Here is a 55,583-nt window from a genome sequence, read left to right on the forward strand (position 1 = left end):
CAGTGTGCCTGTTTTCCGCCAAAATGGCGGGAAACGGGCAAAAAAACACATAAATAGCGGGAGAATAGCGTCTGAATTTTCGATTTTTTGCAGGCTAAAACCAGCATCGGCAAAAATCAGCGGTTATTCAGACCTTCCCTAAAAATCAATCGATGATAATCACCATCAAATCTCTGTCCTTCTGCCCTCGAATTCGCAAACTTCGCTTTGAGGTAAAACCGGAAAAACCGATCTGCCTCATCCTCATCAAAGGCATTAATCGCCCGAATGTTCTCTTCCCAAAGACGGTTATAATTCTTTGAGGCCATCACTGTTTTATCGATCTGTCCCAGGAGCTTGCCCTTCAGAATTTCGTATGGTTTCAGCCGGACCCCGCGATCATTGATCACCTCAAAAACCATCGGAACATCGGTCTGTTCTACCGTAAGATTAATCAGTACAAGCCGTCGCAGATAATAGAAGATGAAGGTTTCTAATTTATGCTTGGTCGTCAGGTCCTTTTCCAACCATCGGCTTATCGTATGGAAGTTCTTCACCATGTTGACCGAAGTGATACCCTTGGATGTGTCGACATTCTCAAGTTCGTTGTCGTAAATCGCCTGCTGAGTCTCACGATGTGCCTCATGATTCATCCAGAAGCGGCTTTCAAAGCCCGACTGCCCCGAAATTTTATTGTCCAGCCATTTAACGGCCTTAGAGTCATGCTCCTTGGCCAGATGCAAGAGCTTAATTAGGATTAGAGACAAAGTGGTAAGGCGCTGCTGCCCATCTACCACAAAAACTTTCCCATCAACTTTATTGGTTACATAGGTGTTTAGGTAATACCAAGAATATTTAGCATCAATCACTTCCGCGCTCGGAGGCAAAGAGCTATTTTCTGCATAGTGCTCATTAAATTTATAGAAAATATCATCCAGTAATCGAAGCACTGGCTCGTCATTCCATCGATAATCCCGCTGATAAAAATCGATGTGATAAAGTGTGTTCGAAAACACCGCATCTATATTCTGTTTGTCCGGCGAAATGTCCATAACAACCTTATAAGACCTAAAACGTGAAGATCGTGATCTCTTGCTTGAGAGAATCACCTCTTTTGCGTGTTATTCCCGTGCGGTACCGGTTTTGGTTCGAAATCCCCAAGGCTATTTCTTTCAAGCTGTCTCATAGCGCTATCCAGATGCTCCATGGCGAGACTCTGGTGGTTCTGCATCAAAGCAATGGCCGCACCTAACTCCTCAACGACATCAGGACTTACCCCACGAATTCCGTCAAATGCGGATTTCAACTGACGAGTCAGATATTCTCGAGTGCCTGGATGTAAAGCTGCAAAAGCCCCACCAATCAACAACGCCATTTTCACCCATTCAGGAGCACGAGCTAGGCTCTCAATTAGTGCCCGGCAACCAGCGAAAAGGCTGCGAATAGCAGCGGCGCCAAGAAGCGTCAAAACCAATCCATTTACTTTGAGAGTCAGTTCAATGGCCGTTGCCCTCGAATAATCGCGGAGCGAAGTGATAGTTTCGATAGAAATCTGGTTACCACCCATCATGGCGATATGTTTGTCCTTGCTAAAAATACCCGCAGCAGACATGGTCTGCTCCAACGCCACAAAATCAGCATCGTCAGGATCTACACCCTCCGCATGGGCACGAATGGTATCCTGGCCGGGATCCATCACCACAAGACTAGTCCGGTAGTTTTCCCATTCAGCAAAGAGCTTCTCTGCGTCTAAACCTTTGTCCGCGGCAATCAGAGGAATCTGCTCCCGAACCTCCTGCAATAACCTTGGCGGCACGTAAACCACTGCTGTTCCTGCAGCGATTATCTCCATCAGCTCTGTTCTCGCTTCTGGATTACGGCGTTTAACCACCAGCCAGAGCAGATCTCCAATCACCACGTTGGTATCTACCACAATAGAGAATGTAGCTGCGCCCTGAATCATTCCATTAAAACCACGCCAGGAATCGATGAGACTTCTTAGATCTGAGAGAACATCTGATCTAACGTCGAACAACTGTGCCAAAGTTTGGCGACTCGATTGTGGTGCTGCGGTTTCCACTCCGACTCCTTCGGGACCTGCCATACGTTAGTAAAGATTCTTCTGAAACCCTATAAACATCTCCCGAATATCGCTCACAGGCCCAAGCTCACGGACCGCATCCTTCACACTGTGATATTTAAGCTCAATCAACTGTGGCAACTTTTCGGGGTCCAGCTCGGTTACGCCGCGAGCAACATAGTGATCCAATACAAACTCAAGGAATTCGTGCTGCCGATAATCGTGCTGACTGTAGATCTGCCCGCGGTGAGCAGCCACACGCTCTGACCGGGAAATCGGTGGCATATTGAAAGCAATGAAGGCGAGAACGTCGTAGATGTCGCTTTTCTCCGCCTCGATCATCTTCCCAATTTCTTTTAGCTGCTCCAGTCCGTATCCCTTTTCTTCCAAGCCCTCCAGCAACCTTTTCCGAGTGTCCGGCTTACTCCAGATATCCCGCAGCTTTTCCTCATCTGCGAACCATTCCGGAAGATCGCCGTATAGACGCTGAATGAACTCTGCAGCCGACATCGGCTTGCCATCCGGGCTCCAGAAACTGGTGGCGGTCATGTGCTGGATGGTTCTCTCTTTGCCATCCGCTAGTTTGATCTTCACCTTCTTTTTCTTCTGACAAACGCAGGGGCGCTGGCCACATTCCGGGCAGGGTTCCGGGGCTTCCTTTTCACAAATACAGGGCCGTTCTTCGCATACCGGGCAAGGCTTGGGTGGCTCGACGGCGCATTTGCACGGGGTTTCACCGCATTGCTCGCAAGGCTCTGGCGGGATCGGGTCGCCGTCCCATTCTGGATCGTTGAAATGCTCGTGCGCCCGAACGAAGTCGTAGATGGTGAAGTAATCCTTGCCGTCGAACAGCCTCGTGCCCCGGCCGATAATCTGTTTGAATTCAATCATCGAGTTCACCGGGCGCATCAAGACAATGTTGCGCACGTTACGCGCGTCCACACCCGTGGACAGCTTCTGGGAGGTGGTCAGAATGGTAGGAATGGTCTTCTCGTTATCCTGGAACTGTTTCAGGAAACGCTCACCCTCTGCTCCGTCATCAGCCGTGACCCGCTCGCAGTAATGAGGGTCTTTGCTGGTTTTCATCTGGTTGACCAGGTCCCGCACTGCTAGTGCGTGCTCTTGAGTAGCGCAGAACACAATGGTCTTTTCGCGTTGATCAATCTGATCCATGAAAACACGGACCCTGTACTTCTCCCGTGCCTCAATCTCGATCACCCGATTGAAGTCGGTTTCCGTATACCGTTTACCTTCATCAATCTCGCCCTCCACCACATCGTCGTCACTGGTGTAGACATAATCGTCAAGCGTGGTGGCAATCTGCCTGACCTTGAAGGGTGTCAGGTAGCCGTCGTTGATGCCCTCCTTCAGGGAATAGACATACACTGGTTCGCCGAAGTACGCATAGGTATCTGCGTTGTGGTCGCGCTTCGGAGTTGCGGTGAGCCCCAACTGAACGGCGGGGCTGAAATACTCCAGAATGCCGCGCCAGTTGCTCTCATCGTTGGCGCCACCACGGTGGCACTCATCAATAATGATGAAATCGAAAAAGTCCGACGGGTAATCGCCGAAATTCGGTGCGGCATCGCCATTTTCGTCCCGACCGGTCATAAAAGTCTGGAAAATGGTGAAAAAGATGCTGCCATTCTTCGGCACCCGGCCCCTCTTGCGAATGGTCTCCGGATCAATGCGTACCAGCGCATCCTGCGAGAAAGCCGAGAAGTCATTAAAAGCCTGATTGGCGAGGATATTCCGGTCTGCCAGAAAAAGAATGCGTGGTCGACGGCCGGGCTCTCCGGACGCCTGAGCTGACCGGCTCCAGCGGGCATGGAACAACTTCCAGGTAATCTGGAACGCAATAGCGGTTTTGCCCGTTCCGGTAGCCAACGTCAGCAGCACACGATCACGCCCATCTGCGACAGCTTCCAGGGCCTGAGTGATGGCGTTGTGCTGGTAGTACCGCGGTTCCCAGAAACCACCTTTGTCTTCAAAAGGCACGGCACCGAATCGCTCACGCCAGACATTCTGTTCGGCGAAGGTCTCCGTCCAGAGCTCCTCAGGCGTAGGGTAGCTTTCTACCGGGCCTTCCTCACCCGTCGCCAGATCCACCCGATAGATGCCATCACCGTTGGTGCTGTAGGCAAATCGCGCCTGTAAACGCTCAGCATAGCGTTTGGCTTGAGCGAGCCCTTCGGTTACTGACAGAGAACGCTTCTTGGCTTCGATCACTGCCAGTTTCTGACCTTTGTAGATCAGTACATAGTCGGCAATGTCCGATTGCCCGCGCCGTCCACCACCCTGCAGACGTCCCGGTGCGATGACCTCGCGGCGTATGCGGCTAGCACCAATCACACCCCACCCTGCGACTTTCAGGGCGGGATCGATCAGTTCGGCGCGGGTTTCGGCTTCGTTCATGAAACGGCCTCTTCCATTTTCTTCTCGGCCGAGCTCCCTGTTAGCTCTCCCGTGAAGGCCATCCGAAGAAGCGACTGCTTTAACTCCGCTAAGGAAGATAGCTTTCTCTCGTAGCCCTTTTTAAGCCTCTCGACTTCATTTCCTACATCGACGAGAGAGGCAACGACTTCACTTTGTTCATCTTCCGTAGGAACGGGTATCGATAGCTTAAGGACATCGTCCCTTGAGATTCCGGGGATAGCCGCCCCGTTGGATAAATCCTGAAAGTACCTTTTTTTCAGGCTTAAGAATGCATAAAGGAATTCAGAGTTAATGTGCTTTGCTCGTATTGCCATCAGTTGGCGGCTAATGGCCAACTCAGATTCAATCATCATGTTAAGCTTCCCTACACCTGAGCCTTTGACGGTTATCAGGATATCGCCTTTATTTGCCATTCTTTTGGGTAGTTCGGTCCACTTTGACACTGCGGGGTACCGTTTCCCAAAGTCGGCTGGCCCAGTCAAATAGCCAATACCTCGATGCTCAAGGTTGTAGTCTCGCTTGTCGATGTGTTGCCCCGAGATCAGCTCAACAATATTTCCTAGCTGTTTTTTGGGACGGGAGCCCGAGAGTTTTTCAAATGCGGCAATAAGGAAACTATCAAACAACTCCCGAGCATTGGCGAGGTTCTTTTCGGTGTTGGCGATCGCCTCGTCAATGCCCGCGAAGGCTTCATCGAGGTTGGCAACGATTCGTTTTTGCTCGGATAATGGGAATCGTGGAATTTTCAAACCGGCAAGCTTTGACGCATTAAAACCTCCTTGTGCGCTTCCGCTTGTGCCTGCTTTAATGGTTTTCCAGTAGGACTCGGTTTGGAAAAAATAAGACACGTACTCCGGCAGTAGGCAGCTATCCTGCAAACGTAGCCTTATAAGATAGGAAGCAGGAACGGCTTTGGGTGGCTTTGAGATCAGGTAGCTTTTCCCGGTAGTTGCACCAGTCCGCGCAAAAACAATATCGCCTGAAATCAACCGATGCTTCTCAAAATCCTTATCTTCCAACTGTACAGATGGAACACCATCCCAATGAACTTCCCCATCCTGAATATCAGTGATACGAAGAAACTTTGGCCCCACCCCATCCCAAGAGGCCTTTGCTGTGAATCCATATCGAATATCGGCGACTTCTTGTAACTCAACTAATTGCCGCTCCCAGCTCATAACATTCTCCGAATACCTTCTAGAATCTCCTCGCTTTCTTTATCCAAGGTCTCGATCTCGTTAATGATCACCTCTGGATCACGAAGCGGTTCTTCCTCACCTTTATTCGGGTTCTTTACCGACAGGTCGAAGGTGTCCGTATCCACCTCGTTGATGCTGACGGTCCAGGAATTCTCGGAGTCTTCAAAACGTTTCTGCCGCACGACAAAGTCTTTCAGGTCGTGGTCATTCAGCGGGTTAGTCTTGCCCAGGCTGCGGCCTGGGTCGAGCTGGTAGTACCAAATATCCTGTGTCGGCGAGCCTTTCTCGAAGAAAAGCACAACAGTTTTCACCCCTGCGCCAAGGAATGTACCACCGGGACAGTCAAGAATGGTGTGCAGGTTGCAATGCTTTAACAGCTCCATGCGTAAGGCACGAGCATCCGAGTTCGACAAAAAGGTATTTTTGATAACCACTGCCGCGCGGCCGCCCGCTTTTAGGTACTTCATAAAATGCTGCAGAAAGAGGAAAGCTGTTTCCCCCGTCTTGATTGGGAAGTTCTGCTGGATTTCCTTACGTTCCTTACCCCCAAAAGGTGGGTTGGCAAGAATCACGTCGAAGCGGTCTTTCTCCTGAATGTCGCTCAGGTTTTCGGTTAAGCTGTTGGTGTGCACAATGTTGGGTGTTTCGATGCCGTGCAGGATCATGTTCATGATCCCGATCACATAGGGCAGACTCTTCTTTTCCTTCGCGTAGAGGGTGCGGGTCTGGAGTGTTTCCAGATCCTCCGTTGAAAGCCGACGATCATCACCCTCCCCATCCGGGCCATAGCGCAGGTAATCGTGGGCCTCGCACAGGAAGCCCGCGGAGCCGGCAGCCGCATCGTAGATACGCTCACCGATTCGGGGGTTGATCACTTTGATCATGGCGCGGATCAACGGACGCGGGGTGTAATACTCTCCGCCATTACGCCCGGCATTGCCCATGTTGCGGATTTTTACCTCATATAGATGAGAAAGCTCGTGCTTTTCCGCCTGAGAGCCAAAACTGAGGGTATCGATCAATTCTAACGCATCCCGCAGGCTATAACCGCTGGCGAACTTATTGCGGATCTCGCCGAAAATCTCACCAATCTTGTATTCGATGGTATCAGTGCCAGAGGCACGTTCCTTAAAGCCATGCAGGTACGGAAACAACTCGAAGTTAACGTACTGGATCAGGTCGTCACCTGTCAGCGCGTTGTCGTGATCGAAGCTACCATCGGCTTTCTTGGGCGCGGCCCATTTCGACCAGCGATGGTCTTCATCAATGATGAACTGATAGGACTGGCCACGCAGTTCAGCCTCCTGAGAACGCTCGAACTCTAGGTCGTCGAGATACTTGAGGAACAGCATCCAGGAGGTTTGCTCGGTGTAATCAAGCTCCGTAGCACAGCCCGCCTCTTTCCAGAGGACGTCATCAATATTTCTGAAGGTTTGTTCGAACATTATCTTTCCGGTAATGAGTGATTGTCTTCGTAAATAGCAATGTCCGTTGGCCAGCCACCGGTATTAACGATGCGGCCGTCCGTTTCGAGTTCCAGCATTCTATGCACCTGACCTTCAAAACCCAGCTCAAAATCGAACCATTTGAGATCGCGACGGAAGGACTTCATGTCCCAGTAACCCATTCCCTGGTCGAACGCGAGCTTGATGGTGCGCCCGGATGCCAGCCCAACACTCAGAACTCGGCGATGAGTGAGATCGCGCCTGTCGTTATGCACTCGGAAGTCCACCTGCCCAACTTTCAAAGTGGCGCGAAGGAAAGTGCCTGAAACCACCTGATGAGTCTGAGCATCTTTCCAGTCGTGCTTGGCAAACCGACTCTCTACCCGACCGTCGCCAGGCATCGTGATGACAGAAACAGAGGTTTCCGCAGAGGGCTTTAGTGCTTTGAGAACACTTGCTAGCAACACCACGGCCCAAGGCGATTTAAGGTAACGGTCCTCATAGGTCAGTGAGACGACATTGTCCTTCTTAATGGCTTCCGCATAGCTCGGCGCGTGATGCTCCAGCAACATCCAGAACTTCCCCGGCAGATCCTTCACGGAGCCGTTCAAATCCGTCGTCAATTCTACCACTGCAGCGCCCGTCGGCTGTGCTGACCAGCCTGTCATATCCAGTGCTTCACTGCTGAAGACGGGCTCCTGTTGGGTATATACCCAGAGGGATTGATCGTCTCCGCTCAGCCAAGCTTCACCCGGGCTCTGGGAGGTCGTGCTGTTGGTGATCAGCGTGACAGGCTCACCACTCTCGATTTCAAACTGCAGCGGCATCCTGATGTCCGGGTTGGGATGGTCGTCGCTGGATTCAGCAACGTCAATCCCAAACCGCCCGAGAATGGAGAGCTCCTGCTTCACTTCTTCCGTTAAATCAGCGCCTTTGGGTAAAATCAATCGAACTCTAAGGCCGTCGATTGCCCGCCAGCTCATCAGTTTACGCCGGAACTCGGGATTGCCGAGATCCCATGCCTCAGGCTCACCTTTCAGGCGGAGCGCAACCGCCTGAGCGCCTTTATTGATCCAATGCCGGACGAAGCGCTCAGGATCGTAGGGCCAGTAGGCTGCGCCCGGAACAGATGCGAATGGCTCAGGCAGGCTCAGATGATCTCTGATGCCGCTGTGAGCCACCCATTCCAGTGCAGCCTTACGGTTGAGCTCATCGAACTCCACCCGGCTGTCTTTGCTGGCAAGGCAGGCCGAACAGACATTGTCACAGTTCGCCGGGCACTCAAGCTTTTTGAGCGTCTTTTCAATCAGTTCTGCCAGATTCTCTAATCCGGTCAGAACAAAGCCCGCACCGCCGGCGACGTCATCATAAACCTGAATAACGTAACGGGTTGCGCCTGTGTCGAGGTCTTTGTCTTGCCGGACCCCGAAGCCCATTTCGGTGGTCGCGATGCCGAGTTGGTCGGCAATGGTATCCCTCAACGCGACCGCCAGGGTTGTGGCAATAACCCGGCCGTCTTCTGAGGCCGGTATCCATTCACCGGTAATCGGGCTTTTGAGAATCAGCTCCAGCACATCTGTCTGGGCCTGATAACCAAAGTAAATCCCGGACTTTACCTGTTCACCGGAACAATCCTTCTCTTTATGGCTACCCGCATTCCCGCCAATGGGCCGGTGGAACTTGTCAGGCTGGAGATCACGCGGTATTTCGTGATTGGCGGACATGGAATCCGCTCGCCCACAGCTCAGGCAGACGGCGTACCCCGTCCCGTTTTCACCGCCCGAGTGATGGAAAACATGCCCTTTGTCACCAAACCGGATGAAACCGCAGCGTTCGTCAGGCAGCGAAATCACATTCTCATCTACACTGATCCGGGGCTTCTCAACGGGGATGAACTTCTGAGAAGTGACATCGTTGCTCGTTGAATCGTAGAAATCCGTGGTAAAGCCAGCGGGCCTAAGCACCTGCTTGACGTATTTCGGGTTAATCATGCTATGGCATTGTGTGCATGACAGCTCATCGCTGTTCACGTAGGCGTACTCTCGGTAGCCATGCGCACCGCAATTCTGGCAACTCCAGGCCAGATCGAACTTCTGTGTCCCTCCCTGGGCGCTATCGTAATAGGAATACAGCGTCACCCCGGCAGAGCGGTACACCCGGCCATCAATAACGACCTGGGCACCGGGTGCGTATTCCCGGATGGCAATTGGTAGGCCCCGTGATGGTTTTTCCTTGTAGGTAAAGATGTTGTCCTCGCGGGACTTTTCTTGCTTGCGGGTACTCTTATCTATGAAATCTTCGACGTTGTAGGTATTGAGGTTTACCACGTCTGTGGGGAAGCCATAACCGGGCAGGAAGGCGCGAGCCGCCAGGTCCCGCAGCAGGTATTCTTCTTCGTGGCGTTTTTTCTCAAGTTCCAATGCTTTTTTGTATGCATCATCCGACGCATCGCGATGCCGTTCGTTCAAGCGGCGATATTCTTCCCGCCAGGACGATGACAATTGCTGGATCGCTTCTTTACAGTCAGCAGCCAACACGGCAAAGGATGTCGCTGATAGCGCGGTGTTTTCTCGCGTGATCCGGCCAACCCCTCTTACTACCTCATTCTCGGAGGACCCGGCCGCAAGGGTATCCAGCCAATCGACAAACCGTTCGCACACCGATGGGCTGCCACCGAAGAACCAATGAACGTTTAAGCGCGTGCGATCATCGTCACTGTCCGTTTCGGACTTGAGGAAGTTTGCCAGCAGGAAGGAGTTCACGTGCCGTTGCACCAATGGTGCCGCACTGAGGGTAATCACCGGTGCGGGAATGGCCGTTACCCAAGGCCACTGGGGATTCTGGAAGGCCCGGGTATTGTGCGGATCCGGTTTACACAGGGTGTAGGCAACGGCTCTCGGCTCGCTGCGCCGACCAGCCCGACCTGCTCGCTGGAGATAATTGGCTGGGTGGGGAGGTACGTTATTCATTACCACCGCCGAAATGCCGCCAATGTCGACGCCCATCTCCATGGTGGTGGAACAGTTGAGAACGTTGATTTTGCCTTTTTTGAAGTCGTCCTCGTATTTCTGCAGGCGCTCTGCAGCTTGCTGGGCGGAATGTTCGGCGGTTCGGTAGTAAAAGCCACCCTCAGCCGTGCGATCTGAAATATCTGTCCAAAGGTTTTGCTCTCGAAGTGACGCAATAACGTCATTTGCCGCGACACGGTTTCGGATAGCCCGGAGCACACCTTCCGTCTCCCCTTCTGGGGCAAGCGACGTGAATTCAGGCATCTCAATTTTTGTGCATCGATACTTTTCTGCTTCGGCTTTGTTGGGCAGGTAGGGTGTCAGCCCACGAAATGTGGTGTCGATGAGCCGGTTTGTGACCGGGCATACCCAAGCCGACTTGGGCAGAGAGAATGTCATTGTTTCGCGTGTAACCGCGTAACCCCCTCCCTGAGTTTGCAGGATCTGGGCTTTCACCAATGCTTGCCAGGCAGCCTTGAGCCACCCGTTCAGCTTGTTACGATCCGATTCCAGGTCAGTAGTCAAACCTGTTCCGAGAGATAGCAGCTTAACCAGGCGAGACTGCGAACCCTTTTGAAGCTGGGGCCACGCCTTGTCTCTGGTGCCGCTGACATCGCTGCCCGGGGCGTATAGCTCTTTGGGTGCAAACCGCGCGCCCATCCAAGAGCGTTCCGTTTCTCCGAAACGGAGAAAGGTGTTTTCCCGAACGTAGAAGTCCAACGCGACTTTCAGAAAATCTTTCCAGTCTTCCAGGGTTAACCGGGCTTCGCTTTTGCCATCCGCCGAGGGAGCCGGAGTTTCCGACCAGAAATCTGGCGTATTGGTGATCTGCTCCAGGCCTTTGTAGCCAACAGCCACGAGACCCAGCGTTTCCGTACTGTTCTGGTTCTTGGGCCGGCGGGCGTATTCTCGTAAGAGGAGGACCCGCGCCATGGAATAGCTGCCTTCGCTACCCTTGAACAACTGGGGATTAGCGTAGCGGTTGTAATCCAAGATCGAATACTTAAGGTCATTTGTTGCTGCAAGGTCTTCGACCAGCTCGGACCACGGCACCTCCAGCTTGTGATCCAAAGCGCTGCCACTTTTGAGCTTTTCGGCGTCGGCCTTAACGCCCATAGCAGCCGCGTGCATACCGCTTTTCTCCAGTTGCTCAGCCAATCGAATCAATTCTTCATAGCTAGCCGTTGGAGCATTTCTAGGGCCGGCATCAGCCTTTGCCTGTTTATTTCTAAGTATCTGGAAAACTAGTCCTCTTAAACGTGAGCGCTCCGCCTCCTGCTGCATACGAACCGCCATACGAGCTGTGCCCTGGCGGCTATCAGTAAACGTGATCAGCTTGCGGCCACGACCCGGCAGTGATTCGGGAGATTCCCCATCGCAATCTTTGCGGGAAGGGTCAGGACAGAACTCCAGAACCGTTGGCACGGCGTTACTGACGTAGAAAGGCGATCCCAGATACGACTTGCGCAGAAAGCCCCCTGGGGTTTTGCCAGCGCTACCGCAATTCACGCAGATCGAATCATGTTCGTCCGCCTGGGAAATCGTAATGCTGTTCTCGGCGTCCAGCTTCCCAAGCTCTGCCGTATCGAGATCCAGGTCTTCAGAAACGAAGGCTTCGTGGGGTTTTGGCGCAATGACGGTACGCCCTTTCAATGAGCTTCCGGCGCTGTCAGAAGGGCCACTGTCATCCGAGTCATCTTCCTGCAAGGAGAACTCATCACCGACATAGGGACTGGCCTGACGTAGGTACGGATGGGCATGCTCTGCCGTCAGGTGAGGTGTCTTGCAGTCATCACAAAAGCCGGCCTCGTAGACGGGCGAACCACAGTCACATTTCCCGCGCTGCTGGACGTAAACCTGACCGAATGGCCAGTCTTTGAGATCCTCGGATTTTGCAGAGCACCTAGGATTTACGCAGCTCCAGAGTCCATGAAGCATGCGTTGAAACAAGTGGGCCCTTAATTTGAGGAAAGGCTCCTGTTTATCCGACGGTTTGGTATCGGTCAGCAGATCCAACCACTCCAAAAGCTCCTGCTGTTGCTCAATAGCGTTCTGACTTAGCAGCAAAGGACCCGTAGAGCCGATGAGATCGTTGAGGGTCACGGGCTTTGGTGAGTTGACCACCGTGTTCCGGATCAGCTGTGCCGTTCTGGATTCGCAGAGGGCATCGAATCTCTTGGCCGAGGTTGTGCTTCCCGCCTCAATCGATTTCAACTTTGCCAGCGACATGCCATTGTCGTCGCCGTCAAACCGAATCTCCGGAACCTGACGCTGACCACCGATTACGACCACCTGGCCGGTGGGGACTCCCGCCAGACCTGCTAGGTATTCCCTCAGTCGTTCTTCAGCTTTCTCATCTGCGATGGTCGCAGATGTGGCGACAAACCGGATATCTGAGGCTTCGCGACCGAAAGCTTCGACTACCCGGCGCAGCAGCAGCGAAAGCTCAGCGGCTTGAGATCCGATATAAGTGTGCGCCTCGTCAAGAACGATCCAGCGAAGAGATTGGGCTTCCCTCGACTTCTGAATGATTGGGTCATCCACCTGACGCACCAGCATGTATTCAAGCATGGTCGCGTTGGTCATCAGAATAGGTGACGGATGCTCCCTCAACTCCTCCCTTGAGAGAATCTGATTGGGAGTCTCGTTCTGCTCTTTCCGCACGGAAGTTCTCGATTCTTTCGTGTTGCCGTTGTAGAGGCAAAACCGGATGTTCTTATCGAACGGTCGGGTCCAGGCATCGAGACGTTCGCGCTGGGAATTGATCAGTGCGTTCAGAGGATAAAGAAAAAGCGCTCGCACGCCTTGCAGTGGTCTCTTTGTCTGCTGATATTCACTCACAAGATCCTGCAGAATCGGGATCATGAAACACTCGGTTTTACCGGACCCCGTGCCTGTAGTAATGACAGCAGACTTGGGCTTTTCAGCAAGCAACGTTCGCCATGCCGTCAGCTGGTGCGTGTAGGGCTTTATATTCGGGTCAAACCGATAATTTTCGTTGGGCGCATCGGCCAAAGCAGAGATGACTTCCCTGCTAAGCAAATCGCCCTCTAACGCCTTAAAGGTAATGTTTCCCGGTTCCCATCCGAAGGTGTGCTCGAACACAGGTGGCGCGAGGAAACACCCCTCCTCGCCCAACTGGTTGCTCATTTGCTTTGCCAAATGTGCTCGCAGCCCGGAATCACCCAAACCCAGGATACTGAGCGTGGACTCCCGGGTACGCTCTAGTGATTGGTTAACTAGATCCTTGAAATAACCACTCATTTCGGTTCCTTATTCTTCTGTTTCGAGCAAAAGGTTTGAGAGCACGAGCGAATACGTTGGTTCATACCAGGCGTCGCGATCGAAATCCGAGAGAACACGTACAGCGAACCTCAGTTCAGGAAGCGACTCTGTGAGGTCGGTAAACTTCGCTTTTCCTGCCGTGACCGCCGCCATGAATACGGGTAGAAACGCAACGGCTCTTGAAAAGCTAACGTCCGGGAGGGATTTGATCTCAGCTGACAACTCCTGTTGGTGAACCCAGTTGGTGAGCTCTACCCCGAACCATTCCGGCCATCGTTGATCGTCAGCATGACTCCGGCGCAGATCCTTAAACCATTCCTTGGCAAGGAAGCAAGGCACCTGCTGCAAATTCACGTGCTTCGGTTCTTTAAGGTAATTGGCGAGGTACATAAAACACGGAATCGTGGTCGCAACACTATTGACCCGATCGTCAATGAGCCGTTCTGAGAACTCTTCCGGAATGCCTTGTTCGAGAAGAAAGTCATACTGAGCTGACCTGACCCTGATCCAAGTCGCGACATCCACAGTCTCCCAAATCACCGCCAGCTCATTGCTCAGGCGCCTGCAGAATGCGGGATCAAACTCAAGCCGGAAAACAGCAGCTGCAATAGCTGAAGTGTTGTTCGCCAGAGCCTTCCAGCTTTCAAATGCAGATAATGGCAATGCACTGTAGTCGTCTTTGAGGGCCCGAAGATAATCCCAACCACTGTGTGAAAAATCCTCTGCCATCGCAGAGATGACTTCGTCAAACACATGAGGGTTACCCGAGGGGTGAAATTTTTTAGCGGCCGAGTGCAATGTATTGGCCTGAGCCTCGGACGTGTCCATTAAATCTTCCGTAACCCACACCGTCGGCCGAAATTTGACGCTGGATGCAGCCGGGGGATAGAGCAACCAGGGGCCGTTTTTCATCATTTTTGCGGGAATTTCAAATACGCCCATGCCCACCCCTTGGGATGATCTTTCTGGAACTTCAACCGGAGCCGCGCGGGGATCATCGAGCCGCATACCAGAGACCTGGACAGAATCTCCCAGTTCGCTCAGAGTGTCAGTGATCACTTCGAGCCGGCCTAACGCTGTAGGACCCTCAAGCCTGGCGTTGTAGCGGACAATATTCACCTGTTTGAGAATGCGATCTGTCTCGACGCTGATACGAACAAATGCATCCTGATTGGAGGTCGTCCCAAGCATCTGCTGAATATCTTCCTGGAACGCATAGAGACTGATTCTCTGAGCCTGACTGTTCACCGTGAACGGATAGTGACGGCGGAAATTCGGAAGGTGCTGACAGACGAGTTCCAGAGAAACAAAGAACTGTTCTTTGGTATCCGGCTTTGGCGTCAGCGTCATCGACATTTCGATAAGCTGATCCAGGGATATCAAGCCGCCCTTGACCTCTTTGCCTTCGTCATCGAAAAGCTGAACTCCAGTCTTTGGGTAAGGCAACCTCAGAATCACCGGCTCGCCCGGATGGATGCCGTCCACCAATGCGACTCGGACCTTTTCCGGTACCTGGCGCCCTGACCTCGGCTCCATTGTTATCACATAACCGTCCGGGGTCTCTTGCTCCTCCGCTCTGATGCTTTCATCCATCAGCCGAACGGAGAGCCTTCTGGAACTTCTAAGGATAATCCTTGCGTGGCTATTTGAGGAAGCCGGAACGGACATGACTCTCAAATCCCTCGGTATTACACCAATCTTCCTGCGAAGTAAGGTTTCGCCTGACCCACCAAGGGCACTCAAATGGAAACTACCTACTTCATTTTGTTGATAGTCGAATTCAAGGGGGATTCCGTTCGCGAGCAGTCGATACCCTGATTCCCCTTCAAATCCGAACGATTTGACACTTGGCCAGCCCCTATAAACCAGGTTCGGAAGAGTATCGTAGAGCGCCACGGTGCCTGCCAGAGTGGGCTTTGTGATCGACGCCGTTGGGTCGAAACGCAGCATTACTTTTGAACCCTGTCCACTTAACGTAATGTCGTTCGAAATATCGATCCACTTACCAGCCGACTGGTCCTCCCCTAATTCGCCGTACTCAACGCCATCCTCAAGATCCAGCGCCGGGGGAATCCTCACCACGGCATGAGAGGCCGGAATGGTTACCGATGCGGTTGAGATAAGCTTCAGTTGGTCGCTTTCCTCAACAAAAACCATCGGCAAAGATTCATAATCAAGCTCGCTTCCCTCGAAATAGGAGGCGTGGATACGATGGCCATTCGAAAGGAACTGAACTGTTAGCGGAAGCTCAGGTTTTGAACGAACCACTGGTATCGCCCGTGAGTTGATCTTGACGCTTATTTGAGAGCGATCATCGTTGACCTTGCCGTGGGCTATCCCAGAGCGCTTCAGCAGGCTGTCACCCTCGTAAAACGCAATTTCAAGCCTGGTGCTCTGAATGCTGTGCCCTTCCAGTTCAATTGTTATTTCTGCTGGCAAGAAAACTTCTGTTTCGATTGCCCATTTCTGGTAGGTACCTTTCAACCAGTGCTCACAGGTCCAATTTTTCTCATCTGCCTCAAGGCGTTTTTTCTCAGAGCGACTCCTTCCTGCATCCTTCAGCCACTCATTGATTAGATTGCGAGCATTGCCCTCACTTACTGGTAGTGGCGACTGCTTTCGCCACTCCGGAGCTTTCTCGTCTAGGTAATCGGCGGGGTTATCAACCGACGATAATGGATGGGCCTCGGCGAGATCCATCAACCAATCCACGATGGAGGCGATGAGTAAATATTTGTCATGCGTTCTGAAGGTTTGCGGAAAATGGTGCGAGTAATCGGAAACAACGGATACAACGTCACCACCAAATTGCTTGACTCTGTAATAGCTTGAAACCGCTCCTCTAACTGCACGCCCAAACCCATGGGTGTGGCTCTTAATTAGCCGCCAAGGCAAACCACCCTCATCAAACAATGAACCCAGATAGTCGTAACCATTTGCTCTCTGACGGATGGGGCGCTTCCAGAATTCCAAGCCTTTTCTGACGATCTCACTGTGAAGCCGGCTCGGGAGCTCTACTGAGAGTGGTTTCTCAAAGCCGCTCCAGGACCAACCAAGGTTAGTTCCGTCGTATTCACGCCGGTACTTTTCAGCCACGAAGAGACAAAACACAGCTGACCAGTAGCCAGAGAAGGAAGGGCTTTCGACGTCTGGAATGGATTGCCGAAGAATGGTTGGTAGTTCTGAGTATTCCTCGTCGGTAACGTGGTAGTGATAAAGGGGGCTCGCGTCAGGCCCTCCAATCATTCCTCTGACGAACAGAAACTCATTAATCCAGGCTTTGGATTTGCTGCGCCTATCGACATCCATGCATAAGTCCTTTTACATCTATTATTATTCGTTTCAAATCTATTGATCATATACCGACTTTAGCGGCTCTCCGGGCCCAATAAAATTCGCAAAAACAACCTTTTTCTTAAATTAACGAGCAGTTACGCATGGACCCAAACGAACTTATTTGCGGCGAGAATCTGCTCTCCATCAAACCGGTACGCACATAATTTCCCACCGTGATCGCCTGCAACGCTGTAGTCCAGGCAAGCAATATGATCACTTAGAGGTTTAGGCTCACCGCTCATCCAGTAATGCCCCACAAACACGGGTTTTTCGCCGTCGTAGCCAGGAAGGACATCAGCTTCAATGGGCTCGTGCGGAATTTCTTTGATCACATCACCCGGTACCATGGCTAAATCCCGGTAGGTCAACTTACCCCGGCGCCACCACTCGGCACGAATGTTGGTTCGCTTGTTTCTGTCTTTATCGAAGAAGTGGTGATCTCCGGGCAGAGGGATTTCCAGGCCCTTAAGCAAAGTTTCAATCGCATCATAGGTTTCGGAGCCCTTTCGGCTGGCCTCAACCCAGGATTCTTGCAATAACCGATTGCTTGAATCGGTGTAATTTCCGATCAACGAAACCATTTCCGGATGCCAGCAAGCATGCACCACACGGAAGTCGGGTAGATCCAGATAAACTGGTAGAGTTTTGAACCACTTGATCATGCTCCGGTGCAGTTCGCTTCCCTCACCTACTTGTTCCAGAAACGCTCGATGCTGCTTGAGGTTCTTTTCGTTGTGGGTGCGTAGGTACTCCCCGGACTTTTCTGGATCTTCAGTAGCCCAAGCCACAGTGTTGAATTCGTGGTTCCCCATCACTGCAAGAGCTTTGCCCTTCTCGACCATCTTTCTGGCAATCTCGACCGTTTCGACCTGTTCCGGGCCGCGGTCCACAAAATCTCCCAGAAAGATCACTTTGCGTTCTAGGTGCTGCCAAACGCCATCAATTTCCTCATAGCCCATTTTGGTAAGCAGAGCTTTAAGTTCGGTGGCATAGCCGTGGATATCGCCAATCAGGTCGTACATTGTTACTGCTTCCTTAGGCTTTACTGATGGGCTTCGCGAGTCACTAAAGAGATAACATCCAGCTCTCTAGTTCCCGTTGTCTGGCTGGGAACGGGCCCTTCGTGCTTGCCGGTCACCTCGCCATTTAGGGCCAATAGATAGGCTGCGTTCTTTTTGTAATAAAACCAATACTGCTTGATATGTCCCCAGATTCCAAGCTCCCCGCCGGATTCATAAACATGTTCGCGCACACGACACTGGGCGCGTCCCAGTTGCCGGTCGATAGAGAGCCGCCAGAAGCCTTTCGGAAAGTCCAGGTAACGCTGATGTTCACAAACAGCCAGGGCAAATATGGGCTGGCTCGTCCTCTTGAAGCCGGTATCAACCCATAGGTATGGCTTGAACGCCTCTCGCTCCTCCTTCAGGTATTTCTTGATCCGGCAGATATATTGGTCGGCCAAAGCCATATCCATCCCCGTGACTACGCACATTGCCCGCAGGAACCCTTCACTGCCGTATTTGAAATCGAATCCGCCGTCGTTCAGACCAAACCCTGGATCATCCAGCACGTTCTGGAGGCGCTCCAGGTTTGCAGACGTTGGCCTCTGGTAGCCCATCGCCTTCAAAATTTCATCATGGGGTTTGGCGGCTACACGCAACACCAGGTCGATTTTGAAGTTTTCGATCATTGCTCCTCCTCAACCAGTCGCTCAAGAACCGGTTGAAGCCGGCTCTGGTCACACGGTCCTCCATCGAAAAACCACTCTGAGATTTCTGTGCTCAGGGCCTCCTCAATGCTCTCTCCTTCCGCAAGCCTGTCTGCAATATCACGCGCAACACGATCGTATTCGTCAAAGCACTCGTTTTCCTTGCAGCCAGTGTTCATGGGGTCGGTTTCGAAGAAGGCCAGGGAGATTTGCTCTACGCTGTACTTGGATATCATGCCGATCCTCCTATCCATGTCTGATCATTGTTGCCGGTGGATGCGACAGTTAACGTCGCCTCTCTGTTGTATGCTTTTTATACCTATCAACCATGGAGCAATAGCTATGAACAAAGCTAAGAAGGAAGAAGCTAGGAAGTTGCGAGAAACCTATGAAAAATTGTCGCCGGAAGAGCTTCAGGAATTTGAACGGAAGCAGCGGATTATCGCTCTGGCAAAGGAGATTCATTCTGAAATGTTTCCTGAGGAGTACGATTTCATGATGGACTCGAACGCTGACGCCAATGACCGGCGCCGTGGAATCAATCCAATGAGCGAGGAATACACAGAGCGTGTTAATGCGCGTCGTAAGGAGCTCGACGTACCACCGCTCGGGCCTGATGGTTTGCCGACGTGTCGGGCCAGTTGGGAGGTTGCATATGCTGAAGCAGAGAAACGGCTGGGCTGTTGAATCGCGGTACTCGTGACCTGCAGTCAGTCATATCTGCTTCATCACGCGTTCTTAATCTTTGAATCTCGTGCGTTCCAGGCCCTGCTCAAGGGTGCCAGCTATCTCCTTTCTCAGCCAAGTCGGCTCGACAATGTCGCAGTGCACCGCCTGAGCGGTAAGCCACCAACGTAAGTCCTGGGTATCGCCAACGGTTACCGTAATTTCAAACGTGTTCGTGTCGATGTCAGTTGTAACCTGGTCGAAGCCCAACGGCGATTCAATTAGATGATTTAATACCGGCTTGTCACAGCGTAGATGCAGGAACACCGGTTCACTGGAGTGGAGAATTCCCATGGCACCAGAGGAGATATACAGGTCCAGATCAAAATCATCCGGCCGCTCAAGGGGTTCTTCCACCAACTCCCCGGCCGTCGCCCTGTGCAGAACTAATTGGCGAATACCTTCCCTGCCTTCGATGGTACCAATCAGATATACGTTTGGATCCCGAAAGATCAAACCGAACGGATGTACCACTATTTCTGCCGGTTCCGGCCAGTTGCGGGCCTGGTAGGTAAGCTTGCATCGGTATTCTCGCAGCAAAGCTTCGGTGACTGTTTCCAGGACATCAGCATCGATATCAGGCCGTTTTCCACCCAGGCCGCGATTGATGACCCTCACTCGGTTTGGCCACTGCCCCAAGGGATTACGTTCACGCAGCAGGGTCCGATGGGCCTCATCAAAATGGGGCTTCAGGTGGGATAGAGCCCTCGGTGGAAGCATGGGCTTCAGGTAGGCCCTCGCTAGCTCAAAAGTAAGTGCAGCCGGTAAATCCAAAGCCGGTATGATGTCCATAGTCGCTTCGCGGTCGAATGACCACTGAAAAGGCCGGCTGGTTTCATCCACCAGGAGCGGGAAGTCCGTGCTCAGTTTCTCAAGATCCCGCTGAATTGATCGCATGGTCACGGAGAACCCCTGCTCATCAAGCCTGTTCGCCAACTCGGTTGTAGTAATGGCTTTCGGGTACCGGGGTACCATCCGGAGCATGGTCAGGTAGCGCACGGCGGTGTTAGGCATTGGCTACTCCTTGTTGGTTTAGAGGGACTAAGCGCCCTGCTCCTTCGAAGCCTGAATATCCACCGGCGGCACCCCAAGGTCCTGCCACTTTTCCGGATGGCAGGTAAACAGCAATATCTGATGCCGACTGGCCGCATCAAACAGAATGCGCTTCATGTCTTCGAGGCGGTCGCTGTCACTGTGCACCAAGGTGTCGTCCAGGATGACCAGCGTTGGCCTTCCTGCTTCCCGCAGCAGATCGGCATAGGCGAGGCGGCTGATCAGGCCCATCTGTTCCCTGGCTCCAAAGCTCAGTTCGGTGATCTGTCCCAGTTCGCTGCCCCGGCTGAAGGTGCCGGGCCGTAGCTGTTCGTCGACTTCGAGGGAGGCTTCGGGGAAAAGCACCGACAGGTAATGGTTGAGGTGCTTTTGCAGCGGTGCCTGCAGGCGGCGAGTGAGGGCCTGGCGTTTTTCCGTGAGCAGGCTCAACAGCAGATCCAGGGCCTGGGCACGGCGGTGCAACTCCTGATAGCGGCGATTGCACTGGTCGTACTCCGCCTCTTTCTCATTGAGCTGTTCTTCCAGCCCTTCGGCACCCCAGGCTTCAAGCCTGACTTTGATATCCCTGAGCTCACGCCCGCGGTTTTCCTGGGTCTGGCGTAGTTGATTGACCGCATTCTGGTAGCGTTCGATGTCTTGCTTGAGAAAGTCCGGTCGGGCTTCGCGGATTTCCCGTTCGCGGCGCTCGAGGCTGGCTTGCAGTTCGGCCTGCTGTTTTTCGATGTTCGCCAGGTCGGTGGTTATCTGGCGCAATTGCTGTTGCCTCTCCGGGCTCTTTTCTTCATCCGCCAGCCGCTGCCATTCGGTTTTAGCGTTGTCCCGCGCCTGCTTCAGTGCCGACCGCTTTGCCTGGTGCTCACGCTCATCGGATTCGGCCTTGTCCAGCGCGGTGCCGGCCTGAACCAAAGCGGCTTCTGCCTCCTCCAGGGCGGGTACGTTCTCTTTCTGGTCCGGTTCTGGCGTGGCCTGCAACTGGCTTTTGGCTTTCGCCAGTTCGCTTTCCGCCTCGCTCTGTTCGGAGACAAGTTGCTCAATGCCGGCCGGTGCCACGGATTTCAGCAAATCTTCGGCGTGCTTCTGGGCTCTTCCGGCACTTTCGAAGGCTGAAAGCCGGTCTTCGGCCTGTTCCACGGATGTCACGCCGAGGGTCTTCAGCTGTTCGGCGAAGCTGTCCTCAAGGGTTTTAAGCTTCCGGCGGGTGCTGGCAAGCTCTTCGCCGCCGGGGGTTATGCCCAGGGTACCCACGCCCGGGATAACCAGGGTGGATTCTTCCAGAAGCTGCTGCTCGCCCTGCCCGGTGAGTTGCTCGTTGTTCAGTGTTAATGATGCATTGGGCTCCAACTGCCAGCTCAATCGGGTGGCGATGGTTCGTGAACGGATGGTTTCTTCGTTCAGCTGGTTCGCGGTGGCTTTCAGGTTTTTGACCGCGGCGGAATCAATGCGGTTGTCTCTGGCCTGCTGCCTGGCCTGCTCCAGCTGCTGGTGGTATTCCTTTGCTTTGGCGAGGTTCTGGGTCAGCACTTGTTTTTGCTGTTCAAGCCGGCGGACATCCTGCTCCAGCCTTTGTCGCGTTTGCAGCAAGCCCGCCAGTTTGCGTTGCTTTTCCGCTTGCTCATAGGCGGTTCTGGCTTCGCTCAAACGACCTGCAATCATCGGCGTTTGCGTTTGTGCGGTGGCGAGGTCTCGCTCCGCGCGGTCCAGCTCGGCTTTTCGGCCCTCAAGCTGGCGACTCAGGCCTTCAAGGTGTTCCTTGTTCTGCTGCAACAGGCGGTGGTTTTGCTGCAGCTGGCTGAGCGTAGCTTTCTCCTGGTTCTGTTGTTGCTCCAGGCGCTCAACCTGCTGATAACGCACCCGGGCCTCCTCCAGCTGGCGCTGGGCGTCTTCCCAGGGGCGCTCGGCCTCGGCCTGATCATAATCCTGGGCCAGTTTGCCAAGCCGGTCGACCTGCTCCTGGTATTTATGCACCCGCTCCTTCAGCTCTTCAATTTCAAGTTCAGATTGAGCGCGGTCTTTTTCCAGTTTCAGGTAATCGCCCCGGGGCTTGCCGGTACCGGTCAGCAGGGTGTCCCGCTGGCTGCGAACCGTCTCGATCAGGTCGTCGCCCCCGGAGCTGGCCACTTCTCCGACCATGGAATTAAGGGCGGACTTCAGATGGTCCCCGGCATGCTCGATAGCCTGCTCAATGTCCTGCCCGGTGCCCTGCTCCACCCACAGCAGTCCCGGTATGCCCCAGTGTTCGGCTTTGCTGGCACCGCGCTTCGGGTACTGGTAGCCCAGCAACTCGGCCAGTTTTTCTTCCGCGTCGTCTTCGCTGTAGGTGTCGGTGCCTACTTTCAGGTCACAGCGTTTTCGCTGCAGGAAGCTCTTGGTGAGATGCCAGGAACGGCCCTCGTGCTCAAAATCCAGTTCAACGGTGGGCGCCGCGGCGGAATCCCCCCAGGGGCGCAGGTCGTCAACGGCGGTTGAGCGGTAGCGCTCGAAAAATGCGGCACGGATGGCACGCACCAGGGTGCTTTTGCCGGACTCATTGGGACCGTGAATCAGGTTGAGGCCGGGTTGCAGGTTGTCCAGAACAAAGGGTTTGCGGAACTGGCGTAGCTGTTCAATGCGCATTCGCTGCAGTTTCATTGGCTGGCCTCCTGTTCCCGCTCTCTGAGCAGTCCTGCCAGAATGGCCAGCGCGTCCCGGGCGGCGTCATCCTGCGCGCCCTCTTGTTGACGCTCGCGCAGGCTTTCGACGACTTCGCCCACGTACCCGTCCGCCTTCAGGGCGGCGATGTCCTCGTCGGTCGGCGCAAGCTGGAGCCCGCTGCGTTCGCACCGCAGGCTGCGGAATCGGGCTTCAGCCACCGAGAGCGCCTTTAGGAGCGTTTCTTCTCCAGCCAGGGTTATCGAACCCTCAAGCCGCAGATCAACAACGGCGGATTCCGGCAAGGCGTTCAACCGCTCCAGCAGTTGGTCAAGATCGGACTGAACGGTGAGGGTTTCCCGCCACTGGTGCCATTGATACCGACCGGTAGGTAGTCGGGTTACCGTCGGCGTTTCCCCTGCCTCGGGCACGTCAACGATCAGGGCATTGCCGGCTTCGTTGTTCCGAAAGCGTTCCGGCTCGGGAGTGCCGCTGTAACAGGTACGCTCATCAATCTGTTTGGTGCCGTGCCAGTCGCCCAGGGCAAGGTAATCAAGCCGGCTGGCTTCGGCACGGTTCGGCGCGATGGGATTGGTGGAGTCAATCTCGTCCGGCAGCAGGCCCTGGACACTGCCGTGGGCCAGGCCGACCCGGAGGAAGCCTTCCGGTGACTCGTAGCCGCTGAACGGGTCAGTCAGATCGCCGTAGGTGTGGCGCTGGGTCAGCGGCGCGCATAGGATGCTGAGGCGCTGCGGTTCCAGGTTTATAACGCCGGGCTGCAGCGCCAGGTGTACGTTCTCAGGTACTGCACCGAGGCGCTGGGCCCGGGTCCACACGCTCTCTGCCAGGGCGGCGTCGTGGTTGCCGGGCAGCATGACCCAGGGGCCGGCGAACGCCTTTGTGGCATTGAATACCCGCCGGATCGTGCGATCAGACACCGTTTGGGCATCAAACACATCACCGGCCACCAGAACGGCATCGCACTGATGTTCATTGGCCAGCTGTGCGAGCGTTTCGATGGCCTCAAACCGGGCTTCGACCAGCGCGGCTCCGTCTTCGGTTTCAAAGCGGGTAAACGCCCGGCCCATCTGCCAGTCTGCCGTGTGCAAAAACTTTGGCATTTTATCTACCTGAGAATTCGGGGAATTTTGGCGCCATTCTAGACCAACCAACGATACTTTACAGACGCAAGGCGACAATGCGCGTCGTTCTGAACAAGCTTGGCTATCCCAGCTCTAGCCCAGCTCCAGCCCGGCACTAGGCCGGGGTCAGCCGGCAGGCGGCGTACTTGAATTCCGGAATCTTCCCGAACGGGTCCAGAGCCGGATTGGTGAGCAGGTTGGCCGCCGCTTCCACAAAGGCGAAAGGCACGAACACCATGCCTTCGGGCATGGTCTGATCAGCCCGCGCCGTAAGGGTGATGCTGCCCCGCCGGGTGGCGATATGGATGTCCTCTCCAGAGGCAACGCCCAGGCGCTCCAGTTCTGATGGCGCCAGGAATGCCGCCGCTTCGGGTTCGCGCTCGTCCAGTACCCGGCTTCTGCGGGTCATGGCGCCTGTGTGCCAGTGCTCCAGCAAACGCCCTGTGGTCAGAACCGTGGGATAGGCCTCATCCACTGGCTCGTCCGGTGGCAGGGGGCTGGCCGGAGAGAACTTGGCTTTGCCCCCGGACCTGGGAAACGCATCGGCGAAGACCACATCATCGCCTGGCGCGTCGTCGGCCTGGCACGGGTACGTCACAGACCCTTCCCGCTCCAACCGGGACCAGGAGATATGATCCAGTGAGTGCATGCCCTGCTTCATCTCGGCAAACACTTGCTCGGGGCCGTTGTAGTTCCAGGCCAACCCAAAACGCCGGGCGATTTCCTGGATGATCCACCAGTCCGCCTTTGCTTCACCCGGGGGCGTGAGGGCCGCCCGGCCCATTTGCACCTGCCGGTTGGTGTTGGTGACGGTGCCGGATTTTTCTGACCAGGCCGCTGCCGGCAGTATCACATCGGCAAACTGGGCCGTCTCGGTGACGAACAGATCCTGAACCACGAGGTGCTCCAGGGCGCCCAGCGCGGCCCGTGCGTGGGTGAGATCCGGATCGGACATCGCAGGGTTTTCACCGAGGATGTACATGCCCTTGATGGTGCCCGCCCTGATGGCGTCCATGATCTCCACCACGGTCAGCCCCGGCTCCGGGTCCAGTTCGGTGCTCCAGAGTTCTTCGAAAGCGGCTCGCAACTGGGCATCCCCAACGGGCTGGTAGTCTGGCAGTACCATGGGGATCAAGCCGGCATCGGAAGCGCCCTGCACGTTATTCTGCCCCCGCAGGGGGTGCAGACCGGTGCCGGGCCGGCCGGTATGGCCGCAAGTCAGCGCCAGGGAAATCAGGCAGCGGGCGTTGTCGGTACCGTGCACATGCTGGGAAATGCCCATGCCCCAGAAGATAATCGCGTTTTCGGCCTGCGCGTAGGCACGGGCCACTTCCCGAATCGTGTCGGGATCGACGCCGCATACGGGGCTCATCACTTCCGGGGTCATGCCTTCGATACTTGCCGCTAGCGCCTCGAAGCCTTCGGTATGGGTATCGATGTAGTTCTTGTCGAAAAGCCCTTCGCTGATGATCACATTGAGCATGGCGTTGAAGAGCGATACGTCGCCACCGGGCGAGAAACGCACGCTGCGCCAGGCATAGGCGTCCAGCGACTGGCCCCGGGGATCAATGATGATCAGTTTGGTGCCGTTGCGTGCTGCCTGCTTGAAGTAGGTGGCGGCGACCGGGTGATTCACCGCCGGGTTGCAGCCGGTGAGGATCACCACGTCTGCCTGGAGTGCCTGCATGAAGGAGGCGGTCACGGCCCCGGACCCCAGGCACTCCATCAGCGCTGCGACAGAGCTGGCGTGGCAGAGCCGGGTGCAATGGTCCACGTGGTTGGAGCCGAAACCGGTGCGCACCAGCTTCTGGAACAGCCAGGCTTCTTCGTTGGAGCACTTGGCGCTGCCGAAGCCGGCCAGTGCGCTGGGACCGTGCTGGTCTTTGAGTTGGGTGAGCCCGCTTGCTGCCAGTTCCAGTGCTTCTTCCCAGCTTGCTTCGCGAAAATGCGTCTGGGGATTGGCCGGATCAAAGTTTGGATCGAACCCTTTGGGGACGCCCTCCCGGCGAATCAGTGGCCGGGCGAGCCGCGCCGGGTGAGACGGATAATCAAACCCGAAACGGCCTTTAACGCAGAGCCTGCCCTGGTTGGAGGGGCCGTCTTTACCTTCCACAAAGAGAATGCGCCCGCGCTGCTCGCCCGCTCCTGATTGAGCGCTCGCGGGCTCGTCTTTCACGTGATAGGTCAGTTGGCAGCCCACGCCACAATAGGGACAAACGGAGTCTACAGTGCGGTCGGCCGTGGCGGAGTCTCCGCGGCCCTGGGCATCCATCAGGGTGGCGGGCATGAGCGCGCCCGTCGGGCAGGCCTGCACGCATTCGCCGCAGGCAACGCAGGTGCTGTCGCCCATGGGATCATCAAAATCAAAGATCACCTTCGACGCGGCACCGCGGTGAGCCAGCCCGATCACGTCGTTGCCCTGCACTTCCCGGCAAGCCCGCTCGCACAAGCCGCAGGTGATGCAGGCGTCCAGGTTCACGTTCATGGCCGAATGGGTGGCGTCATGGCCGCCGGCGTGAGGCAGTGAATCGGAGCGGGGTTCAACATGGTGAACGGTGGGCCCGTCCCGGTCTGAACGTGCCGGCAGGCGCTGGCGCACGGCAGCGGCATCGATGGCCAGCTGGTCCGCCGTGTCCCACAAATGGCTGGACCGATCGGGGCTGCTCTCTTGCTCAGGCTGGTCGGCCAGCAGTAATTCCAGAACGCCTTTGCGGGCCGTCTGAACCCGTGAAGAACCCGCGCTGCGCACAACCATGCCGGGCGCAGCCTCCCGAATGCAGCTTGCGGCAAGCACCCGCTCGCCTTTAACTTCCACCATGCAGGCGCGGCAATTGCCATCGGCACGGTAGCCCGACGCGTCCTTGAAGCACAGGTGCGGAATGGTCTCGCCGGCCCGCTTGGCGACCTGCCAGAGGGTTTCGCCGGGGTAGGCCTGAACCTCCACGTCGTCGAGGGTGAGGGTAAAACTTGTGCTGGAATCGGTCATGGCGGCTTCCCTACCCTTTAACGATCAAGTTTTGGCTGGCCAATTCGCTGCGGAAATCCCGGAGCAGGCTCAGCACCGGATTGGGAGCGGCCTGGCCAAGACCACAGATGGACGCATCGGCCATCACGGCGGCCAGTTGCTGGAGCGTCTGTTCATCCCAGGTATCCCGCTCCAGCAACGTCAGCATTTTTTCAGTGCCCACACGGCAGGGCGTGCACTGGCCGCAGGATTCGTCTGCAAAGAAGCCCAAAAGATTGGCGGCCGCGGCTTGCAAATCGTCCTGATCAGACAGAACGATCACGGCCGCAGAACCAATGAAGCAGCCGTGTTCCTGCAGGGTGTCGAAATCCAGCGGAATGTCGGCCTTGCTGGCCGGCAGTATGCCGCCGGAGGCCCCGCCGGGCAGGTAGGCCAGCAGGCGATGCCCTTCGGCCATGCCGCCACAGTATTCCTCGATCAATTCATGGAGGGTGATGCCAGCGGGTGCGACATGCACACCGGGCCGCGCGACCCGGCCGGATACCGAAAAGCTGCGAAGCCCCTTGCGACCATGCCGCCCCTGGCTGGCAAACCAGTCTGCGCCCTGGGCATGGATGCGCGGAATCCAGTAAACGGTCTCGACGTTGTTAACGAGTGTGGGCTGGTTAAACAATCCCTTCTGGGCTACGAACGGCGGGCGATGCCGTGGCTTGCCGGGCTTACCTTCCAGGGACTCGATCAGGGCGGATTCCTCGCCGCAGATGTACGCGCCCGCGCCCCGGCGCAGGATCACAAAACCGGCTTCTATGATGCCGGCAGATTCCAGTTCGGCGACGGCGTCTTTCAGCACACCGAGGAGGCCGGGATATTCATCGCGCAGGTAGATGTAGAGGGCCTTCGCCTCAACCGCCCAGGCGCTGACCAGTGCACCTTCCAGGAACACGTGGGGTTCTCGTTCCAGGTGATAGCGATCTTTGAAGGTACCCGGCTCACCCTCGTCGGCATTGATCACCGCGTAGCGCGGCCCGGGTTCGGCCCGCACGGCCTGCCACTTGCGGTACGTGGGGAACCCGGCGCCGCCCAGGCCGCGCAGGCCAGCCTGCTGAAGTTCTTCCGCAAGCGACTCGACGGTAATCCGACCGTCGCGGCATTCCTTCAGCAACTGGTAACCACCTACCGAGCGATAATCCGCCAGCTTCTGCCAATGGATCTCGTCGGGTTGAACCTGCTTTTGTTCGACTGCCGCGCCAACCGTCTGGACAGTGGCGTTGCCTACATGATGTTGTCCCACGGCCACCACAGGTGCTGTATCGCAGCGCCCCATGCAGGGTGCGTGGACCACACGCACCTGGCTCGGGTCCGTCCCGTCGGCCAGTGCCTCGTGCAGTGCGCCTGCGCCCGCCAGTTGGCAGGAAACCGAGTTACACACCCGAAGAGTTATCTCAGGCGGCGGGGCTTCTTCATCGTGAATGACGTCGAAATGGGCGTAGAACGTGGCCGTTTCATAGACGGCGGCCATGGGCAGGTTCATGAAAGCGGCAAGGGCCCGAAGGCGGGGCATGGAGAGGTAACCGTCTGCGTCCTGCAGTACATGCAGGTGTTCGATAAGGCGATCGCGGTCCCGCAATGACGAATCAACACGTTCGTCACCGATCAGGTCCCGCAGCTCCGACAGTACCGCCGGTTCCAGTTGACGGCCACGTAGAGCAGAGCGCCGGCGTTTGACCATCTTATCGTCTGTGCTCATTGTTGTTGACCAGGCGCCGAGGTATCAAAGACAGCCTTGCCGACTGACTTGATTAGTTACCGATCATTGAAGCACATCAGGCCGGGATTACGCCAGACGATGGAAAGTGGGACGAAGAGTTCGAAAACTCGGCCTCGTATATCTTTATCCGCATTTTGACTAGAGTTAAAAGAGCAATTGATACACTCAGCCAAAGCGAACGGACTGGCCCCATGAAACCGGACGACCGAATAGCACTCTTCAGTCTTGATTGCGGCAGCGACTTTGCCTCGCAAGTGGCCGTCCACCTGGGCGTGCCCCTGGGCAAACATGAGGAACGGGATTTCGAAGACGGCGAGCACAAGATCCGCACGCTGGAGACGGTTCGCAACCGGGATGTATTCGTGGTCCAGTCCCTCAACAGCAGCGATGGCCTCAGCACCAACGACAAGCTCGTGCGTCTGCTGTTTTTACTGGCCAGTCTTCGGGACGCTGGCGCCGGCCGAATCAATGTCGTGGCGCCCTACCTTTCTTACTCCCGCAAGGACAGGAGAACCAAGCCCCATGATCCTGTCACCACCCGCTATGTCGCCCAGCTCTTCGAGGCTGTGACGATCGACACCATGGTGACCGTGGACGTTCACAACCGCGCCGCTTTCGAAAATGCCTTTCGCTGCCCGACAGTGCATTTGAGCGCCAGGGAAGCGTTCATCGACTACCTCCTGCCGGAACTCGGGGACAGGGAAATCACCGTAGCGTCCCCGGATATAGGGGGCGTAAAGCGTGCGGAACTGTTCCGCGAGTCATTGGCGAATCGGCTGGAGCGCCCCGTCGGCAGCGCATTTATGGAGAAGCATCGCAGCCAGGGCGAAATGAGCGGTTCTGCCGTGGTTGGCGATATCCGCAACCGCACCGTCCTGATCCTGGACGACCTGATCGCAGGAGGAGGCACTATGCAGCGGGCTGCGGAAGCGTTCAGAGACCAGGGCGCGGAGGACGTGATCGCCATCGCCACGCACGCTGTGTTCACTGACGATACCGGGGAAAAACTGGCTTCGCCGGCATTGTCCCGGGTGATTCTCGGCAATACGGTCACTCCGTCACTGCCGTCCAAATCACTGAAGACCAAGGTTGAGCTGGTGGATATTACTGCCGGCATAGCCGATACCATCACTGCATTGCATGAAGGCAGGGATGTGACAGATCTGGAGTCCTGAATCCGGGTTTCTTGGGCGCCATCGCTTCAGCCGCCAGCACCTTTGCCGAAATCGGAGGCTATGTTCAGGTAATCCAGCGCTTTTTGCCGCCATGGCCCGCGCCTCTCGCGGAAATCGTCGTCCAGGTGCCAGATCGCCAGCTTGGCCCGTTCTGTGGCTCGGTCAGGCAGACATGCTCCGGCCGCAAATCACCATGGGCCTCAACGAGGATGCCGGCCTTTGCGCGATCCGCAAAGACCGCCGAGTGTTTTTCAATCAGTGTCATTTGCTGGTCACGGACCCGTTTGACCCTGTCCTCCGGAAGGGAGTAATCAATCAACTGTTGGTAGTGATCGTCGATGCCCTCCCGCAAGCGCTCCAGGTACTGGTTCCCCGAGAGCCGGACGCTTGCGGCATCCAGATAAAAACGGGCAAGCAAGTCGGCCGCCGCCGTGACGCGCTGGTATTCCACGGCTGAGGACTTGATCTGTTTTTCCAGCATCGCAGTCTCTGGCAGGCGATGCATGACCACCAGCCAGTCGACGGGAATGCCCTCCGTGCCCAACCTCAGCTCACCACCTGCCTCAATCACAGACTCTAGCAGAGTATGTGACCCGGGTAGATAATGACAAGGGCGGCCTGGTGTCGGCCTGGAGAATAAAGGTGGCACCGGATAACAAAGCGCTCTGGTGAAACCGCCCCTGTGGTGGTCTGATGGGTATTAAGTTGTTACGGTCGCTATCACACCGGTACTATTATGAACGCCATATAAATGCCATTATCAGGCCCTGTTTGCTGCCACCCGTTATCCAGATACCAGATAAAAGCACACTGCCGATGGACGAACAAACCCACCTGAGAACCCGCTCCTACCTGGTGGCCCGTCACCAGCATCCGGCCTGGAAGCTTCTGTCTGCCACCCGCGGGCCCCTGGTACTTAGTTGCCTGCAGGCACTGATGGAAACAAACCGGGAAGAAATCCTGTTCGAGGATGCCCAGCAAATGCTGACGGATATCCTGCGTGAACACGCCAACAGCGACGACCTGAAGCTGTCCCCCGACGACCCGGCAGCCGATGCCAGGAAAGAACTACGCTCCTGGATTCGCAAAGGGCTGATAGTGGAACGGGACGGCCGGCTGATGGCCACCGATGCCCTGCAAAAAGCCCTGGCCTTTGTTGAGGGCCTCGATGAAAAGATCATGACGTCCACCGCCTCTCGCCTCGCCACGGTACAGCGGGAAATTGAAAACCTGGAAACCCGTCTGAACCCGAATGCCCAAAGCCGTGCGGACCATATACGCCGCAAAATAAGAGACCTGGAGCACGAAATGGCCGACGTGGAAGCCGGTCGATTCAAGGTGCTGGAGGGGGCCGAAGCCGCAGAAGGCATCCGCGAAGTCTACAATCTTGCCACCAGTCTGCGAGCGGACTTTCGCCGGGTGGAGGACTCCTATCGGGACGCAGACCGTCAGTTACGCCAATCCATCGTCAGCGAACAGCATCACCGTGGCGAAATCGTTGACCGCTTGCTGGACGGCCACGACACCCTGCTGGAAACCGCCGAGGGCAAGGTATTCCACAACTTCAGTGAGCAACTTAGCCGTTCCATCGAGCTGGACAACATGAAACACCGGTTGCGTACCATCCTGAAGAATCCGGCAACCCGCCACGCCCTGTCCCGACAGCAACAGGATGAATTGCGCTGGCTCGTGATCCGGCTGATACAGGAGTCCGCTGCTGTCATCCGCGCCCGGGCCCGCAGCGAAAAAGACGTCAAAGGGTTCCTGAAAACCGGGCTGGCCGCCGAGAACCACAGAGTCGGCGAACTGCTCAATGGTATACTGAACACCGCACTTAACATCGACTGGTCCAGCCACAAGGTCCGCAAAGGCGACACGCCTCTGCCGCCAATTGCCGTGGCGGTTTCCAGCCTGCCGCTGGTTGAGCGGCTCAGATTCAAGTCCGCCACTGAAGAGCAGGCACAAGGCCTCGAGTTGACCGATCAGGGCGTCAACCTCGACGACGTCGACGAAGAGTTCTGGCGGGCATTTGACGGTCTTGACCGGGAAGCCCTGTACCAGGAAACCGTGGAACTGCTGAAAGTCACCGACCGCCCCATGAGCATCGGCGACCTGGCGGCTCACCTGCCGCCCACTCACGACCTGGAAACCATTGCCCTGTGGCTGGCCATGTCCCGTGAGGCGGAGGTGGAAATCACCGACGACCGGGAAGCCGTGGATATTACCGACAGCAACGGACACCGGCTGCGCTTCCACGTGCCGCAACTGGCGCTAACCCGACAAGACGCAGAAGCCATCGACTGGGAGCTGTAAACCCGCATGTCTGACTATTTTGACCGCCTGACAAGCCAGGCAGACGACCAACAAGGCCGGGACGAGCCGCAACAGACATCAGAGGCACTGGCCCATGTCGATCAGCAAACGCCTCTGACGGAGGCCAGCCACTACACGCCCGGCAATGTGAAAGCCACCGCCCAGGAGCTGCTGAAATACGGATTGCTGGAAGCAGACCGTAAGCCCAACCTCTACCAGGTTGCCACCACCCAGACCGCTGCGATCAACCAGATCCTGGAACCGTTCGACCTGCGCCTGAAAGTGGACGACGTACGTGGACTGGCTTTCCTTGTCGTGTCAGACCGGCTCTTCAGCGAAGGCCAAGAAAACGACGACGAGTGGTCCCACCCCCTGGTGCGCCGCCAGCGTCTGACCATGGAACAGTCCCTGCTGGTGGCCATACTACGCCAGCACTTTATCGCCCACGAACAGGAAACCGGTCTCGGTGCCGGCGAAGCCACTGTGGAACTGGATGAGCTACTGCCCCAACTGCAGCTGTACCTGGGCGACACCGGCAGCGACACCCGCGACCAGAAACGCCTGCGCAGCCTGCTGGACAACCTCAAGAGCCACGGCATTGTCTCGGACATCGACGCCAACGACCAGGTGGTCGTTCGCCCTATCATCACCCACCTGGCGAACCCGGAAAATCTGCAGAACCTGCTCCACCATTTCCGACAAATGGCCGGCCAGTCCGCCCCGCAAGACGCTGACGGAGAGGATGTATGAGCCTGCCCCAGACCGACCTCTTTGCCGCTGACATCCTGCCGCCCACGGCCTATATCCTGACCCACCTGGACCTGTATAACTGGGGGCCCTTCGGTGGACGGCACTGCGCGGAGATCGACCCGAAAGGCACCGCCATTATCGGCCCCACCGGCAGCGGCAAGACCACGCTGGTGGACGCGTTGATGACCCTGTTGACTCACCAGCCCCGGTACAACCTGGCCTCCACCGGCGGCCATGAAAGCGACCGTGACCTGATTTCCTATATTCGGGGCGTATCCGGTGCCGGTAACAATACCGGCGACAACAGCCATATCGCACGCGCTGGTAAAACCGTAACAGCCGTGAGCGCCCGCTTCTCCAACGGTAACAACGCTATTCGCATCGGGGCGCTGTTCTGGATCGACGGCAGCAGCTCTGCCGCCAGCGACCTGAAACGCCTATGGCTGTTTTCAGAAAGGGATGACCAGAGTCTGGACAACTGGCTGGCCATTCACCACGAGGGTGGCGCCCGGGAGCTCAAGCAACACGCCGGGGATAACCCAGGCTTACAGGCCAACGACAGTAAGAAAGCCTACCTGGCCCAAGTACGGCGATTTTTTGAAGTGGGGGAAAATGCCTTCACTCTGCTCAACCGCGCCGCGGGCCTGAAGCAGCTCAACAGCATCGACGAAATCTTCCGGGAACTGGTGCTGGATGACCACTCGGCGTTCGACCGGGCGGCAGAGGTGGCCAGTGAGTTTGACGACCTGGCCGCGATCCACAGCGAACTGGAAACCGCCCGAAAACAACACCAGTCGCTGCTACCCATAGCGGAAACCTACGAAAAGCACCAGAGTGCCACCAGAGAGCTTGACCAGCAGCTGTTATTGAAAGACATCCTGCCGATCTGGTTCGCACAAACCGGCTACGAGCTGTGGAGCACCCGCAAACAGGACCTGGAACGCCAGCTTGATAAGGGCAGAGAAACCCTCGAGTCATTGAGCAGCAATGTTAAGCAACTCAACAGCAAAGCCGATACCCTGAAAGACATATACCTGCAGGCCGGTGGTGCCAGCATAGAGCAGCTAAAGGAGCAGATCTCCCAACAGAAGCGCTGGGTAGGAGAACGGGGCCGACACGCCAGGGACTACCAGACCCTGACCGGCAAGCTTGACCTGGACAGCACACTGAGCTCCGAAGCACTGGCCCGGAACCGCCAGCTCGGTGAGTCAAAGCTGGCCGAACTGTCCGAACTTGCGGACACTCAGGACGAATTCCTGCTCGACCTGCGTTTTCGTCACGGTAAGCTCAATGAAACCCTGACGGAAATCACCGAAGAAATCGACCGCATCAAGGCCCGGCCCGGGTCCAACATCGACGGACGTTACCAGGAATTCCGCAGCGAACTGGCCCAGGACCTGAACCTGGACGAAAGCATTCTGCCGTTCGTGGCAGAACTGGTGGAAGTCAAAGCCGAAGAACGTGACTGGCGTGGCGCCATTGAACGGGCTATCGGCGGGCACCGCCTGCGCCTGCTCGTGCCACCGGCCGCCATGCAATCGGCCCTGGACAGGGTCAACAGCCGTGACAACCGCCTTCATGTGCGACTGCTGGAAGCCCAGGCACCCCAGGCCACGGCACAGTTCATGAAGGATGGCTTCACCCGCAAGCTGAACTTCAAGGACCATCCTCACCGGGAAGCCCTGAAACAATTGTTGGCCGAAATCGACCGACACTGCGTGGACTCTCCCGAAACCCTGCGCCAGACACCCCATGGCATGACCCAACAGGGCCTGATGTCCGGCAAGAAGGGCTATTTTGAAAAACGGGACAACCAGCGGCTCGACAAGGGCTGGATGACCGGCTTCAACAACCGTGACCGTCTCTCCGCGCTCAACAACGAACTGAGCGAAACCCGTAAGAAAGCGGACGCTCTGGGGCGGCAACTCGAATCAGCCCGCCGTAATCTCAGGGACACAAAGGATCAGATAAGGCTTTACGAACTCCTGGGCGAAACCGAGTTCAGCACCATCAACCTGCCCAGCGCACAACGTGAACTCGATGCCCTGCAAAGCCGGCTGGAAGCACTGACCGCTCCGGACTCGGATGTGGAAAAAGCACGGGGGGAATTTGAAGCGGTTCGCCAGCAACTAGAAGAAGGCCGACAACAGCTGTCGAACCAGGAAACCGCCCTCGCCCTGCTGAAAGAAAAGCGCAACCAGGCCACGGACCGCTGCACAGAACTGCTGGACCGGCTTGGCGATGGCCTCACAGACGACCAGCAAAGCCTGGCAACCAGACACTTCCGCACCCCGAAAGCGGACCAGTACGAACAACTGGAAGCCCTGGAGCGGGACCAGCGAGAGCAACTGGACAAAGTCATTGGGAAGCTGGGCAAACAGATCCAGAGTTATGAACTCAGCCTGACCCAACTGATGGAAAAGGCGCTCACCATTGATACCGGGGCGCTGATTGAAACCGGCAGTAATATCCAGGACATTCCGGAATACCTGGAACGCCTGCGGGTACTGGAGGAAGAAGCCCTTCCCCAGAAGCTGGAGCGATTCCTCAGCTATCTGAACCAGTCGTCGGATCAGGGCGTGACCCAACTGCTGGCTCAAATACAGAACCAGGTGGCCATCATTGAAGAACGTATCGCCGATCTGAACGCCACACTGCGGCGGGTCGACTTCCACCCTGGCCGCTACCTGCGCCTGGAGCCCCGCCGGGTTACCCATGAATCCCTCCGCAGGTTGGAACGCGCACAACGGCAGCTGCGGGCGGATGCCCTGAAAGGCGACCAGGGCGAAAGCCATTTCAAGGCTCTGCAAAACATGGTGGCCTTGCTGCGGGACGCGGCAGACAACAAGCGCACCGTGGGTGCCCGGGCTCTGCTGGACCCGCGCTACCGGCTGCAGTTCGAAGTTTCGGTGCTGGAACGCGAGTCCGGCTCGGTGATCGAGACTCGCACCGGCTCCCAGGGGGGCAGCGGCGGCGAAAAGGAAATCATCGCCAGCTACATTCTTACCGCCTCCCTGAGCTATGCGCTTTGTCCGGACGGCGCCACCCAGCCACTGTTCGGAACCATCGTGCTGGACGAGGCCTTCTCCAAGAGCTCCCACGCCGTAGCCGGCCGCATCATCTCGGCTCTCAACGAGTTTGGCCTGCACCCACTGTTCGTCACGCCCAACAAAGAGATGCGACTGCTACGGGCCCACACCCGCTCTGCCATCCTGGTTCACCGCAAGGACCTGCGGGCCACCCTTACCTCACTGAGCTGGGAAGAACTGGAGGCCCACGCGGAGAAAATGACCCGGAAAGCCCATGAAATCCCCGGCTGAACTGGCAAGCCGCCTGGCCCGCCAATGGCAGAACGCGGACCTGCGCGAACAGCGCCTGCTCCGGCCTCAGAGCTGGCCATTAACCCTCCCCATCGGCAAGCCCACGGGCGCGACGGTACGGGAGAAGGTCACACAGGTACGAGAACACCTGCGGCAATGGCGGGAGGTCACCACCGGGCAGGTCCAGTGGCAGCTGGTCCGCTTCAAGAGCACCAGCGAAGCCATCGACATTCCCACCCACTGGACACTGGACACTCCCAGCCAGTGGGTGCAGGCCGCGGGCAGCAGTGAAGTCAGGCGGGAATACGACACACTCAGCCGTCTCGCCTCTGTTCTGGACCCGCGATTTCACTCACTGGTCATACGCCGGCGCAGCCTGGTCATGGATAAGCCGGAAAGCGACGTTATTCGCAGCGGCAAGGTTGCCCTTCAGCTCCAGCCAGGCTGCGCCGAAGGAAAACCCCTCAGGGCACTGTCTATTGCCGGCACCGACAGCAAGTTCTTCGAGCGCAACCGCCAGCTTGTAACGCTGATGCTGGACATTCTGTTCGACGGCCAGGCCAGCGAAACCGGGCTGGAAGCCTTTCTGGGCGCTGAAGACGACGGCCACCACTGGTTACTGGTCGCCGACCTTGATGGCTCGTTGTTGCCCTTCACGCAAATGCGGGTCCGGGCCCACGAACTCCAAAGCACGCCTTTACCTGGCGAACGGTTGATACTGGTTGAAAACGAACGCTGCCTTCACCAGTTGCCCAGGGTCTCCGGTACGGTCTCGGTACTTGGGTCGGGCCTGAACCTGTCCTGGCTCAACGCAACATGGCTGAAAGATCGGGCGACCGCCTATTGGGGCGACATCGATACCTGGGGACTGACCATGCTGGCCAGCGCCCGGAAACACCTCCCGCTTCTCACACCACTGCTGATGGACAGGATTACCTTCGACACGTTCGCCGACGCAAGTGGTGTTGAAGAACCACAGCCTGCCCCCTCGATCACTCCGCCAGGATTGACCGGAAGCGAGGCTAAGCTTTACCAACGTCTGAGACAGGCAGACCAGGGCCGGCTGGAGCAAGAGTTTCTGCCGGTCTGTGTTGTTCATAGGGCCATTGGCGACTGGGTCGATCGCTCCGCAGAATAACATCAACAAAATAGTCCAACGCGCTCAAGATCTTGCGCAGTGCTCACATGTATCAGGTTTTAACGATTCTTCGGCGTTGAATTGCAAGCCAGAAACCTATCGGTGTACACTAAACGTGTACACAAAAGAAGGAGAAAGCATGCAGACCATTAATGTCCGGGAAACGCGGGAAAAGCTTTCTAATCTATTAGACGCGGTAGCCGCTGGAGAAGAGATTGTTATTCTTCGCCATGGTAAACCAGCAGCGCGGCTGACGGCAGCCTATCCGGAAACTATTCAGTTTCTGGATCGTTCAGGGCTAAGAGCTTCGCTACCGCCTTCTCGAGAAAGTTCTGCACAGACGGTGCGAGAGCTCAGAGACGAAGAGCGCTATTGATGTACTACTTCGACACCAGTGCCGTTCTACCCTACTACCGCCAAGAGCATGCTAGCGATAGCATTCAAGCCTTGCTTGAATTGCAGACCAAGCCAGTTCTGATCAGTCATTTAACAGAAGTGGAAGTTGCAAGTGCCTTGGCCCGTTGGGTTCGCATGGGGGAGCTTAGTGAGCCCCAGGCAAATCGCATCGAAAGTGCCTTCCATGATGATGTCAGCCACGGCCGCTTCACCCTCTGCTCTATTGAATCAGACCATTACCGTCGAGCCGGGCATTGGATCGGGACACGAAAGACAAGTCTGAGGACATTGGATGCACTCCACCTGGCCTGCGCGGAGTCTAATCAGGCTTGTTTGATCAGTGAGGACGAAGCGTTGCTGAACGCGGCCGTTTTTTTTGGCATAGACGCGCGCCTTGCCTCAAATGGCAGCTGAGCACTATGGGCAGGAAGCTGAGTCTACTTAAGCTGCTGTAACAACACGGAAATAAATTGGAGGCGCGGGTCGGAATCGAACCGGCGTACACGGAGTTGCAGTCCGCTGCATAACCACTCTGCCACCGCGCCGGAAAAGATCGAAGAGATCGGATCTTTGTGCTCTCAGGTGGGCATTGAGAGACTTGAAATTGGAGCGGGAAACGAGATTCGAACTCGCGACCCCAACCTTGGCAAGGTTGTGCTCTACCAACTGAGCTATTCCCGCTCTTTGTTTCCGGGGCATTGCCTCGTCAACGGCTGCGTATTCTACGGATTACCGTTCGGGCGTCAATAGTTTTTTATCAAGTTTTTGTTTTACTGGAGATTGTGGGTAAAGTTTGGCCAATCCCGGTGCCGGATGCAATCATGCGACTTGCGCACTGGCAGAGAACCTTTGCACTCTCTAAGCTAGTCACTGGCAGGCAACATCACTCAGGGATTCGACAGAACGTGCCCAGTCCTGATTCTTCCGAGCAGACCGACCCACAAAGACCGTCTTCCAGACCCGGATCCATAACCGTGGAAGCCGACACCCTGAGGGTGACGGATGACTGGCTGTTGAGCCATTACCGGTCGCTGGCGTCCCTGGCTTCGTCGATGTCTTCCAGGGATACGAGTCGATTATCCATCGACCTCTCGGGGCTGGATCGGATTGACACTGCCGGTGCATCGCAACTGGCCTCTCTGATCGGCCCGGAGCGCCTGCTCGAAGCCGCCTCGGCCGCAGGCGACTTACCCCGTGAAAAATCCGCGCTGATTGCCGCCGTTTGCGAGGCCATGAAGAACCAGCCCGGGCCAGATGGGCGCAGGCCTTCCCTGCTCTGGAGCTTTGTGACCGGAACGGGTCAGAAGGTTGAAAGCCTCTTTCAGCTGCTGTGGATTCTTGTGGGTTTTATTGGCCAGACGCTGGGCACCCTGGCCTGGAACCTCCCCCGGCCCTGGCGCTGGCGTATGACGCCCTTCGTCGCAGCCGTTCATGACACCGGCCTGAACGCCCTGCCCATTGTGGCACTACTCACATTTCTGGTGGGTGCCGTGGTAGCGTTTCTGGGGGCGACCGTGCTGGATGATTTTGGCGCCACCATCTACACGGTTAACCTGGTGGCCTTCTCCTTCCTGCGGGAATTCGGGGTGCTGTTGGCCGCAATCCTGCTCGCCGGCCGGACCGCCAGCGCGTTTACCGCCCACATTGGCGCCATGAAGGTTAACGAGGAGCTGGATGCCATCCGCACCCTGGGCCTGAACCCCATCGAACTGCTGGTGCTACCCAGGGTAATGGCGATGATGGTGAGCCTCCCCATTCTCACCTTTGTGGGCATGATCTCCGGTATGGTTGGCGGCGCCATGGTCTGTGCCCTGGTGCTGGATATCTCGCCGACGCAGTTCATGGCCATCGTTGAGCGGGACATTGCCCTCCAGCATTTCGTTGTCGGCATTGTGAAAGCGCCAATCTTTGCATTCCTGATTGCTGTGATTGGCTGCCTGGAGGGATTCAAGGTGGCTGGCAGTGCGCAATCCGTGGGTGAGCACACAACGTCCAGCGTAGTTCAGTCCATCTTTATGGTGATTCTGTTGGATTCCATTGCTGCACTATTCTTTATGGAAATGGGCTGGTAATCATGGCGGCTATGACGGCATCCCCGAGTACTGAAGCCAGAAATAAGCCGGTGATTGCGGTGCGGGATCTGTGCAACCGCTTCGGCGAGCATGTTGTGCACGAGAATCTCGACCTGGACCTGCTGCGCGGCGAAATACTGGGCGTGGTTGGCGGGTCAGGAACCGGCAAAACCGTGCTTTTGCGCAGTATCGTTGGGTTGAACACGCCCGCCTCGGGCCATATCCGGGTGTTTGGCGAGGATCTTATCCAGCTTCCGGCACGTGCACGCTCCCGGGTTGAGCAACGCTTCGGGGTTCTGTTCCAGGGTGGCGCCCTGTTTACCTCCCTCAACCTGCAGGAGAATATCGCCGTTCCCCTGATTGAACACGCCGGCCTGAAGCGGTCTGAGGCCGAACAGCTGGCCCGGATGAAGCTGGCGCTGACCGGTTTACCACCTGACGCAGCGGTTCGTTACCCGTCCGAACTCTCCGGCGGTATGGTGAAGCGGGCGAGCCTGGCCCGGGCCCTGGCACTCGATCCGGAGATCCTGTTTCTGGATGAGCCCACGGCGGGCCTGGACCCCATTGGGGCAGCGGCATTCGACCGGCTGATTGTGACGCTCCGGGATGCCCTGGGGCTGACTGTGTTTCTGGTCACCCATGATCTGGACACCCTGTACTCAACCTGTGACCGGGTTGCGGTACTGTCACAGCGCAAGGTGCTGGTAGCTGATACGCTGGAGAAGGTTGCGGCCACGAAGGACGATTGGGTCCAGGACTACTTTAACGGGCCCCGTGGCCGGGCAGCGAGTTACGCATTCAGGGATCATCTGGAAAAACGGAATCAGGAGCAGTAACCATGGAGCCGAGGGCCCACCACCTGATCATTGGCCTGTTTACCATCCTGGCCTTTGCCGCCGCCTTGATCTTTTCTCTGTGGCTGGCGAAATCCTCCGCCGATCGGGAATGGGGCTACTACGAGATCGTGTTCGACCACGCCGTCGGCGGCCTGTCCGAAGGCAACCCTGTGCTCTACAGCGGCGTTCAGATCGGCGATGTGGTGGAGCTGAGGTTGGACCCGGACAATCCTGGGCATGTGCGGGTTCTGGTTCGGGTGGATCAGTCGGTTCCCATTCGGGAGAACACGAAAGCCGGCCTGGTGCTCGCCAATATCACCGGCAGCATGAGCGTCCAGTTCAGCGGTGGAAGCCCCGACAACCCCGCGTTGAAAGGTGACGAGGACAACCCGCCGGTGATCATTGCCGAGCCCTCGGCGTTCACCAGCCTGCTTTCCAACGGCGAGCAACTCCTGGCCAAAGCCGACCAGCTGCTTACCAGCGCGACGGCGCTGTTATCGGCTGACAACATCGACAATGCATCGGCCATCCTGGAAAACACACGGGAAGCCACAGACGCCCTGCTCGACCGTCGCGACCAGCTGATCGCCCTGCTCGAACAATTCGATGCCGCCGCCATTCGTGCCGAAGAAGCTGCGATCAAAGTCTCCAACGTTTCGGATAACGCCAACGAACTGCTGCAAAACGATGGCCAGCGGGTTCTGCAATCCATGGACAAAGCACTCGCGGTAATTACCACCACCATGGCGCGGATTGATGAGCTGACCCGTAACAACCAGGGGGCAATGGATGCCGGTCTCCAGGGCATGGGAGAGTTGGCGCCCGCACTGCGGGAGCTGAGGGCAACCCTGAGGAGCCTGAACCAGTTTACTCATCGCCTGGAGCAGGATCCCACTGGCACCCTGTTCGGCAATGAAACCATGAAGGAGATGGCACAGTGACATTGAGGTCAATCAGAAACCTGACACTTCTCCTGGGTGCTGCCTTTGCCAGTGGCTGCACGGTGTTTCCGAACCCGGAGCCACCGAGGGTTATGGACCTGGCAGTGGTCCAGGCGGCTCCAACGGCGGAGCAACCGGTTCAGGCATCCCTTCGCGTTGATACACCCTACGCCTCAGAGCCTTTTAACGGATCGCTGATTCTGGCCAAACCCACGCATCAGGAGTTCCGGGCCTACGAGGGAACCCGCTGGCGGGATTCGGCACCGGTGGTGGTTCGGGATATGCTGGTCAGCAGCCTTCGTCAGAGTGGCGCCTACGCGAATGTTATTACGGATACCAATCCGGCACAGGCTGAGTTGACCCTGGTCACCGAACTCTCGGCATTTCATTCGGAAACCCCGGAATCCGGTCCGCAGGTGGTTATCGAGCTGCACCTGCAGATGATTCACAACCGCTCGCGGGCCAGGCTGTGCACTCGCTCTGTGCGGGTTGTGGCACCGGCATCAGGCACATCGGTTGACCAGATTGTTGAGGCCTTCGGAACCGCTGGCAGCAATCTGGCCGCCAGGGTGATTGAATGGGCTACGACGTGTGACTATCCGTCTGACCTGAGGCCTTCTCCGGGAATAGATCCGCCCAAGCAGCCTTGAGGTAGAGGCCCATGGACCAGAGGGTGAGAATCGCGGCGATATAGAGCAACGCCAGGGCGACATTGGCCCAGAGTACACCGGGAGGAAACGCCAGAAGGCCGACAATAGCGGCCATTTGCGCGGTGGTCTTGATCTTGCCGATGTACGAAACCGCCACGCTGGCGCGGCTGCCGATTTCCGCCATCCACTCCCGCAAGGCGGAAATGACTATCTCACGGCCGATGATAACGGTGGCCGGAATCGTCAGCAGAATCGCCGAGTGCTCCTCGATCAGCACAGCCAGTGCAACGGCTACCATGAGTTTGTCCGCGACCGGGTCCAGGAACGCGCCGAACGGGGTGCTCTGGTCGAGTTTGCGGGCCAGATAACCGTCCAGCCAGTCGGTGGCCGCCGCCAATCCGAAAATGGCCGCGCTCACGAGGTAGCTCCACCCCACCGGAAGATAGAAAATCACCACGAACACCGGAATCATGATGATGCGGGAGAGGGTGAGGATGTTTGGTAAATTCATGCTGTCCTTACTCGTCGTGCAATGCTGCGTATATGGTTTCGGCCAGTGATTTGCTGATGCCCTGCACTTTGGTCATCTCATCAACCCCGGCCTTGCGGAGTTCCTGTATTCCGCCAAAATATCGAATCAGGTCGCGACGCTTCTTCGGCCCCACGCCCTCAATGCCTTCCAGTGTAGACTGCCGGCGCTTTTTGTCCCTCCGGGCCCTGTGCCCGGTAATAGCAAAACGGTGGGACTCATCCCGGATATGCTGGATCAGGTGCAGCGCTGGCGAATCTGCCGGCACCCGGAACACATCCCCGGTCATCGCATCAATAAGCTGCTCCATGCCTGCACGACGGGTCACGCCCTTGGCGACACCGATCAGCGGGATATCGGAAATCTCTAGTTCATCAAAAACTTCCCGGGCAATATTCAACTGCCCCTTACCACCGTCTATGAAGACCAGATCCGGGCGTTTGCCCTCGCCGGCCACCATCCGCTTGTAGCGACGGGAAAGCACCTGGCGCATGGCTGCGTAATCATCGCCGGCCGTAACCCCCTCGATATTGTACAGGCGGTAATCACTCTTCACGGGGCCATTCTCATCGAAAACCACGCAGGATGCGACGGTATTTTCCCCGTGGCTGTGGCTGATATCGAAACACTCCATGCGTGACGGCGTCTCCGACAGCTCCAGAAGATCCCTCAGGGCCAGCAGGCGCCGGTATACGGTCTCCTTGCTCGCCAGGTGAGTGAGCAGGGTCTGGCGGGCGTTGGTCATGGCCAGTTCCAGCCACCGGCGGCGTTCACCGCGAACATTGCCCCGAATCCGGGTTTCCCGGTTTGCAGACTCGCTGAGGGCCTGGGCCAACAATTCCTGGCCTTCCACCTCAACCGGCACCAGGATATCCCGCGGAATCTCCCGCCGGGTGTTGCCGCCGAAATAGTACTGCCCGAGGAAGGCACTGAGCAGTTCGCCCTCGGTCTGCTCGATGGAGTAGCGAGGGAAGTAGTCCTTGGTGCCGAGCACACGGCCACCGCGCACGATGATCACTACGATGCAGACGATACCCGCGTCCTGGGCAATTGCGATGACATCCGCATCGCCGCCCTCACCGTCTACCGACTGCTGTTCCTGGACATGGCGCAGATGATTGATCTGGTCGCGATAGGCCGCCGCTTTCTCGAACTCCAGGTTCTTGGAAGCGGCCTCCATGGCATTCATCAGATCGTGGAGGATCGCAGGGTTTTTCCCCTCCAGAAACATGGTCGCGTGGCGGATGTCCTGCTGGTACTCCTCGGGCGTAATGTATTCAACACACGGTGCCGTGCAGCGGTTAATCTGGTACTGCAGGCAAGGCCTCGTGCGATTCCTGAAAAAGCTTTCACTACAGTTTCTTATGCGGAAAATCTTCTGTAACACATTAAGACTTTCCTTGACCGCACCCGAGCTCGGAAACGGCCCGAACCAGGTGCCGCCACCCTTTTTAGTGCGCCCACGACGGAACGTCAGCGAGGGGTAATCGCTATGCGACGACAAATAGATATAGGGATAGGACTTATCGTCACGGAGCAGGATGTTATAGGGCGGCCGTAACGATTTGATCAGGTTCTGTTCGAGCAGCAGCGCCTCGGTTTCACTGCCGGTAATCGTCACTTCGATAGAGGCAATCTTGCCCACCAGGGCTTCGGTCTTGGGCGCCAGACCGGTCTTGCGGAAGTAGCTGCCAACCCGTTTTTTAAGGTTGCGGGCCTTGCCCACGTAAAGCACCGAGCCACCCTCGTCGTACATTCGGTAGACGCCGGGCCGCTCGGTCAACTGTTTCAGGAAGCTCTTGCTGTCAAACTCCCCGATGTGGGTGCTCTCAGGGTCAGACCTTGTCGGCATCAAGCAACCCGAGCCGCACTGCCATCAGGGCCAATTCGACATCACTGGAAATTTCCAGTTTCTCGAAGATCCGGTAGCGGTAGCTGTTCACGGTTTTAGGGCTCAGGCACAGCTTGTCCGAAATGTCCTGCACCTTCTGGCAATCCACCACCATCATCGCTATCTGCATTTCCCGCTCGGAAAGCCGGTCGAAAAGCGAGAGCTCGCCGTCCTCGTCCCGATCGCCGCCGCCCAGTTGCTTCAGGGCCATCTTCTGGGCAATTTCCGGGCTGATATAGCGCTGGCCTGTGTGAGCCATACGAATGGCGCGGACCATCTCTTTGATATCCGCGCCCTTGGTGATGTAGGCGGTAGCACCGCTTTGCATGACGCGCGTCGGATAGGGGTCGTCCGCGCAGGCGGTTACCACGATCACGCGAATGGAATCATCAATGCGGAGGATACGACGGGTTGCCTCAAGGCCTCCGATACCCGGCATGCGGATATCCATGAGCACAATGTCCGGACGCTCCTGGCGGACGAAATCGATGGCATCCTCTCCGGATGGCGCCTGCCCGATGACTTCAATGTCCGGGTTGTCAGCCAGCATCCGGGTAATACCGGACCTCACCAGCTCATGGTCATCTACAACCAGTACCCTGATCAAAATTCACCTCGCACACGGCTTTCGGAAAACAGCGCGATTGTAACGTTTAGTTCCTGCCCCGGGTAGGTGCAAACACAAATACCGTGACACACCTGACGCCTAAGCCGGCACACCCAGCCCGGCGGTGTTTTCCACGGGATCGAACCAGACCACCAGATCGCCCCGGCGCACCGCAGACATTACCCTGCTCTGCTCGCCCATCGGGTTCTCGGTGTCGTTCAGTCCGTGGTATCGGGTGCAGTACTCTTCCACCAGGCCCTGGAGCTGGTCTTCGGTCAGCAACTCTTTGTCGACAACGAATTTTTCCTGTCTGGGGTCTTGCTCGGGCTGGTTTTCGGCGCTGTCGGTCATACTACCTCCTTTGACGCCACCATGTTACGAGTTATGGTGGCGAGGTAGAAGCCCGGAGGGGGGATCCGGGCAAACAATCCTTGATCAGGCTGGTTCTGCGGCCGTTCGGAAACGTGCGATCAATTGTCGCATTGAGACCGACTCCTGCCTGAGCGCTTCGCTGATGGTCCGGGTTTGCTCGACGGTTTCAATGAGGAAATCGGCGCTTTCGTCCAGCGCTGTTGAACGGCGGCCTACCCGCCCGATCTCGTCCCGTTGAAACGCAACCGCAGAGCTGATCTCGGCGCTGTGGTTCTCAAGATCCACGAACTGGCCCTGCAGGGATTGAAGGTGTCCCTTGAGGGCAGCCAAATGCTCGCGGTTGCTGCTGCCGGCATCGCGCATTTCCTCCAAAAGCGCATCGACGCTGCTTACGCCGGATACGAGGTCCTGCACCCACTGGGAGATATCCCGGGTAGAGTCGGAGGTGCGACGGGACAGGGTCCGAACCTCATCGGCTACAACGGCAAATCCACGACCGTGCTCCCCTGCTCGAGCCGCTTCGATCGCTGCGTTCAGTGCCAGCAAGTTGGTCTGCTCGGCAATATCGGCAATCACTCCGATGACCTGCTCAATCTTGCCCGTGGATTCGTTAAGGGCATGAATGGATCCTGAAACGCGCGAAATGACATCCACCGTATGTTCCGCGGCGCCCTCGCTGGTGGTGAGTCGATGCTGGACTTCTTCGTTGGCCGCCACCGCCGATTTCACAGTACTGGCAGACTCATCTGTGGCTCGCTCGATGGCCGAGGCCTGGTCCGCAATGGCGGCCATGGATTGGCTGACGTCGTGGATCTGCTTTCGGGTTTGCTCGGAGGCGGACTGGAGGGATTCCGCACCATTATCCAGGGCGCCGGAACGCTCATCCAGACCACCGGCAGCCGACCGGATGTCTGCGATGAAATGCTCGAACCGGGAAACCAACCCACCCAGTGCATTGGCAACACCAGCCACTTCGTCGCGCCCTTTCAGGACTGGCACCCGTGTAAGATCGGCGTTCTTTTCCATGGCAACCAGATCGTTTTGCATACCCTGCAAGCGCAGAATAACCGACTGCCTCAACCACCAGGTCATGGCGATAACAATAAGCAGAAAGGATACGGAACCGGCAATCACAAAGGTCTGCTGGCCAGCCAGAAACGACAGCAACTCGTCGGCGCCGTCAGATACAGACTTCCTGCTTTGAAACTGGCGACCAGCAATCGCTTCGAGCATCGGCTCCATGGCCGGGAACAGATCGAAATCCACGACCTGGCCGACACGGTAATAGCTTTTCTCTGCAATGCCCTCTTTCATCCGGGCGATAAGCGCCAGTACCCGCTCGAAATCCTCACGATGTGCCTCTGCCCACTCGCTCAACCCCGGATCCGTTTCCAGACTCTGCCAATGTGCCGGCAAAGCGGTCTCCAAACGGCTGAACTCGTTCTCGATTTCATCCCACAGCAGAAGCTGGGCCTTGATCTTGTACGCAAGATCCTGGAGGTGCCTGTGGTCCTGTTCGAGATCCGCCAGTAGCCAGGCTTCGTTGAGGTTGGTCTGGATCAGGGTTTTGGAGGCGTCTTCCGCTTTCAGGATGATGCTCCAGGACAGAGCGGAAAGTCCTGCGACGGCAAAGACCGAGAGAAAAGCGAAAAAAAGGATGCGGGTTCTTACTGTGCCGAACATGACAACTCCAACAGCGGGCTATGCCACGGATGGTATGCCGATTTTGTGACACTTTTATTGCACCCTTAGCGTCAGCTTTTCATCGCTCGCCCTCGTTAATGGTGTTAACCACTTCAAAAAATTCCACCGATTCTCTATCATCGCCGCTTTCTGACCGTTTGGATGCTAATGAACCAGTCCGTCTTCAGACTCACGCTGCCCATCTTGTTCGGCTATCTTCCGCTGGGCATGGCCTTTGGTGTGCTGTTCTCAACACAGCTCGAGTATGCCTGGTGGGCTGCGCCGTTGATGGGAATCGTGATTTACGCCGGAGCCGGCCAGATACTGGCCGTCAGCCTTCTGGCCGTTAACGCGGGCCTGCTGGAAGTCTTCATTGCGATGTTTGTTCTGAACGCCCGCCATCTGTTCTACGGGCTTTCATTGCTGGGCCAGTTCAAGGGTGCGGGCTGGCGAAAACTCTATCTGATTTTCGGTTTGACCGATGAAACCTATTCCCTGCTCACCAGCCGCCCACGAGGAAGCGACCGGGCCCACGAACAGGAGGTCGATTTCCGAATTACCGGCTTTAACCAGTGTTACTGGGTGGCGGGTTGCGCAATCGGTGCATTGCTTGGCGACAATGTCGCCTTTGACAGCACCGGTATTGAGTTCGCGTTGGTGGCTCTGTTCATTGTTCTGACTCTGGAGCAATTCAAAGCCCTGGGAGAAGGCTTCCCGATCTGGCTCGGAGCAGCGGCCGCGGGCGTCGCAATGCTGATTTTGCCACCGGCACATCAGTTGATCGGTGCCATTGCGCTGGTCACTGCCGTCCTGCTGTTCGAATACCGGAAGCATCGCGGGCAGGTACCGGGCGAGGAGAGCAGCCATGGGTGAATCCGGCTATCTGGCGGCATTCATTGCGGTGGCGGCAGTCGCGACTTTTGCCACGCGGGTGATTCCCTTTCTGTTTTTCGAGAGGCACACGGAGCATCCGCTGGTGCGCCATCTGGGGCGCTACCTTCCTGCGGCCGTGATGGCGTTGCTGGCCACGGTATTTCTGCAGCGCTCGGCGGAATGGTCCGGCTCATGGATGGGGTTCGAAGCCCTGCTTCCCGGCGTCCTCGTGGTGATTATTCACCTCTGGCGCCGCAATGCCCTGCTCTCTATCGCCGCAGGAACCATCAGCTACATGGCCATCCAGCAAGCCGGGCTTTGATCCGGCTTTAATTACATCCGTGTTTCAAGGTTGGCGACCAGCCGTGAATCCTGAAGGGCAGCGGTGCGGTGTTTGACCACGCCTTTGTATTCCCGACTTTCGATCATGGCCATGAAGGCATCGATTGAGGGATACCTGACCAGAAGCACCTGATCCCAGGATTCATCCGGGGGCGCAATCAGCGATCCAACACTGCGGCCAGACCAGATGACTTCTGCGCCGACCGATTTTACGCAGGCGGCCGCCTCCTCCATATAGAGCTTGTAGGCTTCGCGGCCGCTTCGCTCCGGCGCCTCTTCCTTGTAATTGGCCCGATCACGGAAGCGCAGCAGATTCAGCATGACAACGGGCTGGTCTTTCGGGGTATCCGCCAGGACTTTTTGCAGCTGTTCGGGGGTGGGATTAACGGCGTCCATCCTTATCCTCTTCTTCTCTTGTTTCCGGGGCCTACTATAGCCCAGGCCCGAGGCGAGCGTGCAAGCGATTTTATTACCTTTCATCCAGATTGCTCTTTTTACTCTGCCAGTTCGTAGGGCTACAGTGAAGGAGACGCAAAACTCACAAACGAGAGGACGTTATGGCTACCCTCACGATCAACGGCGAGCGCTACGAGCTCGACGTCCCCGACGACATGCCCCTGCTCTGGGTAATCCGCGACGTTGTCGGCCTCAAAGGAACCAAGTTCGGATGCGGGATGTCCCAGTGCGGCGCCTGCACAGTTCATCTCAACGGAACGGCAATCCGCTCCTGCGTCACACCGGTCTCTGCGGCCAGTGGCGAGATCACCACCATTGAAGCCATGGCCGACGACCCGGTTGGTAGCAAAGTTCAGCAGGCCTGGCTCGATCTTGGGGTGGCCCAGTGCGGATACTGCCAGGGTGGCCAGATCATGAACGCCACAGCGCTGCTAAAAAGAACACCGAACCCCGAGACCGGGGAGATTGTGGATGCCATGGCAGGGAATCTCTGTCGCTGCGGCACCTACAACCGCATTCTGGCGGCGATTGAACGAGCTTCCGGCAAGGAGGGTGAAGCATGAGCGCCGATGACAACTTGATGATAGCCAACGTGAGCCGCAGGCGCTTCCTGATGGGCCTGGCGGGTGGCTCTGCCCTAGTACTAGCAGCCCGTTGGGATGTGGCCCTGGCTGGCAATGAAAAGGCTCAATTCGGTGCCGGAGCCATGCCCGGCGGATGGGTGGACGACCCGAACGTGTTCATCCATATCGATGCTGATGGCCTGGTTACCATTGTGAACAACCGCTCCGAAATGGGTCAGGGCATCCGGACCAGCCTGGTGATGGTCGGTGCCGACGAGCTTGGCGCAGACTGGGATCAGGTAAGGGTCGAGCAGGCGGAAGGCGATCACGACAAATACGGCAACCAGAACACCGACGGTTCCCGCAGCATGCGCCACTGGTACCAGCCCATGCGCCGAGCCGCAGCGGCGGCCAGACAGATGCTGGAGCAGGCGGCCGCCAATGAGTGGGGCGTGCCGGTTAGTGAGGTGCAGGCTGGCGTACACAGCATCGTTCACACGCCTTCCGGCAAGGAACTCGGCTTTGGGGAACTCGCAGCCAAGGCTCGGGAGCTCGACGTTCCCGGGCGCAATGCACTGGTACTCAAGCGCGACGATGAGCTGCGATTTGTCGGCAAGGAAACCGGCCTCATTAACGGCGAGCTGAAGTCCGCATACCCTAAAGCCATCGACGGTGAGGATATTGTCACCGGTAAGGCGGTGTATGGCGCTGATGTTCCCTTCGAGGACCTGCTCTATGCGGTGATCGCCCGTCCACCGGTTTACGGGGCTACTGTTGGCGATTTCGACGACACCGAGGCCCTCAAGGTGCCCGGTGTTGAGAAGGTACTCAAGGTTGAGGGCACCGGCCAACCGGCGGGCTTCAGCCCGCTCGGCGGTATTGCCGTGGTGGCATCGAATACCTGGGCCGCCATGGAGGGTCGCAAGGCTCTGAAGATCGACTGGAATCTGGAGCCTGCCGGCGACAACGCAAGCTATACGTCGGCCACTTACAGGGAATCCCTTGAGAAAGCGGCGCAGCAACCTGGCAAGGTCGTCCGTCAGCATGGCGATCTGGACACAGCTCTGGAAAACGCTAGCGAGCGGGTCTCCGCCACCTACTACATGCCCCACATGGCCCAGGCTCCCATGGAGCCCCCGGTGGCGACCGTGCGGATCAAGGACGGCAAGGCAGAGGTATGGGCGCCCGTTCAGAATCCGCAGGCGACCCGCGATACCGTGGCCGGGCGACTGGGCCTGGATGCGAAGAACGTGACCGTTCACGTTACCCTGCTTGGCGGTGGCTTTGGTCGCAAGTCCAAACCGGATTTTGCCATTGAAGCGGCCAGTATCGCCGAGGCCTTCAAAGGTCGGCCGGTCCGGCTGCAGTGGTCACGGGAAGATGATATTCACCACGCCTACTATCACGCCGTGTCTGTGGATTATCTCGAAGCGGGACTGGACAACAACGGGCAGGCCACCGGCTGGCTGCACCGGACCCTCTCTCCCAGTATTGGCTCGCTGTTTGCGCCCGACCCGAAACACAAGGGCGAATTCGAACTGGGCATGGGTTTCAACACCATGCCGTTCTCGGTGCCGGCCCTGAGGCTGGAGAATCCACCTGCGCCCGCCCATGTGCGAATCGGCTGGTTCCGCTCGGTCTACAACCTGCCCCATGCCTGGGCGATCCAGAGCTTTGCCCATGAGATGGCTGTAGCCGCCGGCAAGGACCATCGCGACTACGTGCTGGACCTGCTCGGCCCGGACCGGGAGATCCACAATCTCACCGTGGGCGATGGCTGGAATTATGGCGAAGACCCGGATCTCTACCCTATCGACATCGGGCGCATGCGTAACGTAATCGAGCGGGTAACCAGGGAGGCAGACTGGGGTAAATCCACCGGCAAGAATCGAGGGTTGGGCCTCGCCTTCCACCACAGCTTCGTATCGTACACCGCGATTGTCTTTGATGTGGAAGTCGATGATCAGGGCGAGCTCACCATCCATCGGGCAGACATTGCCTTCGATTGCGGCCCGCAGGCCAACCCGGAGCGGATTCGCTCCCAGCTGGAAGGCGCCATAGTGATGGGCATTGGCATCGCGCTGCAAAGCGAGGTGACATTCGAAGACGGTGTGGCGCAGCAGGGTAACTTCGACAAGTACCTGATCCCGCGCATGCCGGATGCACCCAAAACCCTGCGGGTTCACCTGGTCGACAACCCGGATGAGGCCATGGGTGGTGTTGGTGAGCCAGGCCTGCCTCCGGTAGCGCCGGCATTGTGCAATGCGATCTATGCCGCAACCGGCAAACGCATCCGGCGCCTGCCCGTTGGCGACCAACTGAAAGCCTGAAAGTGATCAGGGCCCCTCGGGGCCCTGTTTTTTTTACGGCACTCCCCCTCTCCGCCCCATACCTTCGTGGTATTCCCATAGCATCCTAGCTTTCTCCCCGCTTATAATTCAGGTGAACCCAGTCACTCTCCTCGACCCGACGGCCACTCTTGATGAACCTGATCGATCTGTTCCTGCAAACCATGGAAACGACACTGCCCGTGTTTGCCATGGTCTTTATCGGCCTGGGACTTCGCCGGATCGGCTGGATCGACAATGCGTTTGTGAATACTGCTTCGGCGCTGGTGTTCAAGGCCACCCTGCCGACCCTGGTATTTTTGAGCATCATCCGGGCCAATCTGGATACCGCGTTCAATCCCGGCCTTTTGGTCTTCTACCTGGTCGCGACTCTGGGGAGTTTCGCCATCACCTGGCTCTGGGCCCGCTGGCGTGTGGTTCGGGAGAATCGTGGCGTTTACGTGCAGGGCGCGTTTCGGGGTAACTGCGGAATCGTCGGCCTGGCGCTTGCCGCCAATCTCTACGGAGACTTCGGCCTGTCGGCAGGTGGCATCCTGCTTGGCCTGGTGATCATCTCCTACAACATCCTTTCGGTGATCGTGCTGGTGGCCTACCAACCGGGGCAAACAACGGACTGGACGAAGATCTTCCATGACATCATCCGCAACCCGCTCATCCTGGCAGTCTTCGTGGCGATTCCCTTCGCTGCCCTGGATATCTCACTGCCGGGCTGGGTCATGACCAGCGGCGATTACTTTGCCTCACTCACCCTGCCCCTGGCGCTGCTTTGCATCGGCGCCACCGTATCCCTGAGCGCCATCCGGAGTGACAGCAAAACGGCCTTGGGTTCCAGCCTGTTCAAGATGGTGATACTGCCGGCGCTTTGCACCGCCGCAGCGTGGCTGGCCGGTTTTCGGGGTTCGGAGCTGGGCCTGATGTTCCTGTTCTTCGCCAGCCCGACGGCGGCCGCCAGTTTCGTAATGGTGAAGGCGCTGGGCGGTAATGACCGGTTGGCTGCCAATATCATCGCCCTGACGACCCTTCTGGCAAGCATCACTGTCACTCTGGGAGTCTTCGTGCTTCGCAGTACCGGCCTGATCTAGGCCCTGCCACGGCCTATTGCTTCAATCGCGGCAAAACCCACCTGGCAACCCTCCAGGTAACCACCTCCAAACAGGTTGTAGTGGTTCAGGTAATGGTAGAGGTTGTAGATCTCACGTTTGATGCCATAAACCGATGTTCTTGGGTAACACGCGTCGTAGGCCCGGTAGAATGCTTCGCCGAAACCACCAAACATCTGTGTCATGGCGATATCCGCTTCACGATCACCGCAGTAGACGGCAGGATCAATCAGCCAGGGGCGGTCAGAGCCATAGAGCACGTTACCATTCCAGAGATCACCATGGAGCAGGCTCGGGTGCTCACAGTGGGCGTTCAGCCAGTCCATCAGGAAGCCCCCGTGCTGGTCCAATACCTGTTCGAAGCGAGTCCTCTGGCTGGCGTCACGAATACGTGAGACCTGGTAGCCAAGGCGGTCGTGGACAAAAAACTCACCCCAGTTGTCGCACCAGCGATTGGGTTGCGGTGCCAGGCCAATGTAATTGTCCCTGCCCCAGCCGTACGCCTCCTGCCGCAGGGCATGCATTCTGCCCAGCCCTTCACCCAGCACCTCCCGCGCCCGATCTGAGCCACCGGAAGACCGGATGGCGGTGATTTCGAGTTCGGTTTCGTTCACCCGATAAACGTGCGGCACACCGACGTCGGTCACCCCGGCCTCATCAAGCGCGCCTGCAAGGCGCTCCAATCCCTCCGCCTCGCAGGCCAGGGCATCGGCATAACCAGTTGCATTGTGTTTCAGGTGGGTGGAGGCCATCGGCGTTCTCTCTCCTTGAAGTGGTCGTGCCCGAACCGGTAGATTGAAATAAAGCCTGACACGACAGAACGAGCGGGAGCAAACCATGGATACCAAACGCTGGCAACTTCTGATATCCGGCCGCGTACAGGGGGTCTACTATCGCGCCTCCACGGAACAGAAGGCCTCTTCCCTGGGTTTGACGGGGTTCGCTCGCAATCTGCCCGATGGACGAGTTGAGATTGTGGCCGAAGGCCCGGAGGAACGCCTGGACGAACTCAGAACCTGGTGCGCCGAAGGCCCACCGGATGCGCGTGTGGATGCGGTGGATATTGCGCCGGAATCGCCAACCGGGGAATTCAGCAACTTCAGCGTTCGTTAGGCAATACGCCTCAGCCAGAACGTCATGGGCTTGGCGGTTTCCGCCGCCTGGCCCACATCTTTCCATGCATAGGTGGTGGTCAGCTCCGGTACCTTTCGGTAGCCGCGGTTGTGCCAGAATGAGTCCAGCGGCTGATAATCGGCGGGTCTCAGGGGATGATCTTGAGGCCACTCGACCGCGCAGAAACAGCAGTGCGTGAAACGGCCCTGTTCCCGGGCATGGCCTTCCCGGTGGTCGAAGAAGGCCACCCCGATGCCCTGCCCCCGGTAATTCGGCAGCAGCACCGACTCACCGAAATAGAAGATCTTGTCTGGCTCATAACCCTGCTCGATGAACGGCCCTTTGAACTCGTCCGTTTCGTGGTCCATCGGGATGCCCGTGGCGGCGCCAACAACCGATTCGCCATCCAGGGCCAGCACGAAGAGACTCTCTGGCGAGCGGGCGTAGGTATCGAGGTACTTGCGCTCGTAGTTCATATCACCGTCGTACAGGTAGGGAAAATGGCGAAACACCTCGATCCTCAGGCGCGCGAGATCATCCAGGTATGGTTTAATCTGGTCACCGCTGAGCCGGCGTATTGAAACCGCCATAAACTACCCCCTGTCGAAAGGTCGGAGCATGCAAAAAGACAAGCCGTTTTCTCAAGCCTGCGAGAATAACAAAGCGCCGATTCTGGAAAAACTTGTCGAGCTTTTCAAACAGTCGGGCACCATTCTGGAAATCGGCACGGGCACTGGCCAGCACGCCGTTCACTTTGCCGCTCACCTACCCCACGTGGTTTGGCAGCCCACCGATCACCCTCAGAACGCCCAGCTTTCCCGGGCGTGGATCGACGATGCCCACCTTACAAATATCAACCCGCCCATTGCCCTGGAGGTATTGAACGGAGATTGGTCCAGCCTGCCCGCCATCGACGGCGCGTTCTCCGCCAATACGGCGCATATCATGGCCTGGGAAGAAGTGCAGGCGATGTTTCGCGGCCTGGCGGAGGCACTACCCAAGGGCGCAATCTTCTGCCTCTATGGGCCTTTCAGCTATGGCGGTCGGCACACCAGTGAAAACAATGTACGGTTCGACCTGTCGCTGAGAACACAGGCGCCGCATATGGGAATTCGGGATATGGAGGATCTCGAGGCTCTTGGTGAAGCAACCGGGCTGAAGCTTGAAAAGGATTTCGGGATGCCGGCTAATAATCGGTTGTTGGTTTGGAGAAAATCCTAGGAGTCTGCGCGGCAGGAGACACCTTCTGGCATAATGCGTAAAAATTCTTCAGCACCGGAGAATCTGATGGGAACCACTTTCCGCCCGTATTCGCCTGGCCAGGAACTGCTTCTTCCCCCGAGCCTGAACGAGTGGC

The 55,583-nt window shown here is 57.0% G+C and carries 43 protein-coding genes and 2 tRNA genes; 19 read left to right on the top strand and 26 right to left on the bottom strand.

Going from position 1 to position 55,583, the window contains the following annotated elements; translation table 11 throughout:
- Window positions 1-116: 116 nt before the first annotated feature.
- The 10 genes from AC13E3_RS01635 to AC13E3_RS01680 all read right to left on the bottom strand — a co-directional run bounded on the left by AC13E3_RS01635 (window position 117) and on the right by AC13E3_RS01680 (window position 18,712).
- Complete coding sequence (locus AC13E3_RS01635; RefSeq protein WP_482901646.1) at window positions 117-1,031, bottom strand: DUF262 domain-containing protein; 915 nt, start codon at window positions 1,029-1,031, stop codon at window positions 117-119.
- A gap of 53 nt (window positions 1,032-1,084) precedes the next feature.
- Window positions 1,085-2,059, bottom strand: a complete 975-nt coding sequence (locus AC13E3_RS01640; RefSeq protein ID WP_482901647.1) for a PIN domain-containing protein — start codon at window positions 2,057-2,059, stop codon at window positions 1,085-1,087.
- Window positions 2,060-2,086: 27 nt separating this feature from the next.
- Window positions 2,087-4,474 (bottom strand): EcoAI/FtnUII family type I restriction enzme subunit R, encoded by a 2,388-nt coding sequence (gene hsdR, locus AC13E3_RS01645; protein ID WP_482901648.1) that lies wholly within the window; start codon window positions 4,472-4,474, stop codon window positions 2,087-2,089.
- Window positions 4,471-5,673, bottom strand: a complete 1,203-nt coding sequence (locus tag AC13E3_RS01650; RefSeq protein WP_482901649.1) for a restriction endonuclease subunit S — start codon at window positions 5,671-5,673, stop codon at window positions 4,471-4,473. Before AC13E3_RS01650 ends, hsdR begins: the two co-directional genes overlap by 4 nt.
- On the bottom strand, window positions 5,670-7,139 hold the full coding sequence (locus AC13E3_RS01655) for a class I SAM-dependent DNA methyltransferase (RefSeq protein ID WP_482901650.1): 1,470 nt from the start codon (window positions 7,137-7,139) through the stop codon (window positions 5,670-5,672). Before AC13E3_RS01655 ends, AC13E3_RS01650 begins: the two co-directional genes overlap by 4 nt.
- Entirely contained in the window at window positions 7,139-13,411 is a 6,273-nt protein-coding gene (locus AC13E3_RS01660) for a DEAD/DEAH box helicase (RefSeq protein ID WP_482901651.1), read from the bottom strand. The genes AC13E3_RS01655 and AC13E3_RS01660 overlap by 1 nt, the downstream gene beginning before the upstream one ends.
- A gap of 9 nt (window positions 13,412-13,420) precedes the next feature.
- A complete protein-coding gene (locus AC13E3_RS01665) occupies window positions 13,421-16,741 on the bottom strand; it encodes an STY4851/ECs_5259 family protein (RefSeq protein ID WP_482901652.1) in 3,321 nt (1,106 codons plus the stop codon).
- Window positions 16,742-16,863: 122 nt separating this feature from the next.
- Entirely contained in the window at window positions 16,864-17,790 is a 927-nt protein-coding gene (locus tag AC13E3_RS01670) for a metallophosphoesterase (protein ID WP_482901653.1), read from the bottom strand.
- A 20-nt stretch (window positions 17,791-17,810) separates the two neighbouring features.
- Entirely contained in the window at window positions 17,811-18,458 is a 648-nt protein-coding gene (locus AC13E3_RS01675; protein WP_482901654.1) for a hypothetical protein, read from the bottom strand.
- Window positions 18,455-18,712 (bottom strand): hypothetical protein, encoded by a 258-nt coding sequence (locus AC13E3_RS01680; RefSeq protein WP_482901655.1) that lies wholly within the window; start codon window positions 18,710-18,712, stop codon window positions 18,455-18,457. Before AC13E3_RS01680 ends, AC13E3_RS01675 begins: the two co-directional genes overlap by 4 nt.
- A 106-nt stretch (window positions 18,713-18,818) precedes the next feature.
- Here AC13E3_RS01680 and AC13E3_RS01685 point away from each other — a divergent pair, with 106 nt between their 5' ends.
- A complete protein-coding gene (locus AC13E3_RS01685; protein ID WP_482901656.1) occupies window positions 18,819-19,163 on the top strand; it encodes a hypothetical protein in 345 nt (114 codons plus the stop codon).
- Window positions 19,164-19,214: 51 nt separating this feature from the next.
- Here the strand turns inward: AC13E3_RS01685 and AC13E3_RS01690 are convergent, their stop codons facing one another.
- The 5 genes from AC13E3_RS01690 to AC13E3_RS01710 all read right to left on the bottom strand — a co-directional run bounded on the left by AC13E3_RS01690 (window position 19,215) and on the right by AC13E3_RS01710 (window position 28,737).
- Window positions 19,215-20,216, bottom strand: coding sequence for a helix-turn-helix transcriptional regulator (locus AC13E3_RS01690; protein ID WP_482901657.1), 1,002 nt, complete (start codon window positions 20,214-20,216; stop codon window positions 19,215-19,217).
- 27 nt (window positions 20,217-20,243) lie between these two features.
- Window positions 20,244-22,883 (bottom strand): AAA family ATPase, encoded by a 2,640-nt coding sequence (locus tag AC13E3_RS01695; RefSeq protein WP_482901658.1) that lies wholly within the window; start codon window positions 22,881-22,883, stop codon window positions 20,244-20,246.
- The gene (locus tag AC13E3_RS01700; protein WP_273045280.1) at window positions 22,880-24,004 is read right to left on the bottom strand and encodes a metallophosphoesterase family protein; all 1,125 of its coding nucleotides are present in this window, start codon (window positions 24,002-24,004) and stop codon (window positions 22,880-22,882) included. Before AC13E3_RS01700 ends, AC13E3_RS01695 begins: the two co-directional genes overlap by 4 nt.
- A 136-nt stretch (window positions 24,005-24,140) precedes the next feature.
- Window positions 24,141-27,011, bottom strand: coding sequence for a formate dehydrogenase subunit alpha (fdhF, locus tag AC13E3_RS01705; RefSeq protein ID WP_482901659.1), 2,871 nt, complete (start codon window positions 27,009-27,011; stop codon window positions 24,141-24,143).
- A 10-nt stretch (window positions 27,012-27,021) separates the two neighbouring features.
- The gene (locus AC13E3_RS01710) at window positions 27,022-28,737 is read right to left on the bottom strand and encodes an NADH-ubiquinone oxidoreductase-F iron-sulfur binding region domain-containing protein (protein WP_482901660.1); all 1,716 of its coding nucleotides are present in this window, start codon (window positions 28,735-28,737) and stop codon (window positions 27,022-27,024) included.
- Between the two features lie 212 nt (window positions 28,738-28,949).
- Here AC13E3_RS01710 and AC13E3_RS01715 point away from each other — a divergent pair, with 212 nt between their 5' ends.
- Window positions 28,950-29,933: a ribose-phosphate diphosphokinase gene (locus tag AC13E3_RS01715; RefSeq protein WP_273082237.1), complete on the top strand. Its 984-nt coding sequence runs from the start codon at window positions 28,950-28,952 to the stop codon at window positions 29,931-29,933.
- A 64-nt stretch (window positions 29,934-29,997) separates the two neighbouring features.
- On the opposite strand, the gene AC13E3_RS01720 is transcribed toward AC13E3_RS01715, so the two are convergent.
- Complete coding sequence (locus AC13E3_RS01720; RefSeq protein ID WP_008174494.1) at window positions 29,998-30,504, bottom strand: hypothetical protein; 507 nt, start codon at window positions 30,502-30,504, stop codon at window positions 29,998-30,000.
- A 245-nt stretch (window positions 30,505-30,749) separates the two neighbouring features.
- Here AC13E3_RS01720 and AC13E3_RS01725 point away from each other — a divergent pair, with 245 nt between their 5' ends.
- From AC13E3_RS01725 to AC13E3_RS01750, 6 genes are all read left to right on the top strand, one after another.
- Window positions 30,750-32,246, top strand: coding sequence for a DUF3375 domain-containing protein (locus AC13E3_RS01725; RefSeq protein ID WP_273082233.1), 1,497 nt, complete (start codon window positions 30,750-30,752; stop codon window positions 32,244-32,246).
- Window positions 32,247-32,252: 6 nt separating this feature from the next.
- Entirely contained in the window at window positions 32,253-32,996 is a 744-nt protein-coding gene (locus AC13E3_RS01730) for a DUF4194 domain-containing protein (protein ID WP_008174489.1), read from the top strand.
- On the top strand, window positions 32,993-36,316 hold the full coding sequence (locus tag AC13E3_RS01735) for an SbcC/MukB-like Walker B domain-containing protein (RefSeq protein ID WP_273082230.1): 3,324 nt from the start codon (window positions 32,993-32,995) through the stop codon (window positions 36,314-36,316). The genes AC13E3_RS01730 and AC13E3_RS01735 overlap by 4 nt, the downstream gene beginning before the upstream one ends.
- A complete protein-coding gene (locus AC13E3_RS01740; protein WP_273017216.1) occupies window positions 36,300-37,454 on the top strand; it encodes a Wadjet anti-phage system protein JetD domain-containing protein in 1,155 nt (384 codons plus the stop codon). The genes AC13E3_RS01735 and AC13E3_RS01740 overlap by 17 nt, the downstream gene beginning before the upstream one ends.
- A 139-nt stretch (window positions 37,455-37,593) precedes the next feature.
- Window positions 37,594-37,830 carry a type II toxin-antitoxin system Phd/YefM family antitoxin gene (locus AC13E3_RS01745; RefSeq protein ID WP_053115272.1) on the top strand — a complete coding sequence of 79 codons (237 nt, stop codon included), beginning with the start codon at window positions 37,594-37,596 and terminating at the stop codon, window positions 37,828-37,830.
- Window positions 37,830-38,264 carry a type II toxin-antitoxin system VapC family toxin gene (locus tag AC13E3_RS01750; protein WP_053115271.1) on the top strand — a complete coding sequence of 145 codons (435 nt, stop codon included), beginning with the start codon at window positions 37,830-37,832 and terminating at the stop codon, window positions 38,262-38,264. Before AC13E3_RS01745 ends, AC13E3_RS01750 begins: the two co-directional genes overlap by 1 nt.
- A gap of 57 nt (window positions 38,265-38,321) precedes the next feature.
- On the opposite strand, the gene AC13E3_RS01755 is transcribed toward AC13E3_RS01750, so the two are convergent.
- Window positions 38,322-38,395, bottom strand: a tRNA-Cys gene (locus AC13E3_RS01755).
- A 60-nt stretch (window positions 38,396-38,455) separates the two neighbouring features.
- Window positions 38,456-38,531, bottom strand: a tRNA-Gly gene (locus AC13E3_RS01760).
- 224 nt (window positions 38,532-38,755) lie between these two features.
- Here AC13E3_RS01760 and AC13E3_RS01765 point away from each other — a divergent pair.
- From AC13E3_RS01765 to AC13E3_RS01780, 4 genes are read left to right on the top strand one after another with little or no spacing between them, the layout of a single operon-like run.
- Window positions 38,756-39,922 (top strand): MlaE family ABC transporter permease, encoded by a 1,167-nt coding sequence (locus AC13E3_RS01765; RefSeq protein WP_273069355.1) that lies wholly within the window; start codon window positions 38,756-38,758, stop codon window positions 39,920-39,922.
- 11 nt (window positions 39,923-39,933) lie between these two features.
- A complete protein-coding gene (locus AC13E3_RS01770; RefSeq protein WP_286801124.1) occupies window positions 39,934-40,758 on the top strand; it encodes an ABC transporter ATP-binding protein in 825 nt (274 codons plus the stop codon).
- A gap of 2 nt (window positions 40,759-40,760) precedes the next feature.
- On the top strand, window positions 40,761-41,699 hold the full coding sequence (locus AC13E3_RS01775) for an MlaD family protein (protein WP_273018063.1): 939 nt from the start codon (window positions 40,761-40,763) through the stop codon (window positions 41,697-41,699).
- Window positions 41,696-42,349, top strand: coding sequence for an ABC-type transport auxiliary lipoprotein family protein (locus AC13E3_RS01780; RefSeq protein ID WP_273069351.1), 654 nt, complete (start codon window positions 41,696-41,698; stop codon window positions 42,347-42,349). Before AC13E3_RS01775 ends, AC13E3_RS01780 begins: the two co-directional genes overlap by 4 nt.
- Here AC13E3_RS01780 and pgsA read toward each other — a convergent pair.
- The 5 genes from pgsA to AC13E3_RS01805 form a co-directional block, all read right to left on the bottom strand.
- Entirely contained in the window at window positions 42,282-42,860 is a 579-nt protein-coding gene (gene pgsA / locus AC13E3_RS01785) for a CDP-diacylglycerol--glycerol-3-phosphate 3-phosphatidyltransferase (protein WP_053115089.1), read from the bottom strand. The two genes, AC13E3_RS01780 and pgsA, sit on opposite strands and share 68 nt — an antisense overlap.
- Window positions 42,861-42,867: 7 nt before the next feature.
- The gene (gene uvrC, locus AC13E3_RS01790; protein WP_273018064.1) at window positions 42,868-44,730 is read right to left on the bottom strand and encodes an excinuclease ABC subunit UvrC; all 1,863 of its coding nucleotides are present in this window, start codon (window positions 44,728-44,730) and stop codon (window positions 42,868-42,870) included.
- Entirely contained in the window at window positions 44,714-45,376 is a 663-nt protein-coding gene (gene uvrY, locus AC13E3_RS01795) for a UvrY/SirA/GacA family response regulator transcription factor (protein WP_008174467.1), read from the bottom strand. Before uvrY ends, uvrC begins: the two co-directional genes overlap by 17 nt.
- Before the next feature lie 99 nt (window positions 45,377-45,475).
- Window positions 45,476-45,727: a hypothetical protein gene (locus tag AC13E3_RS01800; protein ID WP_273069346.1), complete on the bottom strand. Its 252-nt coding sequence runs from the start codon at window positions 45,725-45,727 to the stop codon at window positions 45,476-45,478.
- An 84-nt stretch (window positions 45,728-45,811) separates the two neighbouring features.
- On the bottom strand, window positions 45,812-47,431 hold the full coding sequence (locus tag AC13E3_RS01805; protein WP_482901661.1) for a methyl-accepting chemotaxis protein: 1,620 nt from the start codon (window positions 47,429-47,431) through the stop codon (window positions 45,812-45,814).
- 168 nt (window positions 47,432-47,599) lie between these two features.
- On the opposite strand from AC13E3_RS01805, the gene AC13E3_RS01810 reads away from it, so the two are divergent.
- Together AC13E3_RS01810 and AC13E3_RS01815 are read left to right on the top strand one after the other, a co-directional pair.
- Window positions 47,600-48,304, top strand: coding sequence for an AzlC family ABC transporter permease (locus AC13E3_RS01810; RefSeq protein ID WP_273018066.1), 705 nt, complete (start codon window positions 47,600-47,602; stop codon window positions 48,302-48,304).
- Window positions 48,297-48,626 (top strand): branched-chain amino acid transporter permease, encoded by a 330-nt coding sequence (locus tag AC13E3_RS01815; protein WP_273069343.1) that lies wholly within the window; start codon window positions 48,297-48,299, stop codon window positions 48,624-48,626. The genes AC13E3_RS01810 and AC13E3_RS01815 overlap by 8 nt, the downstream gene beginning before the upstream one ends.
- An 11-nt stretch (window positions 48,627-48,637) precedes the next feature.
- Here AC13E3_RS01815 and AC13E3_RS01820 read toward each other — a convergent pair whose 3' ends face one another.
- Window positions 48,638-49,042, bottom strand: coding sequence for a DUF1330 domain-containing protein (locus AC13E3_RS01820; protein WP_014576954.1), 405 nt, complete (start codon window positions 49,040-49,042; stop codon window positions 48,638-48,640).
- 161 nt (window positions 49,043-49,203) lie between these two features.
- On the opposite strand from AC13E3_RS01820, the gene AC13E3_RS01825 reads away from it, so the two are divergent.
- From AC13E3_RS01825 to AC13E3_RS01835, 3 genes are all read left to right on the top strand, one after another.
- A complete protein-coding gene (locus AC13E3_RS01825; RefSeq protein WP_273157321.1) occupies window positions 49,204-49,665 on the top strand; it encodes a (2Fe-2S)-binding protein in 462 nt (153 codons plus the stop codon).
- Window positions 49,662-51,995 carry a xanthine dehydrogenase family protein molybdopterin-binding subunit gene (locus tag AC13E3_RS01830; protein ID WP_273082221.1) on the top strand — a complete coding sequence of 778 codons (2,334 nt, stop codon included), beginning with the start codon at window positions 49,662-49,664 and terminating at the stop codon, window positions 51,993-51,995. The genes AC13E3_RS01825 and AC13E3_RS01830 overlap by 4 nt, the downstream gene beginning before the upstream one ends.
- A gap of 152 nt (window positions 51,996-52,147) precedes the next feature.
- On the top strand, window positions 52,148-53,095 hold the full coding sequence (locus AC13E3_RS01835; protein WP_482901662.1) for an AEC family transporter: 948 nt from the start codon (window positions 52,148-52,150) through the stop codon (window positions 53,093-53,095).
- Here AC13E3_RS01835 and AC13E3_RS01840 read toward each other — a convergent pair.
- A complete protein-coding gene (locus AC13E3_RS01840) occupies window positions 53,092-53,865 on the bottom strand; it encodes a fructosamine kinase family protein (protein ID WP_273082215.1) in 774 nt (257 codons plus the stop codon). The two genes, AC13E3_RS01835 and AC13E3_RS01840, sit on opposite strands and share 4 nt — an antisense overlap.
- Before the next feature lie 85 nt (window positions 53,866-53,950).
- Here AC13E3_RS01840 and AC13E3_RS01845 point away from each other — a divergent pair, with 85 nt between their 5' ends.
- Window positions 53,951-54,226, top strand: coding sequence for an acylphosphatase (locus AC13E3_RS01845; RefSeq protein WP_008174451.1), 276 nt, complete (start codon window positions 53,951-53,953; stop codon window positions 54,224-54,226).
- Here AC13E3_RS01845 and AC13E3_RS01850 read toward each other — a convergent pair.
- Window positions 54,223-54,816, bottom strand: coding sequence for a GNAT family N-acetyltransferase (locus tag AC13E3_RS01850; protein ID WP_273082212.1), 594 nt, complete (start codon window positions 54,814-54,816; stop codon window positions 54,223-54,225). The genes AC13E3_RS01845 and AC13E3_RS01850 overlap by 4 nt on opposite strands.
- A 28-nt stretch (window positions 54,817-54,844) precedes the next feature.
- Between AC13E3_RS01850 and AC13E3_RS01855 the strand changes: the two genes are divergently transcribed.
- On the top strand, window positions 54,845-55,447 hold the full coding sequence (locus tag AC13E3_RS01855) for a DUF938 domain-containing protein (RefSeq protein ID WP_273082209.1): 603 nt from the start codon (window positions 54,845-54,847) through the stop codon (window positions 55,445-55,447).
- The last annotated feature ends 136 nt before the right edge of the window (window positions 55,448-55,583 follow it).

The organism is Marinobacter sp. L-80 (genome assembly GCF_056859395.1).

Excerpts from the sequence above, each read along its gene's own strand:
- AC13E3_RS01725 (WP_273082233.1), top strand. The coding sequence starts at position 30,750 with ATGGACGAACAAACCCACCTGAGAACCCGCTCCTACCTGGTGGCCCGT.
- AC13E3_RS01635 (WP_482901646.1), bottom strand. The coding sequence starts at position 1,031 with ATGGACATTTCGCCGGACAAACAGAATATAGATGCGGTGTTTTCGAAC.
- AC13E3_RS01850 (WP_273082212.1), bottom strand. The coding sequence starts at position 54,816 with ATGGCGGTTTCAATACGCCGGCTCAGCGGTGACCAGATTAAACCATAC.
- AC13E3_RS01810 (WP_273018066.1), top strand. The coding sequence starts at position 47,600 with ATGAACCAGTCCGTCTTCAGACTCACGCTGCCCATCTTGTTCGGCTAT.
- hsdR (WP_482901648.1), bottom strand. The coding sequence starts at position 4,474 with ATGAACGAAGCCGAAACCCGCGCCGAACTGATCGATCCCGCCCTGAAA.
- AC13E3_RS01770 (WP_286801124.1), top strand. The coding sequence starts at position 39,934 with ATGACGGCATCCCCGAGTACTGAAGCCAGAAATAAGCCGGTGATTGCG.
- AC13E3_RS01675 (WP_482901654.1), bottom strand. The coding sequence starts at position 18,458 with ATGATCGAAAACTTCAAAATCGACCTGGTGTTGCGTGTAGCCGCCAAA.
- AC13E3_RS01685 (WP_482901656.1), top strand. The coding sequence starts at position 18,819 with ATGAACAAAGCTAAGAAGGAAGAAGCTAGGAAGTTGCGAGAAACCTAT.
- AC13E3_RS01715 (WP_273082237.1), top strand. The coding sequence starts at position 28,950 with ATGAAACCGGACGACCGAATAGCACTCTTCAGTCTTGATTGCGGCAGC.
- AC13E3_RS01665 (WP_482901652.1), bottom strand. The coding sequence starts at position 16,741 with ATGGATGTCGATAGGCGCAGCAAATCCAAAGCCTGGATTAATGAGTTT.
- AC13E3_RS01660 (WP_482901651.1), bottom strand. The coding sequence starts at position 13,411 with ATGAGTGGTTATTTCAAGGATCTAGTTAACCAATCACTAGAGCGTACC.
- uvrC (WP_273018064.1), bottom strand. The coding sequence starts at position 44,730 with ATGCCGACAAGGTCTGACCCTGAGAGCACCCACATCGGGGAGTTTGAC.
- AC13E3_RS01740 (WP_273017216.1), top strand. The coding sequence starts at position 36,300 with ATGAAATCCCCGGCTGAACTGGCAAGCCGCCTGGCCCGCCAATGGCAG.
- AC13E3_RS01750 (WP_053115271.1), top strand. The coding sequence starts at position 37,830 with ATGTACTACTTCGACACCAGTGCCGTTCTACCCTACTACCGCCAAGAG.
- AC13E3_RS01700 (WP_273045280.1), bottom strand. The coding sequence starts at position 24,004 with ATGCCAAAGTTTTTGCACACGGCAGACTGGCAGATGGGCCGGGCGTTT.
- AC13E3_RS01815 (WP_273069343.1), top strand. The coding sequence starts at position 48,297 with ATGGGTGAATCCGGCTATCTGGCGGCATTCATTGCGGTGGCGGCAGTC.
- AC13E3_RS01820 (WP_014576954.1), bottom strand. The coding sequence starts at position 49,042 with ATGGACGCCGTTAATCCCACCCCCGAACAGCTGCAAAAAGTCCTGGCG.
- AC13E3_RS01730 (WP_008174489.1), top strand. The coding sequence starts at position 32,253 with ATGTCTGACTATTTTGACCGCCTGACAAGCCAGGCAGACGACCAACAA.
- AC13E3_RS01845 (WP_008174451.1), top strand. The coding sequence starts at position 53,951 with ATGGATACCAAACGCTGGCAACTTCTGATATCCGGCCGCGTACAGGGG.
- AC13E3_RS01695 (WP_482901658.1), bottom strand. The coding sequence starts at position 22,883 with ATGAAACTGCAGCGAATGCGCATTGAACAGCTACGCCAGTTCCGCAAA.
- AC13E3_RS01800 (WP_273069346.1), bottom strand. The coding sequence starts at position 45,727 with ATGACCGACAGCGCCGAAAACCAGCCCGAGCAAGACCCCAGACAGGAA.
- AC13E3_RS01690 (WP_482901657.1), bottom strand. The coding sequence starts at position 20,216 with ATGCCTAACACCGCCGTGCGCTACCTGACCATGCTCCGGATGGTACCC.
- AC13E3_RS01650 (WP_482901649.1), bottom strand. The coding sequence starts at position 5,673 with ATGAGCTGGGAGCGGCAATTAGTTGAGTTACAAGAAGTCGCCGATATT.
- AC13E3_RS01830 (WP_273082221.1), top strand. The coding sequence starts at position 49,662 with ATGAGCGCCGATGACAACTTGATGATAGCCAACGTGAGCCGCAGGCGC.
- AC13E3_RS01840 (WP_273082215.1), bottom strand. The coding sequence starts at position 53,865 with ATGGCCTCCACCCACCTGAAACACAATGCAACTGGTTATGCCGATGCC.
- AC13E3_RS01710 (WP_482901660.1), bottom strand. The coding sequence starts at position 28,737 with ATGAGCACAGACGATAAGATGGTCAAACGCCGGCGCTCTGCTCTACGT.
- AC13E3_RS01670 (WP_482901653.1), bottom strand. The coding sequence starts at position 17,790 with ATGTACGACCTGATTGGCGATATCCACGGCTATGCCACCGAACTTAAA.
- fdhF (WP_482901659.1), bottom strand. The coding sequence starts at position 27,011 with ATGACCGATTCCAGCACAAGTTTTACCCTCACCCTCGACGACGTGGAG.
- AC13E3_RS01835 (WP_482901662.1), top strand. The coding sequence starts at position 52,148 with ATGAACCTGATCGATCTGTTCCTGCAAACCATGGAAACGACACTGCCC.
- AC13E3_RS01805 (WP_482901661.1), bottom strand. The coding sequence starts at position 47,431 with ATGTTCGGCACAGTAAGAACCCGCATCCTTTTTTTCGCTTTTCTCTCG.
- AC13E3_RS01825 (WP_273157321.1), top strand. The coding sequence starts at position 49,204 with ATGGCTACCCTCACGATCAACGGCGAGCGCTACGAGCTCGACGTCCCC.
- AC13E3_RS01745 (WP_053115272.1), top strand. The coding sequence starts at position 37,594 with ATGCAGACCATTAATGTCCGGGAAACGCGGGAAAAGCTTTCTAATCTA.
- pgsA (WP_053115089.1), bottom strand. The coding sequence starts at position 42,860 with ATGAATTTACCAAACATCCTCACCCTCTCCCGCATCATCATGATTCCG.
- AC13E3_RS01735 (WP_273082230.1), top strand. The coding sequence starts at position 32,993 with ATGAGCCTGCCCCAGACCGACCTCTTTGCCGCTGACATCCTGCCGCCC.
- AC13E3_RS01775 (WP_273018063.1), top strand. The coding sequence starts at position 40,761 with ATGGAGCCGAGGGCCCACCACCTGATCATTGGCCTGTTTACCATCCTG.
- AC13E3_RS01855 (WP_273082209.1), top strand. The coding sequence starts at position 54,845 with ATGCAAAAAGACAAGCCGTTTTCTCAAGCCTGCGAGAATAACAAAGCG.
- AC13E3_RS01655 (WP_482901650.1), bottom strand. The coding sequence starts at position 7,139 with ATGTTCGAACAAACCTTCAGAAATATTGATGACGTCCTCTGGAAAGAG.
- AC13E3_RS01680 (WP_482901655.1), bottom strand. The coding sequence starts at position 18,712 with ATGATATCCAAGTACAGCGTAGAGCAAATCTCCCTGGCCTTCTTCGAA.